This window comes from Mycolicibacterium sp. XJ870 (assembly GCF_053483975.1).
The window spans coordinates 171,169-226,599 of sequence record NZ_JBEFTI010000005.1 but is presented as its reverse complement, the minus strand read 5'-3'; the positions used below and the strand labels follow the sequence as shown (position 1 = coordinate 226,599).

At 66.3% G+C, this 55,431-nt stretch carries 58 protein-coding genes and 1 tRNA gene (1 of these 59 only partly in view); 19 read left to right on the top strand and 40 right to left on the bottom strand.

Translation table 11 applies throughout. The features are described 5' to 3' along the window. Window positions 1-141 precede the first annotated feature (141 nt). The 6 genes from ABQF30_RS20170 to pafA form a co-directional block, all read right to left on the bottom strand. The gene (locus tag ABQF30_RS20170) at window positions 142-2,865 is read right to left on the bottom strand and encodes a DEAD/DEAH box helicase (RefSeq protein ID WP_448467005.1); all 2,724 of its coding nucleotides are present in this window, start codon (window positions 2,863-2,865) and stop codon (window positions 142-144) included. Then, entirely contained in the window at window positions 2,855-3,802 is a 948-nt protein-coding gene (tatC, locus tag ABQF30_RS20165) for a twin-arginine translocase subunit TatC (protein ID WP_448467003.1), read from the bottom strand. Before tatC ends, ABQF30_RS20170 begins: the two co-directional genes overlap by 11 nt. Window positions 3,803-3,894: 92 nt before the next feature. Further along, entirely contained in the window at window positions 3,895-4,143 is a 249-nt protein-coding gene (gene tatA, locus ABQF30_RS20160) for a Sec-independent protein translocase subunit TatA (protein ID WP_448467001.1), read from the bottom strand. A gap of 31 nt (window positions 4,144-4,174) precedes the next feature. Next, window positions 4,175-5,131, bottom strand: a complete 957-nt coding sequence (locus tag ABQF30_RS20155; protein ID WP_448466999.1) for a helix-turn-helix transcriptional regulator — start codon at window positions 5,129-5,131, stop codon at window positions 4,175-4,177. Next, on the bottom strand, window positions 5,128-6,123 hold the full coding sequence (locus tag ABQF30_RS20150) for a helix-turn-helix transcriptional regulator (protein ID WP_448466997.1): 996 nt from the start codon (window positions 6,121-6,123) through the stop codon (window positions 5,128-5,130). Before ABQF30_RS20150 ends, ABQF30_RS20155 begins: the two co-directional genes overlap by 4 nt. A gap of 15 nt (window positions 6,124-6,138) precedes the next feature. Beyond that, window positions 6,139-7,497 carry a Pup--protein ligase gene (gene pafA / locus ABQF30_RS20145; protein ID WP_448466995.1) on the bottom strand — a complete coding sequence of 453 codons (1,359 nt, stop codon included), beginning with the start codon at window positions 7,495-7,497 and terminating at the stop codon, window positions 6,139-6,141. A gap of 109 nt (window positions 7,498-7,606) precedes the next feature. Here pafA and ABQF30_RS20140 point away from each other — a divergent pair, with 109 nt between their 5' ends. Further along, window positions 7,607-8,476 (top strand): alpha/beta fold hydrolase, encoded by an 870-nt coding sequence (locus ABQF30_RS20140; RefSeq protein ID WP_448466993.1) that lies wholly within the window; start codon window positions 7,607-7,609, stop codon window positions 8,474-8,476. On the opposite strand, the gene ABQF30_RS20135 is transcribed toward ABQF30_RS20140, so the two are convergent. Then, window positions 8,454-9,020, bottom strand: coding sequence for a TetR/AcrR family transcriptional regulator (locus tag ABQF30_RS20135; RefSeq protein WP_448467266.1), 567 nt, complete (start codon window positions 9,018-9,020; stop codon window positions 8,454-8,456). The two genes, ABQF30_RS20140 and ABQF30_RS20135, sit on opposite strands and share 23 nt — an antisense overlap. A gap of 63 nt (window positions 9,021-9,083) precedes the next feature. On the opposite strand from ABQF30_RS20135, the gene ABQF30_RS20130 reads away from it, so the two are divergent. Further along, window positions 9,084-9,794, top strand: coding sequence for an SDR family NAD(P)-dependent oxidoreductase (locus ABQF30_RS20130; protein ID WP_448466991.1), 711 nt, complete (start codon window positions 9,084-9,086; stop codon window positions 9,792-9,794). Window positions 9,795-9,797: 3 nt separating this feature from the next. On the opposite strand, the gene prcA is transcribed toward ABQF30_RS20130, so the two are convergent. The 8 genes from prcA to ectA all read right to left on the bottom strand — a co-directional run bounded on the left by prcA (window position 9,798) and on the right by ectA (window position 16,440). Further along, window positions 9,798-10,526 carry a proteasome subunit alpha gene (gene prcA / locus ABQF30_RS20125; protein WP_448466989.1) on the bottom strand — a complete coding sequence of 243 codons (729 nt, stop codon included), beginning with the start codon at window positions 10,524-10,526 and terminating at the stop codon, window positions 9,798-9,800. Then, the gene (gene prcB, locus ABQF30_RS20120) at window positions 10,523-11,428 is read right to left on the bottom strand and encodes a proteasome subunit beta (RefSeq protein ID WP_448466987.1); all 906 of its coding nucleotides are present in this window, start codon (window positions 11,426-11,428) and stop codon (window positions 10,523-10,525) included. Before prcB ends, prcA begins: the two co-directional genes overlap by 4 nt. Beyond that, window positions 11,425-11,619, bottom strand: coding sequence for a ubiquitin-like protein Pup (locus ABQF30_RS20115; RefSeq protein ID WP_448466985.1), 195 nt, complete (start codon window positions 11,617-11,619; stop codon window positions 11,425-11,427). The genes prcB and ABQF30_RS20115 overlap by 4 nt, the downstream gene beginning before the upstream one ends. A 106-nt stretch (window positions 11,620-11,725) precedes the next feature. Then, on the bottom strand, window positions 11,726-13,222 hold the full coding sequence (gene dop, locus ABQF30_RS20110) for a depupylase/deamidase Dop (protein WP_448466983.1): 1,497 nt from the start codon (window positions 13,220-13,222) through the stop codon (window positions 11,726-11,728). A gap of 9 nt (window positions 13,223-13,231) precedes the next feature. Beyond that, on the bottom strand, window positions 13,232-14,128 hold the full coding sequence (thpD, locus tag ABQF30_RS20105) for an ectoine hydroxylase (protein ID WP_448466981.1): 897 nt from the start codon (window positions 14,126-14,128) through the stop codon (window positions 13,232-13,234). Next, window positions 14,125-14,517 carry an ectoine synthase gene (locus tag ABQF30_RS20100; protein ID WP_448466979.1) on the bottom strand — a complete coding sequence of 131 codons (393 nt, stop codon included), beginning with the start codon at window positions 14,515-14,517 and terminating at the stop codon, window positions 14,125-14,127. Before ABQF30_RS20100 ends, thpD begins: the two co-directional genes overlap by 4 nt. An 11-nt stretch (window positions 14,518-14,528) precedes the next feature. Further along, complete coding sequence (gene ectB / locus ABQF30_RS20095) at window positions 14,529-15,827, bottom strand: diaminobutyrate--2-oxoglutarate transaminase (protein ID WP_448466977.1); 1,299 nt, start codon at window positions 15,825-15,827, stop codon at window positions 14,529-14,531. Between the two features lie 79 nt (window positions 15,828-15,906). Further along, window positions 15,907-16,440 (bottom strand): diaminobutyrate acetyltransferase, encoded by a 534-nt coding sequence (gene ectA, locus ABQF30_RS20090; RefSeq protein ID WP_448466975.1) that lies wholly within the window; start codon window positions 16,438-16,440, stop codon window positions 15,907-15,909. A gap of 580 nt (window positions 16,441-17,020) precedes the next feature. Between ectA and ABQF30_RS20085 the strand changes: the two genes are divergently transcribed. Then, window positions 17,021-17,668 carry a porin MspA gene (locus tag ABQF30_RS20085; protein WP_448466973.1) on the top strand — a complete coding sequence of 216 codons (648 nt, stop codon included), beginning with the start codon at window positions 17,021-17,023 and terminating at the stop codon, window positions 17,666-17,668. Between the two features lie 89 nt (window positions 17,669-17,757). Next, a complete protein-coding gene (locus tag ABQF30_RS20080) occupies window positions 17,758-18,456 on the top strand; it encodes a response regulator transcription factor (protein ID WP_448466971.1) in 699 nt (232 codons plus the stop codon). Here ABQF30_RS20080 and ABQF30_RS20075 read toward each other — a convergent pair. After that, the gene (locus ABQF30_RS20075; RefSeq protein WP_448466969.1) at window positions 18,429-19,820 is read right to left on the bottom strand and encodes a HAMP domain-containing sensor histidine kinase; all 1,392 of its coding nucleotides are present in this window, start codon (window positions 19,818-19,820) and stop codon (window positions 18,429-18,431) included. The two genes, ABQF30_RS20080 and ABQF30_RS20075, sit on opposite strands and share 28 nt — an antisense overlap. An 18-nt stretch (window positions 19,821-19,838) precedes the next feature. After that, window positions 19,839-21,665, bottom strand: coding sequence for a proteasome ATPase (gene arc / locus ABQF30_RS20070; RefSeq protein ID WP_448466967.1), 1,827 nt, complete (start codon window positions 21,663-21,665; stop codon window positions 19,839-19,841). Between the two features lie 145 nt (window positions 21,666-21,810). Here arc and ABQF30_RS20065 point away from each other — a divergent pair, with 145 nt between their 5' ends. The 3 genes from ABQF30_RS20065 to ABQF30_RS20055 all read left to right on the top strand — a co-directional run bounded on the left by ABQF30_RS20065 (window position 21,811) and on the right by ABQF30_RS20055 (window position 23,154). Beyond that, window positions 21,811-22,314, top strand: coding sequence for an MTB12 family secreted protein (locus tag ABQF30_RS20065; RefSeq protein WP_448466965.1), 504 nt, complete (start codon window positions 21,811-21,813; stop codon window positions 22,312-22,314). 177 nt (window positions 22,315-22,491) lie between these two features. Beyond that, window positions 22,492-22,854: a lipoprotein LppK gene (locus ABQF30_RS20060; RefSeq protein ID WP_448466963.1), complete on the top strand. Its 363-nt coding sequence runs from the start codon at window positions 22,492-22,494 to the stop codon at window positions 22,852-22,854. A 6-nt stretch (window positions 22,855-22,860) separates the two neighbouring features. Then, the gene (locus ABQF30_RS20055) at window positions 22,861-23,154 is read left to right on the top strand and encodes a DUF503 domain-containing protein (RefSeq protein WP_448466961.1); all 294 of its coding nucleotides are present in this window, start codon (window positions 22,861-22,863) and stop codon (window positions 23,152-23,154) included. Here the strand turns inward: ABQF30_RS20055 and ABQF30_RS20050 are convergent. Beyond that, a complete protein-coding gene (locus tag ABQF30_RS20050; RefSeq protein ID WP_448466959.1) occupies window positions 23,151-23,990 on the bottom strand; it encodes a tRNA (adenine-N1)-methyltransferase in 840 nt (279 codons plus the stop codon). The two genes, ABQF30_RS20055 and ABQF30_RS20050, sit on opposite strands and share 4 nt — an antisense overlap. Before the next feature lie 85 nt (window positions 23,991-24,075). On the opposite strand from ABQF30_RS20050, the gene ABQF30_RS20045 reads away from it, so the two are divergent. Genes ABQF30_RS20045 through ABQF30_RS20035 form a run of 3 tightly spaced genes read left to right on the top strand, consistent with a single transcriptional unit; the run spans window position 24,076 to window position 26,203 of the window. After that, a complete protein-coding gene (locus tag ABQF30_RS20045; protein WP_448466957.1) occupies window positions 24,076-24,906 on the top strand; it encodes a RecB family exonuclease in 831 nt (276 codons plus the stop codon). Beyond that, window positions 24,903-25,700: a thioesterase family protein gene (locus ABQF30_RS20040; protein WP_448466955.1), complete on the top strand. Its 798-nt coding sequence runs from the start codon at window positions 24,903-24,905 to the stop codon at window positions 25,698-25,700. The genes ABQF30_RS20045 and ABQF30_RS20040 overlap by 4 nt, the downstream gene beginning before the upstream one ends. Then, window positions 25,697-26,203 (top strand): DinB family protein, encoded by a 507-nt coding sequence (locus tag ABQF30_RS20035; protein WP_448466953.1) that lies wholly within the window; start codon window positions 25,697-25,699, stop codon window positions 26,201-26,203. Before ABQF30_RS20040 ends, ABQF30_RS20035 begins: the two co-directional genes overlap by 4 nt. Here ABQF30_RS20035 and ABQF30_RS20030 read toward each other — a convergent pair. From ABQF30_RS20030 to ABQF30_RS20020, 3 genes are all read right to left on the bottom strand, one after another. Then, a complete protein-coding gene (locus ABQF30_RS20030; RefSeq protein WP_448466951.1) occupies window positions 26,200-27,135 on the bottom strand; it encodes an SDR family oxidoreductase in 936 nt (311 codons plus the stop codon). The two genes, ABQF30_RS20035 and ABQF30_RS20030, sit on opposite strands and share 4 nt — an antisense overlap. Before the next feature lie 67 nt (window positions 27,136-27,202). Then, window positions 27,203-28,075, bottom strand: coding sequence for a helix-turn-helix transcriptional regulator (locus ABQF30_RS20025; protein WP_448466949.1), 873 nt, complete (start codon window positions 28,073-28,075; stop codon window positions 27,203-27,205). A 69-nt stretch (window positions 28,076-28,144) separates the two neighbouring features. After that, complete coding sequence (locus ABQF30_RS20020; RefSeq protein ID WP_448466947.1) at window positions 28,145-29,749, bottom strand: HNH endonuclease signature motif containing protein; 1,605 nt, start codon at window positions 29,747-29,749, stop codon at window positions 28,145-28,147. Between the two features lie 142 nt (window positions 29,750-29,891). Between ABQF30_RS20020 and ABQF30_RS20015 the strand changes: the two genes are divergently transcribed. Genes ABQF30_RS20015 through ABQF30_RS20005 form a run of 3 tightly spaced genes read left to right on the top strand, consistent with a single transcriptional unit; the run spans window position 29,892 to window position 31,371 of the window. Next, entirely contained in the window at window positions 29,892-30,209 is a 318-nt protein-coding gene (locus ABQF30_RS20015; protein ID WP_448466945.1) for an ArsR/SmtB family transcription factor, read from the top strand. Beyond that, window positions 30,206-30,712 carry an SRPBCC family protein gene (locus ABQF30_RS20010; protein ID WP_448466943.1) on the top strand — a complete coding sequence of 169 codons (507 nt, stop codon included), beginning with the start codon at window positions 30,206-30,208 and terminating at the stop codon, window positions 30,710-30,712. The genes ABQF30_RS20015 and ABQF30_RS20010 overlap by 4 nt, the downstream gene beginning before the upstream one ends. An 11-nt stretch (window positions 30,713-30,723) precedes the next feature. Beyond that, window positions 30,724-31,371, top strand: a complete 648-nt coding sequence (locus tag ABQF30_RS20005) for a flavodoxin family protein (protein WP_448466941.1) — start codon at window positions 30,724-30,726, stop codon at window positions 31,369-31,371. Here the strand turns inward: ABQF30_RS20005 and ABQF30_RS20000 are convergent. The 6 genes from ABQF30_RS20000 to ABQF30_RS19975 all read right to left on the bottom strand — a co-directional run bounded on the left by ABQF30_RS20000 (window position 31,322) and on the right by ABQF30_RS19975 (window position 36,783). After that, window positions 31,322-32,698 carry an FAD-containing oxidoreductase gene (locus tag ABQF30_RS20000; protein ID WP_448466939.1) on the bottom strand — a complete coding sequence of 459 codons (1,377 nt, stop codon included), beginning with the start codon at window positions 32,696-32,698 and terminating at the stop codon, window positions 31,322-31,324. The genes ABQF30_RS20005 and ABQF30_RS20000 overlap by 50 nt on opposite strands. Before the next feature lie 3 nt (window positions 32,699-32,701). After that, the gene (locus tag ABQF30_RS19995) at window positions 32,702-33,184 is read right to left on the bottom strand and encodes a DUF4126 family protein (protein WP_448466937.1); all 483 of its coding nucleotides are present in this window, start codon (window positions 33,182-33,184) and stop codon (window positions 32,702-32,704) included. 66 nt (window positions 33,185-33,250) lie between these two features. Beyond that, window positions 33,251-34,105, bottom strand: a complete 855-nt coding sequence (hisG, locus tag ABQF30_RS19990; RefSeq protein WP_448467265.1) for an ATP phosphoribosyltransferase — start codon at window positions 34,103-34,105, stop codon at window positions 33,251-33,253. A gap of 15 nt (window positions 34,106-34,120) precedes the next feature. Next, window positions 34,121-34,402 (bottom strand): phosphoribosyl-ATP diphosphatase, encoded by a 282-nt coding sequence (locus ABQF30_RS19985; RefSeq protein ID WP_448466935.1) that lies wholly within the window; start codon window positions 34,400-34,402, stop codon window positions 34,121-34,123. Window positions 34,403-34,447: 45 nt separating this feature from the next. Beyond that, complete coding sequence (locus ABQF30_RS19980) at window positions 34,448-36,043, bottom strand: sugar porter family MFS transporter (protein WP_448466933.1); 1,596 nt, start codon at window positions 36,041-36,043, stop codon at window positions 34,448-34,450. A 56-nt stretch (window positions 36,044-36,099) separates the two neighbouring features. Continuing rightward, window positions 36,100-36,783 carry an HAD family hydrolase gene (locus tag ABQF30_RS19975; protein WP_448466931.1) on the bottom strand — a complete coding sequence of 228 codons (684 nt, stop codon included), beginning with the start codon at window positions 36,781-36,783 and terminating at the stop codon, window positions 36,100-36,102. Window positions 36,784-36,860: 77 nt separating this feature from the next. Here ABQF30_RS19975 and ABQF30_RS19970 point away from each other — a divergent pair, with 77 nt between their 5' ends. Next, window positions 36,861-37,664, top strand: a complete 804-nt coding sequence (locus ABQF30_RS19970) for an SDR family oxidoreductase (protein WP_448466929.1) — start codon at window positions 36,861-36,863, stop codon at window positions 37,662-37,664. Window positions 37,665-37,667: 3 nt separating this feature from the next. Here ABQF30_RS19970 and metH read toward each other — a convergent pair whose 3' ends face one another. Next, window positions 37,668-41,435 (bottom strand): methionine synthase, encoded by a 3,768-nt coding sequence (gene metH / locus ABQF30_RS19965; RefSeq protein WP_448466927.1) that lies wholly within the window; start codon window positions 41,433-41,435, stop codon window positions 37,668-37,670. A gap of 298 nt (window positions 41,436-41,733) precedes the next feature. Between metH and ABQF30_RS19960 the strand changes: the two genes are divergently transcribed. Next, the gene (locus ABQF30_RS19960) at window positions 41,734-42,612 is read left to right on the top strand and encodes a PAC2 family protein (protein ID WP_448466925.1); all 879 of its coding nucleotides are present in this window, start codon (window positions 41,734-41,736) and stop codon (window positions 42,610-42,612) included. Between the two features lie 65 nt (window positions 42,613-42,677). On the opposite strand, the gene ABQF30_RS19955 is transcribed toward ABQF30_RS19960, so the two are convergent. From ABQF30_RS19955 to ABQF30_RS19915, 9 genes are all read right to left on the bottom strand, one after another. After that, window positions 42,678-44,117, bottom strand: coding sequence for a DUF1254 domain-containing protein (locus tag ABQF30_RS19955; protein WP_448466923.1), 1,440 nt, complete (start codon window positions 44,115-44,117; stop codon window positions 42,678-42,680). Further along, entirely contained in the window at window positions 44,118-44,996 is an 879-nt protein-coding gene (locus tag ABQF30_RS19950) for an SDR family oxidoreductase (RefSeq protein WP_448466921.1), read from the bottom strand. A gap of 26 nt (window positions 44,997-45,022) precedes the next feature. Beyond that, window positions 45,023-46,261: a cysteine--1-D-myo-inosityl 2-amino-2-deoxy-alpha-D-glucopyranoside ligase gene (mshC, locus tag ABQF30_RS19945; protein ID WP_448466920.1), complete on the bottom strand. Its 1,239-nt coding sequence runs from the start codon at window positions 46,259-46,261 to the stop codon at window positions 45,023-45,025. A 106-nt stretch (window positions 46,262-46,367) separates the two neighbouring features. After that, window positions 46,368-47,129 carry a 3'(2'),5'-bisphosphate nucleotidase CysQ gene (locus tag ABQF30_RS19940; protein WP_448466918.1) on the bottom strand — a complete coding sequence of 254 codons (762 nt, stop codon included), beginning with the start codon at window positions 47,127-47,129 and terminating at the stop codon, window positions 46,368-46,370. A gap of 61 nt (window positions 47,130-47,190) precedes the next feature. Further along, entirely contained in the window at window positions 47,191-48,018 is an 828-nt protein-coding gene (locus ABQF30_RS19935) for an Rv2133c family protein (RefSeq protein ID WP_448466915.1), read from the bottom strand. Next, window positions 48,002-48,589 (bottom strand): Rv2134c family protein, encoded by a 588-nt coding sequence (locus ABQF30_RS19930; RefSeq protein WP_448466913.1) that lies wholly within the window; start codon window positions 48,587-48,589, stop codon window positions 48,002-48,004. Before ABQF30_RS19930 ends, ABQF30_RS19935 begins: the two co-directional genes overlap by 17 nt. 35 nt (window positions 48,590-48,624) lie before the next feature. Next, window positions 48,625-49,296: a histidine phosphatase family protein gene (locus ABQF30_RS19925; protein ID WP_448466911.1), complete on the bottom strand. Its 672-nt coding sequence runs from the start codon at window positions 49,294-49,296 to the stop codon at window positions 48,625-48,627. Then, window positions 49,293-50,123 (bottom strand): undecaprenyl-diphosphate phosphatase, encoded by an 831-nt coding sequence (locus tag ABQF30_RS19920; protein ID WP_448467263.1) that lies wholly within the window; start codon window positions 50,121-50,123, stop codon window positions 49,293-49,295. The genes ABQF30_RS19925 and ABQF30_RS19920 overlap by 4 nt, the downstream gene beginning before the upstream one ends. Before the next feature lie 56 nt (window positions 50,124-50,179). Beyond that, a complete protein-coding gene (locus ABQF30_RS19915; RefSeq protein WP_448466909.1) occupies window positions 50,180-50,491 on the bottom strand; it encodes a hypothetical protein in 312 nt (103 codons plus the stop codon). A 162-nt stretch (window positions 50,492-50,653) separates the two neighbouring features. Between ABQF30_RS19915 and ABQF30_RS19910 the strand changes: the two genes are divergently transcribed. From ABQF30_RS19910 to ABQF30_RS19900, 3 genes are read left to right on the top strand one after another with little or no spacing between them, the layout of a single operon-like run. Further along, on the top strand, window positions 50,654-51,643 hold the full coding sequence (locus ABQF30_RS19910) for a YncE family protein (protein ID WP_448466907.1): 990 nt from the start codon (window positions 50,654-50,656) through the stop codon (window positions 51,641-51,643). Next, window positions 51,640-51,909, top strand: a complete 270-nt coding sequence (locus ABQF30_RS19905; RefSeq protein ID WP_448466905.1) for a DUF5703 family protein — start codon at window positions 51,640-51,642, stop codon at window positions 51,907-51,909. Before ABQF30_RS19910 ends, ABQF30_RS19905 begins: the two co-directional genes overlap by 4 nt. Further along, window positions 51,909-52,970 carry a quinone-dependent dihydroorotate dehydrogenase gene (locus ABQF30_RS19900; RefSeq protein WP_448467261.1) on the top strand — a complete coding sequence of 354 codons (1,062 nt, stop codon included), beginning with the start codon at window positions 51,909-51,911 and terminating at the stop codon, window positions 52,968-52,970. The genes ABQF30_RS19905 and ABQF30_RS19900 overlap by 1 nt, the downstream gene beginning before the upstream one ends. Window positions 52,971-53,080: 110 nt before the next feature. Here the strand turns inward: ABQF30_RS19900 and ABQF30_RS19895 are convergent, their stop codons facing one another. Both ABQF30_RS19895 and ABQF30_RS19890 read right to left on the bottom strand, forming a co-directional pair. Next, the gene (locus tag ABQF30_RS19895; RefSeq protein ID WP_448466904.1) at window positions 53,081-53,611 is read right to left on the bottom strand and encodes a YbhB/YbcL family Raf kinase inhibitor-like protein; all 531 of its coding nucleotides are present in this window, start codon (window positions 53,609-53,611) and stop codon (window positions 53,081-53,083) included. 17 nt (window positions 53,612-53,628) lie between these two features. Next, complete coding sequence (locus ABQF30_RS19890) at window positions 53,629-54,972, bottom strand: M20/M25/M40 family metallo-hydrolase (protein WP_448466902.1); 1,344 nt, start codon at window positions 54,970-54,972, stop codon at window positions 53,629-53,631. 96 nt (window positions 54,973-55,068) lie between these two features. Between ABQF30_RS19890 and ABQF30_RS19885 the strand changes: the two genes are divergently transcribed. Then, window positions 55,069-55,154 (top strand) — tRNA-Leu (locus tag ABQF30_RS19885). Between the two features lie 4 nt (window positions 55,155-55,158). On the opposite strand, the gene ABQF30_RS19880 is transcribed toward ABQF30_RS19885, so the two are convergent. Beyond that, window positions 55,159-55,431, bottom strand: the 3' portion of a protein-coding gene (locus ABQF30_RS19880) for a serine-threonine protein kinase (protein WP_448466900.1). Its footprint extends 1,047 nt past the window's final position; the window shows 273 of its 1,320 coding nt (coding positions 1,048-1,320); the start codon falls outside the window, past its right edge; the stop codon is at window positions 55,159-55,161.

Genomic DNA, 55,431 nt, shown 5'->3' with positions numbered 1-55,431 from the left:
GGTGCCGCTTGTTCGACTTTGGCGACGTTGGGCAGCTATCGCCACTCGACGGTGCTCTACACCAAACGTGACCAACGAGTCCCGATACTTCACAATAATTACAGTGGCACAGGGGTCCGACATGGCGAGCCCGCCAGCACCCTACCCCGCATCAACAGCCACGACGCCTCGCCGAACATCGTTGATGGCGCGTTTCGCGGTATTGCGCAGCGCAGGTGTGGGCGCTGCATTTCGCACCTGGTCGAGCAGGTCAAGCACCTGACGGCACCACCTCACGAAATCGCCCGCCGAGAGCGGAGACCCCGATCCGGTGGCGTCCGAAGCCGCCAGCGCCGCGGCCAGATCACCAGTGGTGGCCCACCGGTAGATCGCCGCGACGAAACCCTCGTCGGGTTCACGGCTCGGCGCGATGCGGTGCCGCTGCTCGTCGGTGCGAAGCTCCGACGACAGTCGCCGGGTGCGCGCCAGCGCGCGTCGTAAACCTTCGGTCGGCCCTTCGACGCCCGATGGCACGCCGGCGGCGTCGCCACGTGATTCGTAGAGGACGGCCGACAGCACGCCCGCAAGTTCGGCGGGTTGCAGACCTGCCCACACCTCCCCGCGCAGGCACTCGGCCACCAGCAGATCGCTCTCGCTGTAAATCCGGGCCAGCAGCCGACCTGAATCCGTGACCCGCGGTTCGCCGCTTTCGCCCTTGATGAAGCCGCGTTCGCTCAGCAGAGCCACGATCCGGTCGAAGGTCCGGGCCAGCGAGTTCGTCGCCGCGGCGACCTTCTGCTGAATTTGAGCGTTGTCGCGTTCGATCCGCAGATAGCGCTCGGCAACCCGGCCCATGCTCTCCCGGTCCGGCAGCTGATGAGCGGGGTGACGGCGCAACTGCTCGCGCAGCCCCGCCAACTCCGGGTCGACGTCCCGCTCGGGAGCGCCGCGTCTGGACCCCTTCGACGGCACCTTCAATCCGGCTGCCGCGGACCGCAGCGCCGACGCCAGGTCGCGGCGCACCCGGGGCTGCCGATGTTCGACGCGTTTGGGTAGCGTCATCGCGCCCAACGGCGCTGAGGCGCCCGAATAATCGGCTGACGAGATACGTCCTGCCCATCGGTGTTCGGTCAACACCAGCGGTCTCGGATCGTCGCTGTCGCGGTCGGCTTCCAGGACTACGGCCAGCCCGCCGCGACGACCATGCGTGATGGTGATGATGTCGCCGCGGCGCAGCTCGGCAAGCGCATCGGTGGCGGCCCTACGGCGTTGCAGCCGTGAAGCCCTCGACTGGGCGCGTTCGGCCGCACTGATCTTGGCGCGCAATCGCGCATAGTCCAGGATCGGTGCGTCTCTGCCGCCCAACTCGGCGGCCAGCTCATCGAGCATCCGTTCGCCGCGAGAGATGCCGCGCACCAGCCCCACCACCGACCGGTCGGCCTGGTATTGGGCGAACGATCGCTCGAGCAGCTCGTGCGCCTGCTCCGGGCCCATCTGCTGTACGAGATTGATCGTCATGTTGTACGACGGCGCGAACGAACTTCGAAGCGGGAAGGTGCGGGTGGACGCCAGGCCCGCGACCTCGGCGGGTTCGGCTGTGCTGTCGTCGGGACGCCACAGCACCACGGCGTGGCCCTCGACGTCGATACCCCGGCGACCGGCCCGACCGGTGAGTTGGGTGTACTCCCCCGGCGTCAACGGCATGTGCTGTTCGCCGTTGAACTTGACCAGCCGCTCCAGCACGACGGTGCGGGCGGGCATGTTGATGCCCAGCGCCAGCGTCTCGGTGGCGAACACCGCCTTGACCAGCCCGGCGGTGAACAACTCCTCGACGGTGTGCCGGAAGGTCGGCAGCATCCCGGCGTGATGGGCGGCCAGACCGCGCAGCAGCCCCTCCCGCCATTCGTGGTAGTCCAGCACGATCAGGTCGGCGTCGGCGAGATCGGCGCAACGGCGGTCCACCACCGCGGCGATGGCCGAGCGCTCCTCGTCATTGGTGAGTCGCAGCGGTGCGCGCAGGCATTGTTTGACCGCCGCATCGCAGCCGGCCCGCGAGAACACGAACGTGATGGCCGGCAGCAGGCCCGCGGCATCGAGCGAGCCGATCACATCCGGTCGGCTCGGTGGCCGGTAGATGTGTGGACGGCTTCTGCCGCGTCCACGGGGTTGCCAATCGGACAGTCGGTCGGCTTCCCGGCGATGGCTGATATGGCGCAACAGATCTGGGTCGACCAAGGTCGATGTCGAGCCCTCGAACAAATCGAAGAGTCGCTTGCCGACCAACATGTGCTGCGAAAGCGGCACGGGCCGGTGTTCGTCGACGACGACGGTGGTGTCGCCGCGCACCGTCTGGATCCAGCCACCGAACTCCTCGGCGTTGCTGACGGTCGCGGACAGGCTGACCAGCAGCACCTCCTCGGGCAGGTGCAGGATCACCTCCTCCCACACCGCGCCGCGCATCCGGTCTGCCAGGAAGTGCACCTCGTCCATTACGACATAGGAAAGGCCTTGCAGCGCCGGCGAATTGGCGTAGAGCATGTTGCGCAGCACTTCGGTGGTCATCACCACCACGTCGGCGTCGCCGTTGATGGACTGATCACCGGTGAGCAAGCCGATCTTCGCCGCGCCGTAGCGGGCGACGAGATCGTTGTGTTTCTGGTTGCTCAGCGCCTTGATCGGCGTGGTGTAGAAGCACTTTCCGCCGGACGCCAATGCCAGGTGCACGGCGAATTCGCCGACGACCGTCTTACCGGCACCGGTGGGCGCACACACCAGGACACCGTGGCCGTTCTCCAGTGCCCGGCAGGACCGCAGCTGAAAGTCGTCGAGCGTGAACGGCAGCTGGGCGGTGAAGGCGGTGAGCTCACCGCCCGTCTCAGGTGGCATCGTCGTCGACGGTGAGCCGGGACGGCCCCGGTACCGAGCTTGGCGCCTCGATCGGCTCCGCCTCGCCGATCGCCTCGGCCTGATCGTCGGGCACGGCCAGCGCCTCCCGGCGGGCCTTGCGTTTGTCGTTGAACCGGGCCACCTGGATCGCCATCTCCAGCAGCACCGTCAGCGCGCCCGCCAGCGCCAGCATCGAGAACGGGTCAGACCCAGGGGTGAAGAAGGCGGCGAAAACGAAACACCCGAAAATCAATCCGCGCCGCCATGCCTTGAGCCGCTCGTACGGGAGCACGCCGACCAGGTTGAGCATGATGATCAGCAGTGGGAACTCGAAGCTGATGCCGAACACCAGCAGCAGATTGATCAGGAATCCGAAGTACTTGTCACCGGACAGGGCGGTCACCTGAACATCGCTGCCGACGGTCAGCAGGAAACCGAGCGCCGTGGCCAGCACCACGTAGGCCAGCACGGCACCCGCGATGAACAGGACCGCCCCGATGCCCACGAACGCCATCGCGAACCGGCGTTCCTTCTTGTACAGGCCCGGGGTGATGAACGCCCACAGCTGATACAGCCACACCGGGCACGCCAGCACGACGCCGGCGGCCAGCGCCACCTTCAGGCGCAGCATGAACTGGTCGAACGGGGCGGTGGCGAGCAGACGGCATTCGCCGCCAGGGGTGATGTCGGCGCGCGCGGAGTCGGGCAGCGCACAGTACGGGCCGCGCAGCCATTCACCGAGGCTGTGGAAGCCGAAGATGCCGTGGGTGTACCAGAGGAACCCGACGATCGTCGTGACAACAACTGCCGCGACAGCAATCAGCAGGCGGTTGCGTAGTTCGTGGAGGTGGTCGACGAGCGACATGGTGCCGTCCGGGTTGACCCGGGAACGGCGACGGCGGGGGTCGAATTTTCTGAAGAGACCGGGGGTCTGCACGAGCTTGCTTTTAACAGGCTTGCTTTCGACTGCCGCAGTGGAGACGCAACCCAACGACGCGGCACGTGACCGCGGTCAGGTTCTCCGCCGCGTCAGGCCGTGTGGCGGTCCGGAGACTGCTCGGGAGCAGGGGCAGGATTGTCGACGCGTTCGGACGCGATCGGCGTGGCCGGCGGGGCTTCCGCCGGCTTGGAGTCGGCCTGCATCTCCTTGATCTCGGACTTGAAGATCCGCATCGACTTTCCGAGCGAGCGGGCCGCATCCGGCAGCTTCTTGGCGCCGAAGAGCAGCACGAACACCGCGATGACAATGACCCAGTGCCAGGGTTGTAGACCACCCAATTTGATTACCTCCAGACGTCAAGGCCCGAGTCTACTCGTCACAAGCGTCGGCGTCGTAGGCGCGCAACGCCGCCGCGGCAGATTGTTGAACCCGCTGCGCCAACGTTTCAGGGGCCAGTACGCGCACCGCGGAACCGAATCCGAGCACGAACCGGGCCATCCACTCCTCGGAGGCGAAAGTCATCGCCGCTTCGCAGGCCCCGTCCGGCAGTTCATTGATCACCCGCAACGGGTAGTAGTCGAACATCCACGCCGCGGTCCGGTCGATCAGCAGGGTCGCCGACGGCAGCGCCGGGTCGGCATCGAACAGCGAGGTGTCCGGCCCGGCCTGCACTGCAGGTGACGGCGCCGCCGACGGTTCGTCGAGCAGGTGCGCGCTGACGATCCGGTCGAACCGGAACAACCGGACCGCCTCCGCGCTGCGGCACCACGCCTCCAGGTAGCTGTTGTCGGCAACGAGCACCACCCGGATCGGATCGACCGTGCGGCTGGTGAGCGAGTCACGGGAGGCCGAGTAGTACTCCAGCGCGACCGCACGCCTCTCGCGCACCGCGGCGCGTACCGCCGCGGCGACACCGGTTTCGGCCGGGACGGGATCCTCGACGGCCCCGCGCTGGCTGCCCGCCGCGGACTCGATCTTGGCGATCGCGCTGCGCGCCGCCTCCGGATCGACCATGCCGGGCACGTCGACGAGCGCCCGCAACGCCACCAGGACGCCGGTTGCCTCGGTCGAGGTCAGTCGCAGCGGGCGGTCCACCCCGGCGGTGAAGGTGACTTCGACGGTGTCGCCTTCGAAGTCGAAGTCGATGAGATCGCCGGGACTGTAACCGGGCAGACCGCACATCCACAGCTGGCGCAGGTCCTCATCGAGCTGCTTGTGTGTCACGCCGAGGGCAGCCGCGGCCGCCGACCGGGTGACTTTCGGGTTGGCCTGGAAGTACGGAACCATGTTGAGCATGCGGACCAGCCGGGTCGAAACTTGACTCATCGATTCGAGCCTCCCGCCTGGGCATGCAGCCGGGCCAGCACGTCGTCACGCAAAGACTGCGGCTCGAGCGCCACGGCGTCCGCGCCGTAACCGGCGATCTCGCGGGCCAACCGGTCATAGCCGCCGATGTCGACCGCAATCTCCTCGCCGGGGCGGCCTCCAAGCGTGCGCGGCGTCGCACCGGCAGCCCGACGCCGCAGTGCGGTGGCGCGGTCGTGGGCCACCCACACGCGGGCTTGCTCGCCGGTGGGCGACTCGGCGACGACGCGTTGCACGATTTCACGCAGGTCGACGCCCTCGGGTTTGCGCACCTCGCCTGCCTCGCCGACGGCGGTGACCGGTGTCCCGATCCGCGACAACCGAAACGTGCGAGTGTCGTTGCGCAACCGGTCATGCCCGACCAGATACCAGCGCCCGCGATGAGTCACCACTCCCCACGGCTCGACCGTCCGGGTGGTGTAGGGGTCGCTGCGCGAATATCGGTGCTCGAACTGCACCATCTGGCCGGAGTCGATGGCCGACAACAGGATTCCCAACACCTCCTCAGAGCCTCGGATACCGGGCAGTGCAGCGGTGGAGGTGATCGCCACCGAGGGGTCGGCGCCCTCGACCTCGACCCCGGCGGCACGCAGCTTGAGCAATGCGCCCTGAGTCGCGGTGATCAGTTCCGGTGACTGCCACAGCTGGGTGGCGACGGCGACCGCTGCCGCCTCGTCCGCGGTCAGTTCGACGGCGGGCAGTGCGTAGGCCTCGCGGTTGATGCGATAACCCTCGGTCGGGTCGAATTTGGATACCCGGCCGGTTTCCAATGGGATTCCGAGATCACGCAGTTCGGTCTTGTCCCGCTCGAACATCCGGGAGAACGCCTCGTCGTTCGGGCTGTCCTCGTAGCCCTGGACGATCCTGCGGATCTTATCGGCCGGCAGGTATTTGTCGGTAGAGAGCAGCGCGATGACCAGGTTCATCAACCGCTCGACTTTAGAGACCGCCACCGGAAGAGCTTACGGTCACATGCTGGCGATCAGTCGCTTGACTCGCTCGTCGACTGATCGGAACGGATCCTTGCACAGCACCGTGCGCTGGGCCTGGTCGTTGAGCTTGAGATGCACCCAGTCGACGGTGAAGTCGCGTCCCGCTTCCTGTGCGGCGCTGATGAACTCACCGCGCAACTTGGCCCGGGTCGTCTGCGGCGGCGTGTTGACCGCGGCGTCGATCTCCTCATCGGTGGTGATCCTGGCGGCCAACCCCTTGCGCTGCAGCAGATCGAACACGCCGCGACCGCGCTTGATGTCGTGGTAAGCGAGATCGAGCTGGCTGATCTTCGGGTCGGACAGCTCCATGCTGTAGCGGTCCTGGTAGCGCTGGAACAGCTTGCGCTTGATCACCCAGTCGATCTCGGTGTCGACCTTCGCAAAATCCTGGCTCTCGACCGCGTCGAGCTGGCGGCCCCACAGATCCACCACCTGCTCTATCTGGGAGCTGGGCTCGCGGGTCTGCAGATACTCCACAGCCCGGGCGTAGTACTCGCGCTGGATATCTATCGCGCTGGCCTGCCGGCCACCGGCCAGCCGCACCGGGCGCCGACCGGTCAGGTCGTGGCTCACCTCGCGGATTGCCCGGATCGGATTGTCGAGGGAGAAGTCGCGGAACGGCACGCCGGCCTCGATCATCTCCAGCACCAGCGAGGCGGTGCCCACCTTGAGCATGGTGGTCGCCTCGCACATGTTGGAGTCGCCGACGATGACATGCAGCCGCCGGTACTTCTCGGCGTCGGCGTGCGGCTCGTCGCGGGTGTTGATGATGGGGCGTGATCGGGTGGTCGCGCTCGACACGCCTTCCCAGATGTGCTCGGCGCGCTGACTCAGGCAGAAAGTGGCGGCCTTCGGTGTCTGCAGGACCTTGCCCGCACCGCAGATCAGCTGGCGGGTCACCAGGAACGGCAGCAGCACATCCGAGATCCGGCTGAACTCGCCGGCCCGCACGATCAGGTAGTTCTCGTGGCAGCCGTAGGAGTTACCGGCCGAGTCGGTGTTGTTCTTGAACAGGTAGATGTCGCCGCCGATGCCCTCGTCGGCCAGTCGTTGCTCGGCGTCGATCAGCAGGTCCTCCAGCACGCGCTCACCGGCGCGGTCGTGGGTGACCAACTGGATCAGGTTGTCGCATTCGGCGGTGGCGTACTCGGGGTGGCTGCCCACGTCGAGGTACAACCGGGCGCCGTTGCGTAGGAAGACGTTGGAACTGCGGCCCCACGACACCACCCGCCGGAACAAATAGCGGGCAACCTCGTCGGGACTGAGCCGGCGATGGCCATGGAACGTGCAGGTCACACCGAATTCCGTCTCGATGCCCATGATTCGTCGCTGCACGCTACCGAGCTTACGGGGTGGTTCAGGCTAACGGCGGGCAAGCCGGGGGTTGCGCGTCACGATTCGCCAACCCGGCCCACCGGCGGCGCCCACGGATGAGAATTGAGCCATGTCGTCGCGGTCGTCTGCGGTTGACGGATTCCGGCTGGCGTTCGACCGGCACGGGGTTCCTGGCGCACCGCCGGTCGTGCTGCTGCACGGCTGGCCGGGTAACCGGCGCGACCACCGGCACGTAATTCCGCTGCTGGCCGATGTTGCCGACGTGATCGTGCCCGATCTACGTGGGTTCGGCGGCTCCGACAAACACGCGGTAGCGGTGCAACACTTCTACAGCGCCAGCGCCCAGGCGGCCAGCGTGGTCGGGTTGATCAACGAGCTCGGCCTGCACGACGTTGCGCTGGCCGGCTACGACGTCGGCAGTCGAGTCGCCCAAAGCGTGGCGCGCATGCATCCACATCTGGTCAAGGCGCTCGTGCTGTCCCCACCGCTGCCCGGTGCCGGTGACCGCGTGCTGAGCCCGCACGCCATGCACGAGTTCTGGTACCAGGCCTTTCATCAGCTGCCGATCGCCGACCGGATGATCGACGGCAATCCCGAGGCCGTGCGGGAGTACCTGCGCTATTTCTGGAATCACTGGTCGGGGCCGAGCTTCCGGATCTCCGAGGACGACCTGGACAGGCTGGTCGCCGACTATGCGCTGCCAGGAGCGTTCACCGCGTCGCTGGGCTGGTACCTCGCGGGTGCGGGCACCGTCGAGCAGTCGCTGACCGAGTTGCCGCCGGGTCGCGCCGTCAAGATCCACGCCAGCACGGACGTGCTGTGGCCACAACATGATCCGTTGTTTCCCCGGGACTGGGCCGACCGGCTCGAGCACTACTTCGTCGACGTCCGCCTGCACAACGCTGACGGCGCCGGACACTTCACCCCGGTGGAATGCCCGCAGGAGTTTGCGGCCCTCATCCGGCGGGCGATCGGCTGACGTCACCCTTCAGCCCGTCCAACACGAAGCCCAGGTGGCGCCGCCACACGGCGTCGTCGCCGTCGGCCATCGCGATCACCTTCGACATCGCCCATATCAGCGTCGCGAGGTCGTCGGCGCCGAAATCGGGGCGCAGTGCGCCGGCTTCGGTCGCACGTGCCACCACGGCCTCCAGCAATCCCCCGGCACGGCCGCATTCCGCGGCGACGTCGACCGAACCGATTGGGCTCCGGGTGATCGCATCGTTGATGCTGCGGTCGGCGGCCTGCATCGTGAACATGCCGTCCAGGAAGCCGGTGAAGCCGCGCCACGCGTCGGGATCCTCCAGGGCACGGCGCGCCATCCCGTCGATCTCGGCCAACCGATCAGGTAGCACCGCATCCAGCAGTGCGCCGCGATTCGGGAAGTGGTTGTAGAGGGTGCCGATGCTCACGCCGGCGCGCCGGGCGATCTCCTCAAGCGGCACGTCCACGCCGCGCTCGCCGAACAGCTCGGCGGCGGCCGCCAGCAGGCGGTCTCGATTGCGGACCGCATCCGCGCGCATCGCCGACACATGCCAAGCATAGCGAAGTTGAGGACACTCTCAACTTATGCTAGTAAGTTGAGTATGGCCTCAACTTCTGCACCCGTCCTGATCGTGCTGGGCGTCGGTCCCGGCCTCGGGATGTCAGTGGCACACCGATTCGGCGCCGAGGGTTACCGCGTCGCGCTGATTTCCCGATCCCCACAACGACATTCGGACTATCTGTCCGGGCTGGGCGATAAGGGCATCGATGCGGCCGCCTACGTGGCCGACGCCACCGATGCCGAGCAACTACGCAACGCCGTCGATGCGGCGCGCGAGCGCTTCGGCCGGATCGACGTCGGCTACTACGGTCCGGCCGCATTCGAAACGGCACCCACCGGTGACATCACCGAACTCGATGCAGCGGACGCCGAGGCAGCGCTCAACGGCGTGGTGCCTGCCGTCGACTTCGCTTCCCAGCTGCTACCCGAGATGCGCGAACGCGGCAGCGGCGGATTGCTGTTCGCCGGCGGCCTGAGCAGCGTGGTGGCGATGCCACCGCTGGGCGGGCTGGCGTTGATGGCTGCAGCGCTGCGCAACTACGCGGTCACCCTGCATGCCGCGCTCAAGCCCGCAGGGATCTACGCCGGCACCATCACCATCGGTGGCCTGATCGAACGCGGCGACATCCACCGGGCGCTCGCCGGCAACGGTGCCATACCGACGTTGAACCCCGACGAACTCGCGGATATCGCGTGGCGGCTCTACCGCGACCGGGCCGAACCCGAAGCGGTCGTCAACGTCCTGGCCTGACGACTACTCGGCCGGAGCGGGCTTCGAATCCGATTCGGGCAGCAAGGCTTCCAGTGCGGTGCCGGTGATTCGCCGGAACGCCCGACGGGGCCGCGTGGCATCCAGCACCGCCACCTCGAGGGTGGACGGCCCGAGCGGACGCGGTTCCGATCCGTTGCTCGCCGTCTTCAGCGCGTCGACCGCTATCTGGACCGCCGCCGCGAGGTCGGCGTTCTCGGCGTAGGACTCGGTGAGCTTGGCGGTGATCGGCTCGGTGGTGCCGCCCATCACCACGAAATGCGGTTCGTCGTTGATCGACCCGTCATACGTGATGCGGTACAGCTCAGGTGCTTTGGTTTCGCCATAGTGGGCGACCTCGGCCACACAGAGTTCAACCTCGTACGGTTTGGCCTGCTCGGTGAAAATGGTGCCGAGCGCCTCGGCGTACACGTTGGCCAGCTGCCGACCGGTGACATCGCGACGGTCGTACGCGTACCCCTTCGTGTCGGCCCACTGGATGCCGCCGCGGCGCAGTCGATCGAACTCGTTGAACCGGCCGGCAGCGGCGAAGCCCACACGGTCGTAGAGTTCGCTGATCTTGTACAGCGACCGCGACGGATTCTCCGCGACGAACAGCACACCGTCGGCGTAGGTCAGCGCCACCAGGCTGCGCCCACGGGCGATGCCCTTGCGGGCAAGCTCGGAACGCTCCCGCATCGCCTGTTCGGGCGATATGAAATATGGAAAAGTCACGAGTCTCCCCGCGCATCAGTCGACGGACCGGAACTCGGCCGCAAAGTGGTTTCCGCGGAACGGCTTTCGATGATCTCGCGGGCCAGCGTCGCGATGCGCTCCTCCGGCACTTCCGCGGCACCATCGGCGCCGATGGTGACCGCGGTCGGATAGATGCCGCGCACCAGATCCGGACCGCCGGTCGCGGAGTCGTCGTCGGCGGCGTCGTAAAGTGACTCCACTGCGGCGCGCAACCCGGACTCTGCGTCGGTCACCCGCGAATACAGCTTCTTGATCGCCGATTTGGCGAAGATCGAGCCCGAGCCGACCGCGTGATATCCCTCGTCCTCGTAGTTGAAGCCGCCGGCGGCATCGAAGGACACGATCCGGCCCGCGGCCTGTTGATCGGAGTCGTTCAGGTCGTAACCGACGAGCAGTGGCAACGCCACGAAACCCTGCAGGGCCGCACCGAGGTTGCCCCGCACCATGGTCGACAGCCGGTTCACCTTGCCAGGGAAGGTCAGCGCCACGCCTTCGACCTTCTCGTAATGCTCCAGTTCCACCGCGTACAGCCGCGCGAACTCCACGGCGATGGCCGCGGTGCCCGCGATGCCGGTCGCCGTGTAGTCATCGGTGATGTACACCTTCTGGACGTCGCGGCCCGCGATCATGTTGCCCTGCGTCGAGCGGCGATCGCCTGCGATCAGCACACCACCCGGATACTTCAGCGCGACGATCGTGGTGCCGTGCGGCAGGGCATTGGACGGCACGACGCCGTCCATGCCGGCGACGCGGTTCACGGGCAGAAGATCAGGCGCCTGGCGGCGCAGCAGGTCGGAGAAAGACGACAAATCCACGGGTACGGCGGGTGCTCCAGATATCGGTGTGGGATAGGCCAGCTGATTGCGTTTCGGCCAGGTCACTGGCCGCCCTTTTGGACGTACGCGCGCACGAAGTCCTCGGCGTTCTCTTCCAGAACGTCGTCGATCTCGTCCAGCAGGTCGTCGGTTTCCTCGGCGAGCTTCTCGCGACGCTCCTGGCCGCCGGCCGAGGCACCGGAGAGGTCGTCGTCCTCGCCGCCGCCACCGCCACGCTTGGTCTGCTCCTGAGCCATCGCTGCCTCCTGCAATTGTCATCGGCGGGCTCACTAACGCCCGACCGGTTCTTCCACAGTACCGGTCGGGCTCCCAATTGCTCGGGATAGCGCACCGGTGGGGACTTCAGTTCGTGAGTTGCTCGACGAGCTCCACGGCGCTGTTCACCGAGTCCAGCAGCGCCCCGACGTGGGCCTTGCTGCCCCGCAACGGTTCGAGCGTTGGAATCCGGACTAGCGAATCGCCGCCAAGGTCGAAGATCACCGAGTCCCAGCTTGCCGCGGCGATGTCGGCACCGAAGCGGCGCAGGCACTGCCCGCGGAAGTAGGCCCTGGTGTCGATCGGCGGGTTGTCGACAGCGTCGAGCACCTGTTGTTCGGTGACCAGGCGCTTCATCGACCCGCGTGCCACCAGCCTGTTGTACAGACCCTTGTCCAGCCGCACATCGGAGTACTGCAGGTCCACCAGATGCAGCCGGGGTGCCGACCACGACAGATTCTCCCGCTGACGGAAGCCCTCAAGCAACCGCAGCTTCGCCGGCCAGTCCAGGATGTCGGCGCATTCCATCGGGTCGCGTTCCAGCAGATCCAGAACATTGGCCCAGGTTTCGACGACATGGGCGGCCCGGGGATCGGGGTCACGGCTGTCCACGAGCTTGGCCACCCGGTCGAGGTAGATGCGTTGCAGCGCAAGTGCAGTCAGCTCGCGGCCATCGGCCAGCGCGACAGTGGCCCGTAGCGACGGGTCCCGGCTGATCACGTGCACCGCGTGCACCGGCCGGGCCAGGGCCAGGTCGGACAAGTCGATGCCCTCTTCGATGAGGTCGAGGACCAGCGCGGTGGCGCCGACTTTCAGGTACGTCGAGGTCTCGGCCAGGTTCGCATCGCCGATGATGACGTGCAGACGCCGGTACTTGTCGGCATCGGCGTGCGGCTCGTCGCGCGTGTTGATGATGCCGCGCTTGAGCGTGGTCTCCAGGCCGACCTCGACCTCGATGTAATCGGCACGCTGTGACAACTGGAAACCCGGCTCGTCACCGGACGGCCCGATACCGACGCGGCCGGAGCCGGTGACCACCTGGCGGGACACCAGGTGCGGAGTCAGCCCGGCGATCACGGCCGAGAACGGCGTCTGCCGGCTCATCAGGTAGTTCTCGTGCGAGCCGTACGACGCGCCCTTGTTGTCGATGTTGTTCTTGTACAGCTGCAGCTTGGCGGCGCCGGGCACGCTGGCGACATGGCGGGCGGCGGCCTCCATCACCCGTTCGCCTGCCTTGTCCCAGATCACCGCGTCCATCGGATCGGTGCACTCGGGGGCCGAGTACTCCGGGTGCGCGTGGTCCACGTAGAGCCGCGCACCGTTGGTCAGGATCATGTTGGCCGCCCCGACCTCGTCGGCGTCGACGATCGGCGGCGGGCCCGACGACCGGGACAGGTCGAATCCACGGGCGTCGCGCAGCGGCGACTCGACCTCGTAATCCCACCGGGTGCGCTTGGCCCGCTGGATTCCGGCGGCCGCCGCGTAGGCCAGCACCGCCTGAGTCGACGTCAGGATCGGATTGGCGGTGGGGTCGGACGGCGAGGAGATGCCGTACTCGACCTCAGTTCCGATAATCCGTTGCATGGGCTCAGCCTAGGTGACGCCGGTGGTCCGCCTGGCTGCCAGGTATTCGGGCCGCGGGCGGGGTGCGGCGAAAGGCTCCCCCAGCTCGTTGTCCGTCGAGTTGAAAACCAGGAAGACGTTGGACCGCGGCAGCGGCGTGATGTTGGAGCCCGAACCGTGCAAAAGGTTCGCGTCGAACCACAGCGCCGTCCCGGGCGGCCCGGTGAACTGGTCGATGCCGTGATGGTCGACGGCCTTGGTAAGCGTCGTCTCGTCGGGGACGCCGACGTTCTGCGCGACGAGCGAGGTGTCGTGATTGTCCTCCGGCGTCGCACCCACGCACGGATAGAAGGTCTGATGCGAGCCGGGAATGACCATCAGCGACCCGTTGTACGGATAGTTGTGCGTCAGCGCGATCGAACACGAGACGGCGCGGATCGCCGGCATGCCATCCTCCGCGTGCCAGGTCTCGAAATCGGAATGCCAGTAGAAACCCGTGCCGGTGAACCCCGGCATCAGGTTGATCCGGGCCTGGTGGATGTAGACGTCGCTGCCGAGGAGCTGGCGCGCCACGGGCAGCACCGTGTCGAGTCGGACCACTTGCGCGACAAGCTCACTCAGCAGGTGCGGTTCGAAGATCGAGCGGATGGTTCCGCCCGGCTCCCGAATGACCCGTGGATCGTCGGCGCCCAGATCCGCCGCGATCCGGTCGAGTTCGTGCCGCAGCGGTGGCAGCCAGTCGTCGGCGACGGTATCGGGCCGGATGAGGTACCCGCTCGCCGAGAACCGGTCGAGATGGTCCTGATTGAGCGGCCCGTCGGCTTCACCGCCCCAGACGGTGGGGTCCTGACGTGGGACAGGCGCGATCGCATAGTCCAGCCGCGTCGGGTACCGATCCTCGGTCAAGGCGCTCATGCTCATGCTCATGCGACGGACTGTGGCGGCGGGTAGGCGCCGTTCTCGTCGTGAACCTCCTGACCGCTCACCGGGGGATTGAACACGCACAACATCCGCAGTTGCTCATCACACGTAACCCGATGGCGCTCATGGCCGTTCAACAGGTACATGGTGCCCGGCCCGAGCGGGTGCCGCTCACCGGTCTCCAGGTTGGTCAGCGTGCCGGTGCCCTCGACCACCCACACCGCCTCGACGTGGTGCTGATAGTGGAACTCGCTGACCGAGGACGCGTTGATCGTGGTCTCGTGGAACGAGAAGCCCACACCGTCGCCGGCAAGGATGATCCGCTTGGACCGCCACGCGGCGTCGGACACGTCGCGGTCGGTTCCGGTGATCTCTGCGGTGGTCCGCACAATCATGTTTTGGCTCCTCAGCTCAAGGTTACAGCGATCGATTCGGCCAGGATGTCCAGACCCGTCTCCAGATCACTGCGAGAAATAGTAAGCGGCGGTAGAAGTTTGACGACCTCGTCGGAGGGCCCACTGGTCTCCATCAGGGCACCACGGTCGAACGCCGCCCGGCACACCTCGCCGGCCCGCTCGACATCGTCGAACTTCAGACCCTGCGCCATTCCCCTGCCGCGGGCCGACACCCCGTCGTACCGCATGGCGATCTCGTCGAGCCGGTCCCTGATGAACTGGCCCTTGAGTACCGTGTCCGAGCTGAACTCCGATGTTTCCCAATATGTTTCAAGCGCCTTCGTGGCGGTGATGAACGCCGGATTGTGACCGCGGAAGGTGCCGTTGTGTTCGCCCGGTGTCCACACGTCGAGGTCGCGACGGAACAGGGTCAGCGCCATCGGCAGACCGTATCCGCTGACCGACTTCGACAGCGTGACGATATCGGGCACGATGCCGGCGGCCTCGAAGCTGAAGAACGGCCCGGTGCGACCGCAACCCATCTGGACGTCGTCGACGATGAGCAGGATGTCGCGCGTGCGGCACAGCTCCGCAAGGGCCTGCAGCCATTCGATGCGCGCGACGTTGAGACCGCCCTCGCCCTGGACCGTTTCGACGATCACCGCGGCCGGCCGGTTCAGCCCGCTTCCCGAGTCGTCGAGCACCCGCTCGAACCACTGGAAATCCTCGGTGACCCCGCCGAAGTAGTTGTCGTATGGCATCGGCGTGGCGTGCACCAGCGGGATGCCCGCCCCGGCCCGCTTCATCGAGTTTCCGGTTACCGACAGTGCGCCCAGCGTCATGCCGTGAAAAGCGTTGGTAAAGCTGATTACCGACTCCCGGCCAGTCACCTTCCTGGCCAGCTTGAGTGCCGACTCGACGGAGTTGGCGCCAGTTGGCCCGGGGAACTGCACCTTGAAGTCGAGCCCGCGTGGTTGCAGGATCACTCGCTGAAATGTCTCCAAAAACCGCTGCTTGGCCGTGGTCGCCATGTCCAGCGAATGCACGATCCCATCGGAGGCCAGGTAGTCGAGCAGTGGCGCTTTGAGCGTCGGATTGTTGTGGCCGTAGTTCAGCGCTCCGGCACCGGCAAAGAAGTCGACGTAGCTGCGGCCGGTGGTGTCGGTCACCTGGGAGTCGCGGGCGCTCTGCATGACGGCGGGCCAGGCTCTGCAGTAGCTGCGAACCTCGGATTCCACCGAGTCGAAAACGTCGGGCAGGTCGGACTCTGTCAACGGCTCCGGTGACGGGGCAGAGGTGGCGAGCAGCAAGGAACTTCTCCGATCAAATTGGTACGGCATCAACAACTACATCGAAATAGCTTCGGATCGAACAGCTTTCATCACGACATCAGGACGCGATGGGACCGATCCGCAGAATCGGCTCGTCCTCGTGCCCGCCGTCGGCAGCGAGGAGTTCCCGTCCGAAGTGGGGGTGTTCGGTGAGCGGTACGCCCTGGCGACGGGCGAAGGCGCCGAAGAACGCCCGCGAAGCGGCATTGCCGGGTGCGACCGTGGCCTCCACGGTGATGGGCTGCCCATCGCGCTCGGACCGCACTCGATGGACGAGTTCATCGAGCATCGCGCCGGCCAGTCCCCCTCCCTGCGCCGTCGGTGCGACGGCCACCTGCCAGACGAACAACACGTCAGGTCGCGGCGGCGGATGGTAGCCGGTGATGAATCCACGCAGGTCACCGTCACATTCGGCGACGATTGACGTGGCAGCAAAGTCCGTCGCCATCAGCAGGTAGGCGTACGACGAATTCAGATCGAGCACTCCCGTGGCAGCTGCCAGGTCGCGAATGCCTAATGCATCAGTGCCCTGCGGGGTGCGCAGGATTTCCCTCCGGGAATGGCGTCCCGGGACGCTTTCGAAAACACGCATATCGAGTTAAAAGTCACCACCGAACAGTCAGCGATCATCGTCAGTTCAAGTCATCGGTGCCTACGACCGTAAGCACACCCCCATGCCGGGATCAAGCGCCCACCGGCCGTCAGACACGTATGCGGCCCCGAAGCCATGCTGTCTGACCTGCGATAACGTGAAACATTAGAGAAGTCAGAGAAAGATCAGTGACGCTATCGAATCGCCTCATCGGCGCGCCGGCAACTCGCCTCGCCGGGCTACGGCCGGCGAGAATCACGCCGCCACAATGAGACGGGCTGATAATCCGGCGCCATTTCCCGCCATTATTCGGCGGCGGCAAAGCATTCACGCATGTCGCTCAATTGACCACCGAATCGGTTGGTTAGTTGACTGTTGGCCCCGGCGTCCTCGAATGTGAACGGAGAGTGACACGATGGCAAACACCGCGTTACTTCGCCTCGCGCCCTAGTTCCGCTGTTCAGCAAGGAATTACTCGACTGTCTGTCACTCTCAGCGTTCTCACAGCAACGACTTGGCACTCTCATGCGGCCTGCAGGTCAACGGCGACCCTGCCACCGTCAATTCAGCTAGGGAGAACATGAAGGCAATCAGTCGGGTGCTGATCGCGATGATCACCGCGATCGGTGCAGCCGTCACGGCATTGTTCGTGAGCAACGGCACTTCTCATGCGGGCTTGGACAACGAGCTGAGCCTGGTCGATGGTCAGGACCGCACCCTGACGGTCCAGCAATGGGACACCTTCCTCAACGGTGTGTTCCTCCTGGACCGCAACCGCCTGACCCGTGAGTGGTTCCACTCCGGTCGCGCCAACTACATCGTGGCCGGCCCCGGCGCCGACGAGTTCGAGGGCACCCTGGAACTGGGCTACCAGATCGGCTTCCCCTGGTCGCTGGGCGTCGGCATCAACTTCAGCTACACCACCCCCAACATCCTGATCGACCAAGGCAACATCACCCAGCCGCCGTTCGGTCTGGAGTCAGTGATTACCCCGAACCTGTTCCCCGGTGTGTCGATCTCGGCCGACCTGGGCAACGGCCCCGGCATCCAGGAAGTCGCCACCTTCTCGGTGGACGTCACCGGTGCCGAAGGAGCGGTCACGGTATCCAACGCCCACGGCACGGTGACCGGTGCGGCCGGTGGCGTGCTGCTGCGCCCGTTCGCCCGCCTGATCGCCTCCACTGGTGACAGCGTCACCACCTACGGGGAACCGTGGAACATGAACTGAGCGCGACACAATAGGGCCAGAACAGGGCCGGCGCCCCACGGCCAAAGCGTGGCGCGCCGGCCACCCACGTATGAAGGGATCCGTCACAGGTGAAGGTTCTGGTTGTCGAGGACGAGCCGCGGCTGGCGTCAACGTTGTCCGTGGGCCTGCAGGCCGAGGGTTTCGTCGCGGTGGCCGCGTCCGACGGCATCGACGGACTGTGGCACGCCACCGAGCACGAATTCGACGTCGTGGTGCTGGACATCATGCTGCCGGGCATCAGCGGCTACGAAGTGCTGCGCCGCATGCGCGGACACGGCGTCTGGACACCGGTTCTGATGCTCACGGCCAAGGACGGGGAGTACGACCAGACCGATGCATTCGACCTGGGTGCCGACGACTACCTGACCAAGCCGTTTTCCTTCCGGGTGTTGGTGGCACGGCTGCGTGCTCTGGTTCGTCGCGGCGCCCCGCAACGGCCGACGGTCCTCACGGCAGGCACGCTGTCGCTGAATCCGTCGCGCAGGACCGTCGAACGGTGCGGGACGTCCATCGCGTTGACGCCACGCGAGTACGGGCTGCTGGAGTATCTGATGCGTAACAAGGACACGGTCGTCACCAAGCTCGAGATACTTCGCAACGTATGGGACGCCCACTACGAGGGTCCCGACAATGTGGTCGAGGTCTATATCGGATATGTCCGGCGCAAAATTGATATTCCGTTCGGTACCAATACCATCGACACCATCCGAGGAGTCGGTTATCGGCTCGGTTCCGGCGATTACGACGTGTCTGTCAGGGGCAGGTGAACCGTCACCCGAGTGCCACCCGCCGGCCGATCATCTATTCGCAGCGTGCCGTGATGCGCGGCAACGACTTCCGCGACGATCGCCAAGCCGAGTCCCGATCCGCCGCCACGCCGTGACCGGTCTGGGTCGAGCCGTACGAAGCGATCGAATACCCGGAGACGGTCGGAGGCGGGAATGCCGGGTCCGTCGTCGCCGACACTGATCACGGCGTGGTCACCATCGGGATGCACGGCGAACTCGATCAGCGAATCGGCATGTCGCGCCGCGTTGTCCACGAGGTTGCGCAGCACCCGCGCCAGCGCGATGGCGTCGCCGGTGACCCGCGTCGGCCGCACGTCGGCGTGCACATCGAACGACGTTTCACGGCGCAGCTTTTCGGCTTCCCAGCCGACCAGGTCGTCGAGGTCGACATCGTCGCGGGACATGGCCAGTCCGTGTTCGTCGGCGCGCGCCAGCAACAACAAATCGTCGACCAGGGTCCGCATCCGCTGGGCCTCGGGCATGAGAGTGCTGATCGCGAGTTGGTCATCGAGCAGTTCCGGGTGATCGGCAGCGACTTCGAGCGCCGAAATGATGGTGGTCAACGGGCTACGCAGCTCGTGTGACGCGTCGGCGACAAACCGCTGCTGGGCGGTGTGGCCGGCCTCGATCCGGGCCAGCATCTCGTTCATCGTCTGTGCCAGCGCGGCGATCTCGTCTCGACTGTCCGGCACCGGCACCCGCTCGGCCAGATCCGAGGTACTGATATCGGCCACCCGGGATCGGATCTGGTCGACAGATCGCATCGAGCGACGAACGAGGACGAAGGTGGCTCCGGCCGATACAGCCATCACGATCGGTGTCCACACCGCCAGCGCAATCGCAACGGCTTCCACCGTGGACACAACGGCGTCGGTGCCTTCGCCGACCAACACCACGTAGCGGCCACCGCGGGTTTCGACAGTGCCCGAACTGAACTGGATCTGCCCGAACGGCGAGGCATGCTCGGGTATCCCGATCTGCAGGCCTGGCTCGATCTCCTCAATCGGTATCAACGGTGCTGCCGGAGCCGACGGCGATCGCCGGACCACTTCCCCGGCGGCCGTCATGACTTGTACGGCCAGCACGCGTCGATCTGTTGCCAGCAGTGCCGGGTCGAGCCGCTGCGGCCCGTCTGCCTCCAGGGCGGCGGCAATCTGACCGAGACGGTGCACGGCCGCACTCTCCACCCCGGCCAGCAGGGTCCGGTAAACGACGGCGGCCAACACCGCCCCGGCGACAGTGAGCGCCACAAACACCACGCTGCCCGCCACCGCGGCCGAGCGAGCCGACACGCCCCAGTATCTGGGCAGGAGCGTCCGCTTGACCCGATCGCGTATCCGCATCAGGTGCTGAAGTAACCGCTACAGGTACTGCCCCAGGTTCGACTCGGTGTCGATTGCCCTGCTGGCGCTCGACGACTTCCCGGTGACCAGCGTGCGGATGTAAACGATCCGCTCGCCCTTCTTGCCCGAGATCCGGGCCCAGTCATCGGGATTCGTGGTGTTGGGCAGGTCCTCGTTCTCGGCGAACTCGTCGACGATCGAGTCGAGCAGATGCTGGATGCGCAGACCGGGCTGCCCGGTCTCCAGTACCGACTTGATCGCGTTCTTCTTCGCCCGGTCGACCACGTTCTGGATCATGGCCCCTGAGTTGAAGTCCTTGAAGTACATGACTTCCTTGTCACCGTTGGCGTAGGTGACCTCAAGGAACCGGTTGTCGTCGATCTCGGCGTACATGCGGTCGACGACCTTCTCGATCATCGCCTTGATGCACAGCGAGCGGTCGCTGCCGAACTCGGCGAGGTCGTCGGCGTGGATCGGCAGTGCCTCGGTCAGGTACTTGGAGAAGATGTCCTGTGCCGATTCGGCATCCGGCCGCTCGATCTTGATCTTGACGTCCAGACGGCCGGGCCGCAGGATCGCCGGGTCAATCATGTCCTCGCGGTTGGAGGCACCGATGACGATGACGTTCTCCAGGCCCTCGACACCGTCGATCTCCGAAAGCAACTGCGGCACAACGGTTGTCTCGACATCGGAGCTGACGCCGGTACCGCGGGTGCGGAAGATCGAGTCCATCTCGTCGAAGAACACGATCACCGGGGTGCCTTCCGACGCCTTCTCCCTGGCGCGCTGGAAGATCAGCCGGATGTGACGCTCGGTCTCGCCGACGAACTTGTTCAGCAGCTCGGGGCCCTTGATGTTGAGGAAGTAGCTCTTCGCCTCGCGGGCGTCGTCGCCGCGGACCTCGGCCATCTTCTTGGCAAGCGAGTTGGCCACGGCCTTTGCGATCAGCGTCTTACCGCAGCCAGGCGGACCATAGAGCAACACGCCTTTGGGCGGACGCAGCGAGTACTCGCGGTAGAGCTCCTTGTGCAGGAACGGCAGCTCCACGGCGTCGCGGATCTGCTCGATCTGCCGGCCCAGGCCGCCGATGTCGTTGTAGCTGACGTCCGGCACCTCTTCGAGGACGAGGTCCTCGACCTCGGCCTTGGGGATGCGTTCGAAGGCGTAACCGGCCTTCGTGTCCACCAGCAGCGAATCACCCGGCCGCAATTTGCGGGGGCGATCGTCGTCTTGGGCAGCGTCGGGAAGGTCAGGCAGATCCTCGAACGCGACGAGCGGCTCGGCCAGCCAGACGATGCGCTCCTCATCGGCATGCCCGACCACCAACGCGCGGTGCCCGTCGGACAGGATTTCGCGCAGGGTGCTGATCTCGCCCACCGCTTCGAAAGTGCCGGCCTCGACGACGGTCAGCGCCTCGTTGAGGCGGACCGTCTGGCCCTGCTTCAGGGAACTGGTCTCGATGTTGGGTGAGCAAGTGAGCCGCATCTTGCGACCCGAGGTGAACACGTCGACCGTGTCATCGTCGTGAGTGGCCAACAGCACGCCGTAACCGCTAGGCGGCTGGCCCAGCCGGTCGACCTCCTCGCGCAGGGCGAGCAACTGCTGGCGGGCCTCCTTGAGGGTGTCCATCAGCTTGGCGTTGCGCGCCGCCAGCGAGTCGATCCGTGCCTCGAGCTGGTGAACGTCACGGGCGCTGCGCAAGCCGCTCTGCGGGCCTACCGCACTCTCCAGTTGCTCGCGCAGAACCGCGGCCTCCCGACGCAACGATTCCAGCTCGGCTGCTTCCTCACTGGACATGGGTGTCAAACCTTCGGGAAAACCTTCCGAACGCTCGGACTCACTCATATTGCGCTCCCTCCCGCACCGGAAGTTGGTGCAGTAACAACTTCAACGCTACCGGCGATTCAGCCTTTGTGTGCGGTCTAGGAGATCGACACTCCAGCACCACTGTTAACCTCTAACTTCAGTTGGTCCGATCGAAAGGACAGTCGTGACCCCGAAAACCCTCGTTACCGGCTTTATCACCGCAGCTGCAGCGGCCGCTGTGGTGGGCGGAGCAGCGGCGGGTGTGACTTCCATTGCATCCAGCGGCATGTCGAGCGCCCCGGCCGTCCAGCCGGTAGTGTTCGGCGCCCCGCTGCCGGAGGTACCCGCTCCGGACTTGAACGCACCGCTCGTGCAGACCCTGCAGGCGCTTGCCGGCGGCGGCTCGTTCAGGGGCAAGGCGCCCTACATCCAGGGCGGCATCGGCCGGGTCGAGAGCATCGCCGCCGACCGCGCGTACAACCAGGCCGCGGCCGAGGGCAAGTTCCCGTTGACCTTCAGCCTCACCAACATCAACCAAGAGGGCCCAGTCGCCTACGCCGACGTCACCGCCACCTCGGCGACCGGCGGCACCGCCACGCAGAACATCCAGTTCGTGGCAGGCCCGAGCCCGACCGGTTGGCAGATCTCGAAGGGCTCAGCGCTGGGGCTGCTGTCCTCCGTCGGATAGTTGACCCGCACCCGAATCTCAGTCCTGAGTGCCGCCACGGTCGCCGTGGCGGCACTCGGGCTATCGGGATGCAGTGGTGAGCCACCGGCAACCACGTCGAATCCGTCGCCGTCAGCCTCCGCGCTGACCACGGCGCCGGCCCCCCCGCCGGCCGCGCCCCTGCCTCCACCTGACGCCTTGACCGGTGTTCTGTACCGGCTCGCCGATGTCAACGTCCCCGGCGCTGAGAAGGTCGGCCTGGTGGAAAAGGCGACGGCGGCCGATGCCGCGGCCCTGGACAAGTTCGGGCGGGCCCTGATCGACAACGGCTTCGCTCCCCTGAACCTTGAGGCGACCGATCTGGCGTGGTCACAGACCGAGCCCGAGAACGTTGTCGCGACGATCAACGTCACGACCGGAGGCGACGGGCAGGGCGGTGAGTTCAGCTTCCCGATGGAGTTCACCCCCGACGACGGGAACTGGCAGTTGACCAGGCATACCGCCGACCTGTTACTGGAAATGGGCGCTGCCGCAGGCACCGCTCCGACCCCGACCCGCTGAATACGCATGTGGATTGGGTGGCTGGAGTTCGATCTGCTGCTCGGTGATGTGCACTCGCTCAAGCAGAAGCGGTCCGTCATCCGGCCGGTGATCGCCGAACTACAACGCAAACTCGCGGTGTCGGCCGCCGAATCCGGTGCTCAGGATCTGCATCGCCGAGCCGGTATCGGCGTCGCCGTGGTGGCCGCCGATCGCGTACACGTGGTCGACGTGCTCGACGCCGCCGAACGCATGGTTGCGGCGCGGCCGGAGGTGGATCTGCTGTCCACCCGCCGGGGCTTACACCGGAGCGACGACTAGATTCCCCCGCCCAGTTGGCGTTTGCGCCGCAGCGGCATGGGCGCTATTGCTCCGGGCGCCAATTTGCGCACGCTGATCAGAAACGCCGTGTGCCCACGCATGGTGTGTTGCGGGCGGACCGCAAGCCCCACCACGTGCCAGCCCCGCTGCATGCTTTCCCACGCCCGCGGTTCGGTCCAGCACTGCTGTTCCCGCAGCGCCTCCACGGCGCGCGACAGCTGGGTGACCGTGGCGACATAGATCATCAGCACGCCGCCGGCCACCAACGCCTGAGAGATCGCAGGCAGCACCTCCCACGGCGCCAGCATGTCTAGCACCACGCGATCCATCTCAGGACCCGAGTACCCGGCGACGTCGCCCATCACCAGATTCCAGTTCTCCGGCCGCTCACCGAAAAACGTCGTCACATTCCGCTCGGCATGCACAGCGTGATCGTCGCGCAGCTCATAGGACGTCACCTGTCCGCCGGGGCCGACGGCGCGCAGCAGCGAACACGTCAGCGCACCCGAACCCGCGCCTGCCTCCAGCACCCGCGCGCCGGGAAAGATGTCCCCTTCGTGCACGATCTGGGCGGCGTCCTTGGGGTAGATGACCTGGGCGCCGCGCGGCATCGACATCACATAATCGACCAACAACGGCCGCAACACCAGAAACTGGTCTCCGTTTGTGGATTTCACGACACTGCCTTCCGGCAGCCCGATCACGTCGTCGAACGCGATGATTCCGCGATGGGTGTGAAACTCCCCGCCGGGATTCAGCACCATCGTGTAGTGCCTGCCCTTCGCATCGGTGAGCTGCACGCGGTCACCGACTTCGAACGGTCCTGTTCTTGGCACGGCTATTCAGCCTGCCAGTAGCCGCGGCGGACGCGGTGCGCGGGGTTCCGCAAATTTGTCGGCGGTCGGTCATAGGCTGCCTTACATGAGTGACGAGCCGGCTGCAGTGGTCCGTCGTCCCGCCTTGTCGCCGTCGCGGGCCAGTGATTTCAAGCAGTGCCCGCTGCTCTACCGGTTCCGGGCCATCGACCGGCTGCCCGAGCCCCGGTCCACCGCGCAGCTGCGTGGATCTCTGGTGCATGCCGCGCTCGAGCAGCTCTATGGGCTCCCTGCGGCCGAGCGGGTACACGACACGGCGCTGACGCTCGTCGAACCCGCCTGGGACCGCGTGGTGGCCGAGGAACCGGAGCTCGCCGATGCCGAGCATCCCGCGGCGTTGCTCGCCGAGGCCAGGGCGTTGTTGTCGGGTTACTACCGGCTGGAGGATCCGACCCGGTTCGACCCGGAGTGCTGTGAGCAACGCATCGAGGTCGAACTCGCCGACGGCACGTTGTTGCGCGGCTTCGTCGACCGCATCGACGTCGCGCCGACCGGTGAACTGCGCGTGGTGGATTACAAGACCGGGAAGGCGCCACCCGAAGCCCGAACCCTCGCCGAGTTCAAGGCGATGTTCCAGATGAAGTTCTACGCGGTGGCGTTGCTTCGCTCACGCGACGTGATGCCGGCCCGGCTGCGGTTGGTGTATCTGGCCGATGGTCAGGTGCTCGATTACTCCCCCGACCGCGACGAACTCTTACGCTTCGAGCGCACGCTGATGGCGATCTGGCGCGCGATCCAGGCCGCCGGCGTCAGCGGCGATTTTCGGCCCAATCCGTCGCGGCTGTGTTCTTGGTGTGCGCATCAATCGCTCTGCCCGGCGTTCGGTGGGACGCCACCGCCATATCCCGGTTGGCCGGAAGAGCTAGGGGCCGCATGATCGGTTGTCACTACCGTCGGATGGGTTCCGACGGCGACTATCAGTTGTTCGAGTCCACCGCCGACACCCGCAGCAACTGGGATCCGGCAATTCAGCACGGCTCGCCGCCACTGGCCCTGTTGACCAAGGCGATCGAGGAGCTGACGGCAGCTTCGGGCCTACTCATCGGGCGGCTGACACTGGACATTCTCGGTGCGATACCGGTTGCGCCGGTTCGGGTTCGGGCCTGGATCGACCGGCCGGGGGCCCGTATCTCGATGGTTGTCGCCGAAATGGCCGCGGCACGTCCCGACGGCGCCTGGCGGGCGGTGGCACGGGTATCGGCTTGGCTGCTCGCCCCCAGCGACACCAGCGACGTGACCACCTACCGCTACCCACCGCTGGTGGAGGGGCAGGCGGCCGAAGTCGCGCACAACTGGGAGGGCGCACCGGGCTACTTGGAAACTGTGAGTTGGCGACGCCAGCACACTGCGGAGGGCCAAGCCGCCGAGGTGTGGATGAGTCCGCTGACAACGGTGGTCGACGACGAGCCGACGACGGTCGTGCAGCGGCTCGCCCTCGTGGTGGATTCGGCCAACGGGGTTGGGGCGGCGCTGGATCCGGAGCGGTTCGTGTTCATGAACACCGACACCTCGGTGCACCTGCACCGGACACCGGTCGGGTCGGATTTCGCAGTACGTGCCCGCGGGTCGATCGGCCCGGACGGCATCGGCGCGACGACCGCCGAAATCTTTGACCGCGAAGGGTTTGTCGGCACCTCGGCCCAAACTCTGCTGGTGCTACGCGCGCCATGATCGACGAGCTTCGCCGCCAGTTCGACCTCGCATGGGCTTTGACCGATCTGCATCTGTCGGCACTCGTCCCCGACGACTTCCTTTGGGAGCCCGCAGGTCTGGTCTGGACCGTGCATCAAGACGCGTCAGGGCTCTGGTATCCCGACTGGGCCGACACTGAACCCGATCCGATCCCGGTGCCGACCATCGGATGGCTCACCTGGCACATGATCTTCTGGTGGTCGACGGCGCTCGCCGATGTCAACGGCCGGCCAGTACCGGAACGCGCCGAGATCGACTGGCCCGGTTCGGCCGCCTCTGTTGAGCGCATCCGGGCGTTGGGGGCACAGTGGGGTGACCTGCTGGCATCATCGACGCTCACGGATCTTACTGCCCCATCGGCATTTCCGTGGGGCGCTGATTCCGGCCGGACTGTGGCCGACACCATCATGTGGCTGCACGTCGAACTGACGAAGAACGCCGCCGAAATCGGCCAGCTGCGCATGCTTCGCGCGGTCGGCTAGGCAGCCCGCACGCCGACGAGGTTCTCGGACAGATCCCAGAGGCGGGCGGCCTCCGCGGCGTCGCGGGCCGGCTTGTAGACCTCCTGCTCGGCGGGTGGGCCCGACAGGTGCTGGAATCCACTGGGGCCGTAGAGCTTGCCGCCCTCGGCTTTGCGGTGGACGGCCGCGTACAGCGCCGGTTGCATGCCCTCGTCGATGGATTTGTTCACCACGCCGATCCGGGCGAACAAGCGGACCATGCGGACCTGAAGCGTGTCGCGGGTGCGACCCATCCCTGGTTGGGCGGCCAGGAGGTTGGTGGGAGTGACTCCCGGGTGCGACACGTTACTGGTGATCCCCCACCCAGCCCGCTCGCTGCGGCGATTCAGCTCCAGACCGAACATCAGGTTGGCGATCTTCGACTGGCTGTAGGCCTTACCCGCCGAGTACGACTTTTCGAAATTCGGATCGTCCCAGTTGATCTGATTTCTGGCCGCCGCGACGCTGGACTGTGTGGTGACCCGCGCGTTGCCCGCCCGCAGCGAAGGCAGCAGGCCGGCGGTGAGCGCGAAATGCCCGAGATGATTGGTTCCCCACTGCAATTCGAATCCGTCAGCGGTGGCTTGGCGGTTCGGCGGGCTCATTACCCCGGCGTTGTTGATCAGAAGGTGAATCGGACGGCCTTCGCTGATCAGCTCACCGGCGAAGTCGGCAACCGACTGCAACGACGAAAGATCCATGGGGCGGATGCTGACGCGTGCGGCCGGGACGGCGGCTCTGATGCGGTCGACGGCGTGTTGACCCTTGTCGGGGTTGCGGACCGGCAGGATGATCTCGGCGTCAGCAGCGGCCAGCCGTTGCGCCAGCCCGAAGCCGATGCCGTCGCTGCCGCCGGTGATCACGGCCAGTTTGCCGCTCAGGTTCGGCACCACGATTTCTGCTTTGCGCGACATGAAGCAGCTCTCCTCCGTACGTTGTCAGGCTTGTGACATCCACGCTGACAGGTTCCCGGAACTGTATTCAGGGACTGGTTGTCCCTGGATAAGCGACGGGCGCGTCGCGCAGGTAGAACTGCGGATCATCGCCCAGTGCAATGAGTTTGGCGTGGCTGGGGGTTCCCGGCTCGGCAGTGAATACCAACAGTGTGTGCGATTGCATCGCGTCGTGCAGGAACTGGCACTGCACTTCGAGCACGCCCAGTTTCGGATGCACGATGCGTTTGGTGCGCTCATGAGTCTGCGTCACTTCGTGCTGCTTCCACAGCTCGGCGAATTCGGCGCTGCGGCTCAACAGATCCTCGACAATTTGAGCTGCCCGCGAGCCGGCACCATCGCGCGCGTAAGCCACCCTGGCGCCCGCAACCCAGGACCGCCCGACCGCGGCATGGTCTTCGACCGGATACACCGTGCGAGCGGCGTCGTCGGTGAACCACCGATACACCACGCTGCGGGCCATCCCCTGAAAGGCCGTTTCGTCGCCCAACAGAGCGCGCGCGGGCGGCGTCTGCACCAACGTCTCGCCCAGCGCCGACATCACCTGCGCCGGTGTGTCATGCAATCGGTCCAAGATCCGCATCGTGGCCGGGCTGACATGCTCGCCGATGAGAGTGCGGGCAGGCGCGTTGTGCCCGGCCAACCGGAACAGATGATCGCGCTCGTCCAGGGACAACCGCAGCGCCCGTGCCAAGGAAGCCAATACCTCCGCCGAGGGCTGCGGACTGCGCTGCTGCTCCATCCGGCAGTAATAGTCCGTCGAGATCAGCGCCAGCGCCGCAACTTCCTCGCGGCGCAGCCCGATGGCTCGCCGGCGAGGCCCGGTCGGCAATCCCACGTCCTCAGGGGCTAGTGCTTGGCGCCGGGTACGCAGGAAATCGGCCAACTGCCTCGCATCCATCAACCCAGTGTTGCGCCGAACAACGCCGCCGGCCAGTGCCGTCAGTCACGCGCTCGATCATCACCGCCGTCAGAACGGTGGTGGTGCGTTGCATTGGGCGACGAAGTCGTCGTTGAGTTTGCGTTCGGCGGTGATGCGTCGGGTGGTGTTTTCGGCTCGGGTGAGGCGGCGTTTGGGCATCATCACGGTGCGGTCGCCGGTAGTTGCGGGCACGGAGTCGGGCAGATTCAGGGTGCCGGTGGGTGTGGCGAGTGATGGGATGAGTAGCGCGCCGCCGGGCATGGTGGGGTATTCGTGGCCGGTGGGTGCTGTCCAGATCACGGTGCCGTCGGGCAGTTGACGGTCCCGCCAACCGTTCTTGCCGATCCAGAACGTTTTGAGCAGATGGTGAGTTCTGCAGAGGCACTTCAGGTTTGACGCATGGGTGCAACCCCATGGGTAGGGCACGGTGTGGTCGATATCGCAGCGGTCGGCGGGTTTGTCGCAGTGCGGATACCGGCAGGTCAGGTCGCGGCAGCGGACGAAGTCGGCCAACGCCCGCGACGGGACATAGCCGGGTTCGGGTGGCGCGTCCCCGGGGTGCACGATGCTGCGTAGGGTGGCCCGCGGCAGGATCTCGGCCAGCGCATGTGCGGGCAGGACGCCGCCGCCGATGATGACCGCCGGCGCCGGGTTCGGCGCACGGTCGTCGGGCGGCGGGACCGAATCATCGTCGCCGGCCTCAGAGGATTGCACCACCTCGGCGGGTAGGGGGGCCGACGCAAGGTTCTCGCTGTCGGGGGACGCGGCCGGTTGCACGGTCGCCGGCGCGGGCGCACGGTCGCCGGTTTCCAAAGCCTGTGCTGCGTCGATGGTTTCGGGGGTGACGACGATGTTGACGACCAGGTTCTTGTCGGGGCCGGCGGGTCGGGTGCCGGTGCAGTCTTCCCGGCCACACAGACAGGCCAGGTCCCGGAACGCGGCGATCGCCCCCAGCGCATCGGAGCGGCGGACAGCCAGGGGGCGCGGATCATGCGGGCAGACCGAGGTGACCATTTCGGTGACCCGCTCCTCGAGCAGCGCCGCGTCACTGGCCAGCAACCGTCCGAACAGGCTGGCCGTTCCGGGCTCATCGGTCGGCGAGCCGATCTCCAGATAGCGTTGCCGCGACGCGGCATTGGCTTTCCGCAAAGCCCCGGGATCATGGGTGACCACCAGGGCATCGATGGCGCGGATCGTGGCGGCCACCGACCAGGTACCCCAGCGCCCCACCTGCTCGGCGAGCTCGGTGTCGATGCGGCCCAACGCGTCGCGATCCTGGATCAGATAGGTACGCCAGATGACCGCGGCCGCCAGGTCCGCGCTGATCGCCCCGGCCGCCAACAACGCCGCCACCTGCGGGACCCGATCGCGCAACGCCACCCCGTCGCGGGCCTGGGTCAGCGCCGCCCATTGACTGATGCCCTGGGCGGCCCCGAGTTCGGCGCCCACCGCAGCGCACGGATCCACCCACCACAGTTCGCGGTCCTGGGCTGTGGGGGTATCGGTGCGGCGGATGAACAACTCGGCCATCGCCGCGAGCTTGCGCGCCGCCGCGGCCGCCTCAGCCTGCGCCCAGCCTCGGACCGTGTCGATCAGCGTGGCGTCATCGGCCCCCGCCAACTCGGCAATCTCGGCCAGCGACCTATCGAACATGTTTTCGAACCTACCCCCACTCACCGACACGCCACCCCACCAATCGACCACCTGTGGATGAACCACAGACTGGGGATAACTCGAGCCCAAGCGTGTCATATATCGACTTGCCTCTATATAGATGACATGCAATACTAGTCGCATGGACGTGTTCGAGGCAGTCGCCGAACCCAGCAGGCGGGCATTACTGGACGCGCTCATCGACGGGGAACGCACGGCCGGCGAGTTGGTGGCGACGCTGCCCGAGCTGACCCAGCCGACCGTGTCGCGCCACTTGAAAATCCTGCGTGAGGTCGGATTGGTCGAAGTGCGTCCCGACGCCCAGCGCCGCATCTACGCTTTGCGCGCCGACGGGCTGGTGCAGATCGACGAGTGGATCGACCGCTACCGCCGTTACTGGGCCAATCATCTCGACGCGCTGGAAAGCCACCTCAAGACGACGCACAAGGAGACGAAATGACAAGCCCTGAAGGAAAACTCACGATCGACGGTGACCTCGCAGCACTCACCTTCGAACGCCGGCTGCCGTATCCCGTGGCTGCAGTATGGTCGGCGATCACCGATCCCGCAGAGCGCGGTCAGTGGATGGGTGAAACGAAAATCGATGCCCGCGAAGGGGGATCGATCGAGATGGTCGCCGACGGTCCGCCGGCGCCGCCCGATGCCAAGAGGATGACAGGCCGGATCAGGGTGTGGGACCCGCCGCGAGTGTTCGAGCATGAGTGGCACCAGCAGATCCTCACAGACACCGGTTCCGGTGTGGTGCGTTACGAACTCACCCCCGACGGCGACGGAACCCTGCTGCGGTTCAGCCATCGCGGCCTCACGGTCCGCGACGGCCAGGGGTTCCATCCCGGCACACATGCCTTCCTCGACCGCATGGAGGCACATCTCGCAGGCACTCCCCTGCCCGAATGGGGACAGCGCTATCAGGAAGTCGCCGCACTTCTGGCGCAGCAATGAAAGGAATAGTCATGTCTCACAACGGCACTGACATCGCTGCGCCCACCGTGGCTGTCGTCTACCATTCCGGGTTCGGCCACACCGCGGCCCTGGCCCAGGCGGTTGCGGCGGGCGCCCGGGACGCCGGTGCCGATGTCAGCCTCATCGCCGTCGACACCATGACCGAAGCCGACTGGGATGTCCTGGACACCGTCGACGCGATGATCTTCGGCTGCCCCACCTACATGGGCAACGTCTCGGCCGGATTCCAGACGTTCACGGAGAAGACCGGCAGGCGCTGCGCCAACGGCGATTGGCGCGACAAGGTGGCGGCCGGGTTCACCAATTCCGGCGGCAAGAGTGGAGACAAGCTCAACACACTGAATTCACTGGCGGTCTTCGCCGCTCAGCACCACATGCACTGGGTGAACCTGGGTTTGGGACCAGGCTGGAACAGCTCGGTCAGCAGCGAGGACGACCTCAACCGACTGGGCTTCTTTCTGGGCGCCGGCGCACAGACGAACGTGGACGCCAACGCCGACCAAGTGCATCCTTCCGATGCGGCGACGTGCCGCCACCTCGGGCAGCGGGTCGCACTGGTGACGCGTCAGCTCAACATCGGCCGGACATTCAGTCCAGCGGCTTCAGCTCCTGCAACATCGTCGGCACCAGTTCGCTGACCGTCGGGTGGATGTGCATGGTGCGTGAAATCGCGGTGTAGGGCTTCTTGGCGGTCATGATGTCGACGATCGCATGCACCACCTCGTCGCCGCCGACGCCGAGGATGGCTGCACCGAGGATCTCCTCCGTCTCGGCATCCACCACGACCTTCATGAAGCCTTGGGTCTCCCCCTTTTCGACCGCGCGGCCCACTCGCGTCATTGGACGCTTACCTACCAAGGCTTTTCGACCCGATGCGCGGACAGCTTCGACGGTCATCCCGGCGCGACCCAACGGCGGGTCGATATAGAGCGCATAGGCGGTGACGCGATCGCTCACCCGCCGCGGATCGTCGTCGAGCAGATTCGCCGCGACGATCTCGAAGTCGTTGTAGGAGGTGTGGGTGAAGGCACCCTTGCCGTTGCAGTCCCCCATCGCCCAGATGTGCTCGACGTTGGTGCGCAACTGGTCATCGACCACGATGTAGCCGCGGTGGTCGGTCTGCACGCCGGCATGTTCGAGTCCCAGGTCATCGGTGTTGGGCGCCCGACCCACGGCGAGCAGCAGGTGGGTGCCGGCGATCGACTCCGCACCGTCACGCGGTGTGACTTCGAACCCGTTGTCCCGCTTGGTGAACCGGATCGCAGTCGCGTTGAGCACCACGTTGATGCCCTCGGCTTCCAGGATCTCCTTGATCGTGGCCGAGACATCTTCGTCCTCACGAGACGTCAGGCGCGGCCCCTTCTCGATCACCGTAACGCTGGCGCCGAACCGCCGGTACATCTGCGCGAACTCCAGTGCGATGTAACTGCCACCGATGATGACGAGATGTTCGGGCAGGGAATCGAGTTCCAGGACCCCGACATTGGTGAGGTACTCGATGCCGTCCAACCCGGGAAAGTCCGGAACCACTGCGCGGCCACCGACATTCAGGAAGATGCGGTCCGCAGTCAGCAACTGTCCGTCCACTTCGACGGTGTGCGGGTCGACGAAGCGAGCATGCCCCCGCAGCAGCGTGGCACCCTCCATGCCCTCGAGCCACGATTCAAGACCATGCCGGTCGTCCAGCATGATCTTGTCCTTGCGGGCCTTGACCTTGGCCATGTCGACCGTGACATCGCCTGTACCGACACCATATTCGGTGCCCCGGCGGGCCAGGTGAGCGGCGTGCGCACTGGCCACCAGAGTCTTGGTGGGAATACAGCCGTAGTTGACACAGGTGCCGCCGACGAGCTTGCGTTCGATCACCGCGACGGTCTGACCGGCAGCGGTCAAGCGGCCCGCGAGCGGTGGCCCGGCCTGGCCGGCGCCGACGACGATGGCGTCGAATCGCTGTGCGGACGGCATCGGCTAGACGATTGCTGTCAAAGCCGCGATGGCGAAACCGCCGAGCACTGCGACGGCGTCCTCCAGCAGGGCAATAGGTAGGTCACGGCCCTCGTTGGACGCGACCAGACGCTTGCGCGCCTCATACCCGCCCAGGGTTCCCAGCACCGCGCCGACCAAACCGGCGCCCAGCCCGCCGACGGTGTACCCCCACGCGGTGCCGATCACGGCGCCCGCGAACGCCCCGGTGACGAGCCGTGCGATGAACTGAACCGGGGTCTTGCGGCTCGGCGTGCGTGGCAGCTGATCGGTAATCAGCTCTACCACAGCAAGAATCGTCAGCACGGTGACTGTGACCGGATGTGCCAGCCACTCGACCCAGGTGCCGTCGAGGTTGATCCAGTTCAGCGCCGCCGCCCATGCCACCGCCGCCGGAGCGGAGAATGCGCGCAGCCCTGCCACCGCACCGATGAGCAGAGCCAACAGCAGAACCAGAAAAGCCGTCATGGCAACCTCCGAAGGAGTGAGATGTCACCCGGACGCTAGCACGCAGCGCGCGATGTCACCTGCCGATCAGAAGCGGCAGAACCGAATGTCGGACGCCAGTATCGCTTTGGCGCCGATAGCGGCGATCTCATCCATGATGGCGTTGACGTCACGCCGGGGCACCAGGGCGCGCACTGCCACCCACGCCGGATCGGCCAGAGGCGCTATCGTCGGCGACTCCAGGCCCGGTGTCACCGCCGTCGCCTCCTCCAAAACCTCACGGGGGCAGTCATAGTCCAGCATGAGGTACTGCTGGCCGAACACCACGCCCTGCACCCGCGCCGTCAGCTGATCTCGCGCGGCCGCGGCGCCGTCGCCGTCGGCACCGTCGCGTTCGATCAGCACAGCCTCCGATTCACACAGCGGCGCACCGAACGCCACGAGACCGTGCAGGCCCAGAGTTCGGCCCGAACCGACCACATCGGCGATGACGTCGGCGACGCCGAGCTGGATGGAGATTTCGACCGCACCGTCGAGCCGGATCACCGTGGCGTCGATGCCCTGTGCCGCCAGGTCTTTGCGGACCAAGTTGGGAAAGGAGGTGGCGATCCGCTTACCGGCCAGGTCCTGCGGCGCCCAATCGCGACCGGCGGGCGCTGCATACCGGAACGTCGAGCTTCCGAACCCGAGGGAGAGCCGCTCGCGCACCGGGGCATCCGAATCCGCCGCCAGGTCACGACCGGTGATCCCCAGATCGAGCTCACCGGATCCGACATAGATCGCGATGTCCTTGGGCCGCAGGAAGAAGAACTCGACGTTGTTGTTCGGATCGACGACAGTCAGGTCCTTGGGATCACGCCGTCGCCGGTAGCCCGCCTCGGCGAGGATCTCGGCGGCCGATTCACTGAGCGCGCCCTTGTTGGGAACCGCAACCCGCAGCATCTGGTCAGCCACGGCTCACAGCTTCCGGTAGACGTCGTCGAGGGTCAGCCCGCGGGAGATCATCAGCACCTGTGTCCAGTACAGCAACTGACTGACCTCGTCGGCCAGTGCGTCGTCGCTCTCGTGCTCGGCGGCCAGCCATACTTCGCCGGCCTCTTCCAGGATCTTCTTGCCGAGCCCGTGCACGCCGGCGTCAAGCGCCGCGACCGTGCCGCTACCGGCCGGACGGGTCCGCGCTTTATCGCTGAGCTCGGCGAACAGGGCGTCGAAGGTCTTCACGGGCATGAATTGTTTCACGTCGAGGCAAACAACCCGCGCTCGGAGGGTCGGCGGATACCGGCGTCAACGCCGCAGCGCCTCGGCATGCATGTCCTCGAGGTGCTTGCCCTTGGTCTCCTCGACCCACTTCCAGACGAAGACGAACGACAACACCGCACAGATCGCGTAGAACCCGTACGCCAAGCCCAGCAGGTTGCGCAGTTCGGGAAAGGTAACGGTGATAAGGAAGTTCGCCACCCATTGGCCGGCTGCCGCGAGGCCCAACGCTGCCGCCCGAATTCGGTTGGGGAACATCTCTCCCAGCAGCACCCACACCACCGGGCCCCACGACATGCCGAATGCCACCACGAACACGTTGGCGGCGACCAGCGCGATCGGCCCGGCCGTGCCGCCCAGTGCCGGCTGGCCGTCGACTTGCGGCGCCGTGCCGAAGATCACCGCCATAGTGCCCAGCGAAACCGCCATGCCGGTAGAGCCGATCAGCAGGAGGGGCTTGCGGCCGATCTTGTCGATCAGCGCGATCGCGATCAATGTGGTGACGATGTTGGTCACCGAGGTGATCACAGTGATGGTGAAGGCTTGGCTCTCGTCGAATCCGACGGCCTCCCACAGCACGTTGGAGTAATAGAAGATCACGTTGATGCCGACGAATTGCTGGAAGATCGACAGCCCCAAGCCGACCCAGACGATGCCGTAGAGCTCGCCGACGATGGCAACCCCGACGGCGAGCGCCAGGAAGATCACGGCAGTCAGCCACAGTCCGAAGAAGAACGACACCACGGCGAGTGAGACGAACAGCAACAGCAGCCACCACACGTACTGCCGGACCCAGGCGGTCAGCCTGCCCGCTGATGCGCCGGCCGGCTTGAGCAGATCCTGCCAGGACGGCGGCTTGTCCGACTTCAGTGAGTCTTCGATGCGGTGGATGGTGATTTCGAGGTTCTTCTCACCGAGCAGCATGGACAGAACCTTGCGCGCCTCCGGAATCCGGAACTTGGCGACCAGATACCGCGGCGATTCCGGGATGGTGAAGGCCAGTGCGCCGTAGGCGACGGCAGGCACGGCCATCACCAGGAACATCCAGCGCCAGGCGGCCATCCCCAGCCAGAGTTCCTCGCGGGAACCGCCGGCCAGATGGGCCAGCAGGTAGTCGATCGACAGCGACAGGAAGATGCCGGTCACGATCGCCAATTGCTGCAGCGAACCCAGGCGTCCGCGAATGCGCGGGGGTGCGGTCTCGGCGATGTAGGTGGGCGCGATGACGGACGCCACCCCGATGCCGAGGCCACCGATGATCCGGAAGACCATCACCAGCCAGATGTTGTGCGCCAGTCCGGCACCGATCGCGCTGATGAAGAACAGGACGGCGGCGACCTTCATCACCGAACGTCTGCCGATCTTGTCGGCCAACCGGCCGGCCGTCAACGCTCCCACCGCCGCACCGAGCAGCGCCGAGGCCACCACGAAACCGAGGGTGAAATTGCTGATGTCGAACTCATCCTGCAGAGCGGCCACCGCCCCGTTGACCACTGCGCTGTCGTAGCCGAACAACAGCCCGCCGAGAGCGGCCACCGAGGCAATGAGTGCTACCCGGCCGGTGTGCTCGGATTCCTCGTAGTCCAGGCCTGATTCAGGATCGCCGACCGGTCCGTGAGTCATGAGGCACCCCTCCGCAGCAATGCGTGATCAGGCTCACATTCAATCACACGGCCGGATCAGGCCGTGCGTTCTCCGGCTTGCGAATTCAGTTGGTAGTACACCGCACGAAGGCCGGCCACGTCGAGATCCGTCAGCGAAGAAACGTGCCGGCGCAGCGGGCCTGCGGGTACCTCGACATCGTTGGGCACCACCAGCACGGGGCAACCCGCGGCTTCGGCCGACGCCGTCCCGGTCACCGAGTCCTCGACGGCAAGGCAGTGGGCGGCGGCTACTCCGAGCAGATCGGCGGCACGCAGATACGGATCAGGTGCCGGTTTGCCGTTTTTGACCTCGTCGCCGCACACGCTCACCGAAAAGTATTGCCGTCCAATGCTATTGAGCGCCCGCTCGGCGAGTTCCCGTCGGGTGTTGGTCACCAGGGCCATGGGAACCCCAGCCGCGGTCAGCCCATCGAGCATCTCCTGCGCGCCCGGCCGCCACGGCAGCCCCTGCTCGAAAAGCTCACCGGTGTAGTCGTGCAACCAATCGGCGGACTCGGCCATCGCGACGGGATCAGGGTCAAGTCCGATGTCGTCGTAAACGATGCGCATCACGGTTTCAGCCGAGCCACCCACCGTCGATTCGCGCACCTCGGGGGTGAGCACCGAGCCCATCCGCGCGTACAGCGCGTGCATTGAGATGTCCCAGAGCTTTTCGGAGTCGACGAGGGTGCCGTCCATGTCCCACAGCACCGCCAACATACCCACGATTCTGTCACGACGACCGAGCCCGAGTCACATCAGCAAACGCGTCGGGGCCGGCAGTTACCGTGGGACCTATGACAATTCTTGTGACCGGCGCCACCGGCAACATCGGCAGGCGCATCGTGGACCATCTGATCGATTTGGGCGCCAACGATATCCGGGCACTGACAAAAAATCCGGCCAGAGCAAAACTGCCGGCCGGTGTGAGGGTAATCACCGGTTACCTCGGCGATGTGGCGTCGCTGGACGGGGTGTTCGACGGTGTCGAGCGCATGTATCTGGCCCCGCTACCGACGACGCTTTCCGCGACTCTGGAACTCATCAAGGCTGCGCACGTCGAGTACGTCGTTGCCTTGTCCGGCGAGGCGCACTGGCAAGAGCACACGGATACGATCTCGGCTTCGGGGCTCGTCAGCACCCAACTCGGGCCAGGCGAATTCGTGGACAATTTCGCCATCTGGTCCGAACAGATCAAGGCGACCCGCGCCGTCCGGGACCCGTATCCCTCCGTAGTCGAGGCACCCATCTCGATGGACGACATCGCGAGAGTGGCGGCGACGCTGCTGGCCGCAGGCGACGATTCACACTTCGGGCAGATATACCCGATCACGGGGCCGCAGGCGCTCACCCGTGCCGAGATCGCTGCTCAGATCGGTGTCGGTATCGGCGTCGACGTGACGTTCGAACAATGCAGCAGAACGATCGCCGAGACAGCGCTTCGGCCCATCATGGGCGAGCAGGCGGTCTGGTATCTCGATGAGATCGAGGCCAGTGTCGGTCATCCACAGGAGGCCAATCAGCTCGTGGCCGAGCTGACCGGCACGCCGGCGACGTCCGTGGCGCAGTGGGCGGCGCAGAACGCCGAGCTGTTCCGCTAGGGCTCAGTCCTCGGGGTTGTAGCCGAGGTTCGGGGCAAGCCAGCGCTCGGCCTCCTTGAGGGTCCAGCCCTTGCGCCTCGCGTAGTCGGCGACCTGATCCTGGGCTATCCGGCCGACCACGAAGTACTGCGACTGCGGGTGCGAGAAGTACCAGCCGCTGACGGCGGCACCGGGCCACATCGCCATCGAATCGGTCAGCTCGATGCCGGTCCGCTGCTTCACGTCCATCAGCTCCCAGAGCGTCGCCTTCTCTGTGTGCTCAGGGCAGGCCGGGTAGCCGGGGGCAGGGCGGATTCCCACGTACTTCTCAGCGATGAGCGCTTCGTTGTCCAGCTGCTCGTCAGGCTGGAACCCCCAGAACTCCTTACGGACGCGTTGGTGCATCCGCTCGGCGAACGCCTCTGCCAGCCGGTCGGCGAGCGACTCCAGCAGGATCGCGTTGTAGTCGTCGTTGGCCGCCTTGAACTCCACGATCTTGTCCTGGCTGCCGAGCCCCGCGGTGACGGCGAAGGCGCCCACGTGGTCGGCCAGACCTGTTTCCTTTGGCGCGATGAAGTCGCCGAGGCTCCGGTTCGGGATACCGGCCCGGTGCTCGCCCTGCTGGCGCAGGTTGTGCAGTGTGGTCAGCACCTCGGTACGCGTCTCGTCGGTGTAGACCTCGATGTCGTCGCCGACCGCGTTCGCCGGGAAGAAGCCGATCACCCCGTTGGCAGTCAGCCACTTCTCCTTGATCAGGGTGTCGAGCATCTCCTGCGCGTCCTCGTACAGCTTGCGGGCAGTCTCACCCGACACTGGGTTGTTGAGGATGTCCGGGAACTTGCCCTTCATCTCCCAGGCGTTGAAGAACGGCTGCCAATCGATGTACTCGCGCAGTTCGGCGAGGTCGTAGTCGCGAAACTCCCGCGCGCCGAGACCCTGGGCCGGCACCGGCGGCGTGTAGCCCTCCCACTCGATCGGCGTCCGGTTCGCGCGGGCCTTCTCCAACGTCAGCATCGGCCGCTCGTTCTTCTGGGCATGCCGTTCGCGCAGGGACGCGTAATCCTTCTCGGTGGCCTCCAGCAGGGGACCCCGCTGCCTGTCGTCGAGGAGCGCGGCAGCGACCGGCACTGAACGGGAAGCGTCCTTGACCCAGACCACCGGTCCGCTACGACGCGGCGCCACCTTCACGGCAGTGTGAGCGCGCGACGTGGTCGCACCACCGATCAGCAGCGGGATCTCCAACCCCTGACGCTCCATCTCGGCGGCGAAGTTGACCATCTCGTCCAGGGACGGGGTGATCAGGCCGGACAACCCGACGATGTCGGCGTCGTGCTCCTTCACCGCGTCCAGGATCTTCTGGGCAGGCACCATCACACCGAGGTCGATCACCTCAAAGTTGTTGCACTGCAGCACGACCCCGACGATGTTCTTGCCGATGTCGTGGACGTCGCCCTTGACCGTCGCCATGATGATGGTGCCGTTGGTGTCCTTGGAGCCGGCCGTTCCGTTCTCTTCCTTCTCCGCCTCGATGTACGGCAGCAGGTACGCCACGGCCTTCTTCATCACCCGGGCCGACTTCACGACCTGCGGCAGGAACATCTTGCCGGAACCGAAGAGGTCACCGACGACGTTCATGCCGTCCATCAGCGGGCCCTCGATCACCTCGATCGGGCGACCGCCCGCGGCGGCGATCTCAGCCCGCAGTTCCTCGGTGTCGGCGTCGACATGGGCGTCGATGCCCTTGACCAGGGCGTGGGTGATCCGCTCGCGGACCGGCAGGCTGCGCCACTCGGCCGCGCCGGGCTCTCCCTCTTTTCCGACGCCTTCTCCTGAGTTGTTGAACCGTTCGGCGATTTCCAGCAGCCTCTCGGCCGCGTCCTCGCGACGGTTCAGGACGACGTCCTCGATGCGGTCCCGCAGCTCGGGGTCGATCGAGTCGTAGGGCACCAGCGCGCCGGCGTTGACGATGCCCATGTCCAGGCCGGCTTTGATGGCGTGGAACAGGAACACCGCGTGGATCGCCTCGCGGACCGGGTTGTTGCCCCGGAACGAGAACGACACGTTCGAGATGCCGCCGGAGATGTGCACCCCGGGCAGGTTCTCCTTGATCCAGGCGCAGGCCTCGATGAAGTCGATCCCGTACGTTGCGTGCTCCTCGATACCGGTTGCCAGCGCGAAGCAGTTCGGGTCGAAAATGATGTCCTCGGCCGGGAAGCCGACCTCTTCGGTGAGGATCCGGTAGGCGCGCCCGCAGATTTCCTTGCGGCGCTCCAGGTTGTCGGCCTGCCCCTGCTCGTCGAAGGCCATCACGACGACGGCGGCGCCGTACTTTCGGCACAGCCGCGCCTCGCGGATGAACTTCTCCTCGCCCTCCTTCATGGATATCGAGTTGACGATCGGCTTGCCCTGCACGTTCTTCAGGCCCGCCTCGATGACCTCCCACTTGGAGGAGTCGATCATCACCGGGACGCGGCTGATGTCGGGTTCGGACGCGATCAGCTTGGTGAACCGGTCCATCGCGGCGACGCCGTCGATCATGCCCTCGTCCATGTTGATGTCGATGACCTGTGCACCGACCTCGACCTGCTGCAGGGCGACCGACAGCGCGGTGTCGTAGTCCTCGGCCTTGATCAGGTTGCGGAACCGGGCGGAACCGGTGATGTTGGTGCGCTCACCGATGTTCACGAACAGCGAGTCGTCGGTGATGTTGAGCGGCTCCAGGCCGGCCAAACGCGTGGCCGCTTGACCTTCTGCGATCTCCGGCAGTTCGCGCGGCGGCTTGCCCTCGACGACCTTGGCGATCTCGGCGATGTGCGCCGGCGCCGTTCCGCAGCAACCACCGACAAGGTTGACCAGACCGGCCTCGGCGAAGTCGGCGATGTAGGAGGCCTGACGCTCCGGGGACTCGTCGTACTCGCCGAAGGCGTTGGGCAGCCCCGCGTTCGGGTAGCAGGAGACGAAAGTGTCCGCGATACGCGCCATCTCGGCGATGTAGGGCCTCATCTCCGGCGCGCCCAGGGCGCAGTTGAGGCCCACCGCGATCGGCTTCGCGTGCCTGATCGAATTCCAGAAGGCTTCGGTGACCTGACCGGACAACGTCCGCCCGGACGCATCGGTGATGGTGCCCGAGATGATCACCGGCCAGCGGCGTCCACGGTTTTCGAACAGCGTTTCCAGGGCGAACACCGCCGCCTTGGCGTTCAGCGAGTCGAAGATCGTCTCGACGATGATGAGGTCGGCACCACCGTCGACCAGGCCGTTGGCAGCTTCGAGGTAGGCGGCGACCAGCTGGTCATAGGAGACGTTGCGGGCTCCCGGATCGTTGACGTCCGGCGAGATCGACGCGGTCCGCGTCGTCGGCCCCAGCGCCCCGGCGACGTAGCGGGGCTTGGACGGGGTGCTGAACTCGTCGCAGGCCGCCCGCGCGAGTGCAGCGCCGGCGTAGTTCAGTTCGTAGCTCAGCTGCTCCATGCCGTAGTCGGAGAGCGATACTGCGTTCGCGTTGAACGTGTTGGTCTCGAGGATGTCCGCGCCCGCCTCGAGGTATTCGCGGTGGATCCCCTCGATGATCTGCGGCTGTGTCAGGTTGAGCAGGTCGTTGTTGCCGACCAGATCGCTCGGCCAGTCCTTGAACCGCTCGCCGCGGTAGCCGGCCTCGTCCGGCCGGTCCCGCTGGATCGCCGTGCCCATCGCACCGTCGATCACCATGATCCGCTGTCCGAGAGCGGCCGTCAGTTCGTCGGTGCAGTCGGGGCGGATGTTCGGCGCGAAGTTTGACGGGGCGGCGTTCACATGCGTTCCTTCCGTAACGGAAGGCGTCCTTGACTCTGCCGAGCGTGGCGGATACCGGGGATAACCCGGAACCGTTGCAACGCCTCTCGACCAGAAAAGTCTACGTCCTCACTTGATCGACGTCCGGACGCCCAGCTCATCGCCGCGACCGATCCTGAGCCACTCGGCGGTCGCGACAGTCACATCAACAGGGTAGTCCGCCTATTCAAGTCGCTTCTTCGCGCAAGCGGCTCATCGGACGGACCGACCCACCTGCACAACCGGCTCATCGCCACCATGCAGGGCTTACGCTGACAGTGTGACGCCGTCGTATCCGAACTCTCGCCGGCCTGCCGACCTGCCGGAACTCAAGGACGCGGTCATCGTGGCGGCCTTCGAGGGCTGGAACGACGCGGGCGATGCGGCCAGTGATGCGCTCGACCATCTGGATGCGATCTGGGAAGCCGAACCCATCGTCGAGATCGACGACGAGTCGTACTACGACTATCAGGTGAACCGGCCGGTGATCCGCCAGGTCGACGGCGTGACAAGGGAGCTGGTGTGGCCGTCGATGCGGATATCGCACTGCCGCCCGCCGGGCAGCAGCCGCGACGTGGTGCTCATGCACGGTGTCGAGCCCAATATGAGATGGCGGACGTTCTGCGCGGAATTGCTGGCCATCGCCGACAAGCTCAACGTGCAGACCGTCGTCATCCTCGGCGCGCTGCTGGCCGATACCCCGCATACCCGCCCCGTTCCGGTATCCGGTGCGGCGTACTCGGGGGATTCGGCGAAGATCTTCGGGTTGGAGGAGACCCGCTACGAAGGCCCCACCGGCATCGCCGGGGTGTTCCAGGACGCCTGCGTGCAGGCCGGTATACCCGCCGTGACGTTCTGGGCGGCGGTGCCGCACTACGTCTCGCAACCGCCCAACCCGAAGGCGACTGTGGCGCTGCTCCGCCGCGTCGAGGATGTGCTCGACGTGGAGGTGCCGCTCGCCGATCTGCCGACGGCGGCCGAGGAGTGGGAGGCGGCGGTCACCGAGATGACCGCTGAGGACGAGGAGATCGCCGATTACGTCGCCTCGCTCGAGGAGCGCGGGGACGCTGAGGTCGACATGCACGAGGTGCTCGGCAAGATCGACGGCGATGCGTTGGCTGCGGAGTTCGAGCGCTACCTGCGCCGCCGAGGCCGGTAGCGGCCGACAGACGGTACCGAGGCCGGTAGCGGCCGACAGACGGTACCGAGGCCGCTGAGAAGCCGCTAGACCCGTACCGGCTGCGGCGCCTTCCAGACCCCGTTGAGCGCATCCGGCTTCGGCCAGTACAGCCGCAGGACGAGCATGAACGGCCCCTCGGGCGCGGGCAGCCAGTTGGCTGCCTTGGCGGGGATTTCGACGCCCGGTGATTCGTTCTGGATCGTTAACGTGTAGCCCCCGTCAGGGTCCTGCACGAGGCTGGGCAGCATCTCGGAATTGATCAGATAGCGATTGATCGGATTCTCCACGAGCAAGCTGGCCGGCATCTCGTACATGGTCAGCGACCAGAACGAATTGACCGGCGGCAGCTGGTCGGGCGCAAACCGGAAGGTGTACTTGTTCTCACCGGTCAGGGAGGCGCCGGTGGAGTCGGTGGCGAAGACGGGATACAGCGCCTCGGCCGCGGTGTTGCCGTAGATGCCGAGCGCGGCGCCCGCCATCCGGTACAAGTAGTTGCCCTTGAGATCCTCGGCGGTGCCGAAGAATTGCGCTGAACCGATCTGGCCGGTGTCGACCTTGTCCTTCTTGAGCGTGTCGAATTCGGCCCAGGCGTCGGCCATCCCGTCCTCGATCGCCTTGCGGGTCTCGGGAGTCAGCCTGTCGGAGTCGAAATCGCCGTCCGGCCCGATGCCGATCGATGCGAAGCGTGCGCGCAGTTCCTCTTCGCCCGGCGGCGCGGGCGCGAACCGCAGCACGAAATTGAGGATCTCGAAGAACTGCGGCGAGGTCTTCTGCGCCTCCGGGGTCAGCGGCGGGACGAAATCGATCGGCGCGGCAGGCGGGGGTGACGGCTGCTTGAGGTACACCGACAACGGAGCCGCCTGGTACCCGGCCTGAATCTTCTTGACGCTCTCCAGATCCGACGGCCCGAACAGCTGGGTGCGATACAACACGAACGCCAGGTCGGTGGCTGACCGGATCACCTCGTTGATGCCCTCGGGCTTGTCCCCCTGCCAGCCCGGTCCGGCCAGGAGATACTTGCCGCCACCGTTGCCGGTGGTGCGGCTGCCGACGTAGGCGAAGTTGTGGGTGTAGCCGTCGACGAATTGAAGTGAGTAGTACCGATCCTGCTCGACGGGTGGAACAGTGAGCACCAGCGGCTCGGTGCGCAGGTCGGCGCCGACGAACGAGTACGGGGTGTCTGAGTTCGGCGTCTGGATCGCCCTGTCCTCGGGCGTGTAAACGCGGGCGCTGTTGTGGATCTCGTTCCAGCCGCCCTTGTACTCGGGGTCTTGCTTGTTGACGAAATACGCGTATTGCACCCGATAGTGGTCGACCATCGGGAAGCCGTAGACATAAGCCTCTTTCGCGATGGCGCGGACCTGATCGAGCGGCACCGCCTGCGCCGGTGCGGGGCCCGGCGGTGGCGCCGGCTCGGCCTCCCGGTTGGTGTCAGCACAGCCGGCCAGGCACGCCAGGACAAGCAGCACGGCAACGAAGCGCATCTACGGCTTCTCCAGCGCCTCTGTGCGGGCACTGGTCGAGCGGCCCAGCGCGGCGGCTTCTGCATCGAGCCTGGGCAACAAGTCGGGGGTGAACTTGCGGATGTCACGCTCACCGAGCGGCGTGGCCACCACCGGCCGGATCCAGCGGAACAGGCCGACCCAGTCCGGGCAGTAGATGCGGCTCTTGCGGCGCTCGATGCCTTTCACGAACGCCTCGCCGCACTTGGCCACCGTGGTGGTCCGCTTCAGCGGCCCCGGCATCTTGGCGAGCATTTCGCGGAACGTGGACAGGTCCGCCTTGGCGTCCTGCACCAACGGAGTGTCGATCCAACTCATGTGGGCAGAACCGACGTCGACGCCCAGATGGGCCACCTCGAGCCGCAGGGTGTTGGCGAAGTACTCGGCACCTGCCTTGGAAGCGTGATAGGCGGCCAGGCCGGGCGCGGAGGTGAACGCCGCCAGCGACGACACCACCAGCACATAGCCCCGGCGCTCGATCACCGACGGCAGTGCCGCGCGGACGGTGTTGAACACACCGATCACGTTGATGTCCATGACCCGCTTGAACGCCTCGGGGTCCACCTGCATGACCGAGCCGAAGCTGGCGATGCCGGCATTGGCCATCACCACGTCGATGCCGCCGAAGCGTTCGACGGCGGCGTCGACGGCCCGCTGCATGGCAGGCAGATCGCGTACATCGGCCAGGGCGGTCAGAACGTGCTCTTCACCGAGCTCGGCGGCCAGCGCGTTCAGCGGCGCCTCGTCGAGGTCGGTGAGGACCAGTTTGGCGCCCTTCTTCCGCAGCCGGCGGGCCACTTCCTCGCCTACCCCACGCGCGCCCCCGGTGATGAGGACGACCTTGCCGTCGATTGAGCTCATGGTCGCTTAACGTACCGGCGCGACTGTTACAGGTCCACACCGAGTAGGGCGTCGACGGCAGTGGCCACCAGCCGCGGCGCATCAGCGTCGTGCCCACCGTAGGAGAGCGCGTCGGTGCACCAACCGTCCAGTGCGGCAAGTGCTTTCGGAGTATCGAGGTCGTCGGCGAGGTAGTGTCGGACCCGGGCCAGCACATCGCCGGCGTCAGGTGCGGCAGGCAGGGCCGTGGCGGTGCGCCACCGTTGCAGCCGCGCGTTGGCCTCCTCGAGAACCGCCTCGCTCCAGAACCGGTCGGCCCGGTAGTGCCCGGCGAACAACCCGAGCCGCACCGCCGACGGATCAACCCCGTCGGCGCGCAACCGCGACACCAACACCAGGTTTCCGCGGCTCTTGCTCATCTTGTGCCCGTCCCAGCCGATCATGCCGGCGTGCACGTAATGGCGGGCGAAACGCCGCTCCCCCGTTACGGATTCAGCGTGGGCCGCGGAGAACTCGTGATGCGGGAAGATCAGGTCACTGCCGCCACCCTGGATGTCCAGACCGGTGCCGATCCGGGTCAGCGCGATCGCCGAACACTCCACATGCCAGCCGGGCCGACCCGGGCCGAACGGCGACGGCCAGCTGGGTTCGCCGGGCCGATGCGCCCGCCACAGCAATGCATCGAGTTCGTCGCTCTTGCCGGGCCGCTCGGGGTCACCGCCCCGCTCGCCGAACAACTTCAGCATCGTGTCGCGGTCGTAACCGGACTCGTACCCGAACTGGGTCGTGGCGTCGGCCCGGTAGTAGACGTCGGGATACTCGGGGTCGTCGACAACGTATGCGGCTCCCGACGCCAGCAGCTTCTCGACCACCTCGACCACCTCGGCGATGGCGTCGGTCGCGGCCACGTAGTCGTGCGGCGGCAGTACCCGCAGCGCGCTCATGTCCTCCCGGAACAGTTGCGTCTCCCGGTCGCCGAGATCACGCCAATCGATGCCGTCGCGTGCAGCCCGCTCGAACAACGGATCGTCGACGTCGGTGACGTTCTGCACGTAGTGCACAGTGTGCCCGGCGTCCAACCACAACCGGTGCACCAAGTCGAATGCCAGGTAAGTCGCGGCATGGCCCAGATGGGTGGCGTCGTACGGGGTGATCCCGCACACATACATGGTGGCGGTAGGCCCCGGCGAGACAGCGCGGACCTGCCGGTCGGCGCTGTCGTAGAGCCGCAGCTGCGGACCCCGCCCCGGCACCACCGGGATTGTCGGAGCCGACCACGATCGCATGACATCGACTCTAAGGTGCTCGCTCAGGACGGCCTCCCGCCGGTCGGTACCGCACAGTTCAGGTACACAGACAACGACGCGCGCCGATCCATTCCCGAACCCGTCATCACCGGGCCGCGCCGATCGCGTCGAGCAGGACCGGGGCCAGCTCCGAGCGGCACATCACGAAATCCGGTAGGTACGGGTCGGCACGGTTGTACCGCAGCTCCGAACCATCCAGCCGCGAGGCGTGCAGACCCGCGGCGAGCACCACCCCGGCGGGGGCCGCCGAATCCCACTCCCACTGACCGCCGGCGTGGATGTAGGCGTCGACATCGCCGCGGACCACCGCCATCGCCTTGGCGCCCGCCGATCCGATGCGCACCATCCGGAAGTCGAGCTGCTCACGCATGCGCCACAGCACCGGTGGGGGGCGATTGGAGCTCGCGGTGATCAGGATCGGTCCGTCACGTCTGGGCGGCGGCGGGGTGACGGTGTCGCTGCGATATACCTCGCCGCGGGCCGGAAGCCCCACCACAGCGTCCGAGAGACCGCCGTCGGGCCCTGCCGAGCGCTGCCACAACGCGATGTGCACCGCCCAGTCCGAACGTCCGGGCATGGAGAACTCCCGGGTGCCGTCGACCGGGTCGACGATCCACACCCGGTCGGCGTCGACGCGGGCGAGATCGTCGACAGCTTCCTCGCTGAGCACGGAATCGCCGGGCCGGGCCTGGGCCAACCGGGCCAGGATGAGGTCATTGGACCGGCGGTCGCCTTCGTCGCCGAGGTAGTACGGATCGTAGAAACCGATCTCCTCGCGCACGCCGATCAACAACTCACCGGCCTCCTTGGCCACTGCCGCGGCCAGGTCTGCGTCGGTGAGAGTCACTGAGCCAGTATCGGTGGCGGGCTTGTCCAGTGCCGGATCGGGGCAGGCCCAGCCGCACCCGCTAGAAGGCGGGCCACGGGATCGGTCGACGTCGGTCAGGCGTCGGCATCACGGGATTGTTCAGCAGCGCAACGATTCTGGATCTCAACGCGGCGATTTCACGTTCGGTGAGGTGCCCGCACAATTGCTCGCGCAGCCCGTCGGCGAATCCGTCCCGCAGTGCCGCGATGTCGGACAGGGTGTCGTCGTCGACGGGCTTGCCCGCCCAGCCCCAGAGCACGGTCCGCAGCTTGTCCTCGACATGCAGGCTCACGCCGTGGTCCACGCCGTAGACCTGCCCGTCGACGCCGGCCAGGACATGTCCGCCCTTGCGGTCGGCGTTGTTGATCAGCACGTCGAACACCGCCAGCCGGAACAACCGGGCGTCGTCGGCGTGCACCAGCGTCACCTCGTCGCCGTGGTAGTCGTAGGCCTGCAGGATCGGCAGAAAGCCCGGCGGAATATGACCCGCGGGCAACAGATCCACCAGATCCGGCCCGGCATCGGGTTCGTCGCCGACCTGATCCCCCGGTTGGTCGACCCACCGCTGCACCATGCCGGCTCCGGCCGGCCCGTCACGAATGATGGTGTAGGGCACGACGTTCCAGCCCAGTGCGGCGGAGATCAGGTAGGCGCCCCGCTCGCGGCCGGCCAGCGTGCCGTCCGGGAAGTCCCACAGCGGGGACTCGCCGGCCACCGGTTTGTACACGCAGTGCACCTGGCGCTCACCCAGATGCGCTTCGCACAGAAAAGTGGCGTTGCTGGCCGACCGGATCCGGCCGATCACCGTCAACTCACCGTTGTCCAGGACTTCGCGGTCGTCGGGGCCGCCGCTAGCCGTCGGCGTCATCTTCGGATTCGGCCGTCACACCGCGCCGGTAGCCGTTCGTGCGTACACAGATATGGCCGTCCGGATCGAGCGGCTCATCGCACAGCGGGCACGGCGGGCGCCCTGCCGAGATCACCCGGTTGGAGCGCGTCGCGAACTCTCTGGCCGATTCCGGCGTCAGGAACACTCGCACCGCATCAGGGCCCTCCTCGGCGTCGTCGAGCACCACGGAGGCATCGAACTCGCCCTCGGACACCGCGAGCAGTTCCACCACGATCGTCTGCGCTTCCGAGTCCCAACCCAGCCCCATGGTGCCGACCCGGAACTCGGCGTCCACCGGGGTGACGAGTGGCCGCAGATCCTCGATCTGCCCCGTCTCCGGCGGGATCGGCGTGCCGAACCGGCGGTTGATCTCGAGCAGCAGCGCGGCGATGCGCTCCGCGAGCACCGCGACCTGCTGCTTTTCCAGCACGACCGAGATCACCCGCTTGTCGTGAACAGCCTGCAGGTAGAAAGTCCGATTGCCGGGTTGGCCGACAGTCCCGGCAACAAAGCGGTCGGGCGTGCGGAAGACGTGAATTTCGCGGGCCATGGCACCTTCCAAAATACCGGTAGCCGCACCGCCGGTCAGTCGGTGGACCCGCCGACCACCGCATCCGACGCCGGTTTGGCGGCCAACCCGGCGCTCAATTGCGCACCGGTGTGGTTGATATGCATGACGAATGGCCGCACGTCTGTGTAACGGATCACACTGAGCGAGGCGGGATCCGCCGTGAGGCGTTGGAAGCCGTCGAGATGAATTCCCAGCGCGTCGGCCAGGACGGCTTTGATCACGTCACCGTGAGTGCAGGCCAGCCAGAGCACGTCGGCCCCATGCTCCTGCGCAAGTGCCCGGTCACGTTCGCGCACCGCCGCGACGGCACGCGCCTGCACCTGGGCCAGGCCTTCGCCGTCGGGGAACACGGCCGCGCTCGGCTGTTGCTGCACCACACTCCACAGTGGCTCCTTGACGAGTTCGGCGATCTTGCGGCCGGTCCAGGCCCCGTAGTCCACCTCGGTGAGCCGCTCGTCGGCGATGGGCTCCAGGCCCAGCGCGGCCGCCAGCGGTGCCACGGTGCGCTCACAGCGCAACAACGGCGACCGCACGATCGCGCGGATCGGCAGCTCTCCGATGCGCTCCACCACGGCGGCCGCCTGTTCGGCGCCCCTGTCGTCGAGGTCGACGCCCTCGGACCGACCAGCCAGGGTGTGCGCGGTGTTGGAGGTCGAGCGGCCGTGCCGCAGCAGGATCAAAGTCATATCGCCGATACCGTTCCGGTGCCCAGCAGGGCGAGCACCACCACACCGAGCACCACGCGGTACCCGACGAACCAATACATGCTGTGCGACACGAGAAATCGCAAGAACCAGGCGATCGCCGCGAACCCGACGACGAATGCGATGAGCGTCGACACGAGCAATTGGGCCCCACTGGCACTCATCCCCTCGCCGACCGGATGAAACGCGTCGGGCAATGAGAACAACCCGGAGGCGAAGACCGCGGGGATGGCCAGCAGGAAACCGAAACGTGCCGCCAGCGCACGGTCGACGCCGAGAAACAGCCCGGCGCTGATGGTCGCACCGGACCGCGAAACTCCCGGCACCAGCGCCAGACACTGCGCGAGTCCGACGGCGATGCTGTCGCGCCAGGTGAGTTGTTCGACATGGCGAGTCTGCCTGCCGAAGTGTTCTGCCGCCGCGATGACCGCCGAGAATACGATCAGGGCCGTTGCCACGAGCCACAAATTGCGTGCGCCCGTACGGATTTCGTCTTTGAAGAGCAGGCCGAACACCCCGATCGGGATGGTGCCGATGATGACGAACCAGCCGAGGCGGTAATCGGCATCGCGGCGCGCACGGTCGAACAGCCCGGTGCACCAAGCCTTTGCGATGCGGGCGATGTCCTTGGCGAAGTAGACGAGAACCGCGAACTCGGTGCCGAGCTGGGTGACCGCCGTGAACGAGGCACCGGCATCGTCATCGAAGAACACCCGCGAGGTGATGGCCAGATGCCCCGAGGACGACACCGGAAGAAACTCGGTGAGCCCCTGCACAATCGACAACACGATCACTTGGAGCCACGACATCGCCGGCACGTCAATCACGACGACGACCGTACCGTGGTGCGTCGGGGACGCTGCGCTCAGCGAGCGGTGCGCGATACCGAATGTGCGTCGGCAACCGCGTCACGCACGGTCGCCGAGAGGCTCCGTTCGTCGGTCAGGTCGATCTCGGTGAGTTTGCGGGCTGCGACCGCCACGACGTCCTCTTCGGCCGGCACCAGGCCGGACAACCGCGGGCGATACACCTCGATCATCAGCTGCTGGCGCTCGATGTGGAAAGAAAACGTGCGGCCATCACCAACCTGGCCAAATCCACTGGCGTGCACACCAGTGGAAATGTCCTCTATAGCAAACTCCTGGCTACCCAGTTCCCGGTCTGCGGCGAGGGTCATGGTCGAACCATACCTCCAGTTATGGCGAAGTGCTCGTATCCGCGGACTAATACCCGCCGTTACCGTGCATAAACTGGAACGCTGCCCCGTCCGAAAGCATCCGAACCGACCGAGAGCCGTCCGTTGCGCCTTATCACTGCAGGTCAGCCCATCTATGCCGGCATGGCTGCGCTGGTCCTGCTGTTCGCAGCAGGCTGTTCGTCCAACCCGACCGACACGCCGCCACCCACGATCGAACCCGCGCAGGCAGCGGTATCGCCCCCGGTCAACGCCACTCCGGACGGCGTCGTGCGCCCGGTGGCCGGCCACGCCGTGTCGGCAGTGTTCGATACAGCAACCGCAACTCTGGCGATTCTCGCGCCCGGGCCTGCCGGCCAATCAACGGTCACCCTTGTCGCCGGCACCGCGCCGCCGCGCAACGTGCCGCTACCGGCGGCCGCGACCGCGCTGGCTACCGACGGCAAGGGGCAATTGCTGCTGTCCACCCGTGGCGGCTACTTCCGGGTGGATATCGCCGGGGGCCAGGCCACCAGGGTCGGCGTGGACGGGCAGCAGGACGTGGACTTCACCGCGATCGCGTTGCGCGAGGACGGCAACGTGGTGCTGGGCAGCGCCGACGGCGCGGTCTACACGCTGGCCGGTGAGACGGCCGTGGCCGCCGAGCTCAAGATCTTTTCACGGGTGGATTCGCTTGTCACACAAGGAAATACTGCGGTGGTGCTGGACCGCGGACAGACCTCGGTGACAACTGTGGACACCAGTGGCACCGATGCACAACACGCTCTGCGCGCAGGTGAGGGCGCCACTACCATGACCACCGACTCACAGGGCCGGATCCTGGTGACCGACACCCGCGGCGACGGGCTGCTGGTGTTCGGCACCGACCCGCTGATCCTGCGCCAGCGCTATCCCGTGCGCGGCGCGCCGTACGGGCTGGCCGGATCGCCGAACCTCACCTGGGTGTCACAGACCGCCACCAACACGGTCATTGGTTACGATCTTGCCACCGGCATACCCGTCGAAAAGGTGCGTTATCGAACCGTGCAGCAGCCCAACTCCCTGGCCTACGACGACAAGTCCGGCACGCTGTACGTGGTGTCCGGCTCGGGAGCAGGTGTGCAGGTGATCGCGAACGCGGCGGTGAAGCCGTGACCGCCATCCAGCATGGCCGGATGCCTCCGGGCTGGGACAAGGTGGTCGCAGAGGATCTGTCCGACGAGTACGACTGGGTGCCGCTGCGCCTGCCACCGGAAGTCACCAGGATCAGCGCGACGATCAGGCTCTCCATCGAAGCGGAGTACCGCGGCTGGGAATTGACCCGGGTACGCGCTTACACAGACGGGAGTCGACGGGTGCTGCTGCGCCGCAAGAAGACCTCCACATCCATGCCGGGCATACCCGACCAGCCGGCCCCGTGATGTACGGCGCGCTGCGGAGGGCAATGTTCTTGGTGCCCCCGGAACGGATCCATGTCTGGGTTTTCGCGCTGCTGCGCATTGCCACCGGGCCCGCCGCGCCGCGCCGCGCGTTGGCGCGACGGCTGGCGCCCACCGATCCAGTGCTGGCCAGCACGGTCTTCGGGGTGCGGTTCCCCGGCCCGATGGGGCTGGCCGCGGGTTTCGACAAGGACGGCCGCGGCTTGGCCACCTGGGGCGCGCTCGGTTTCGGGTACGCAGAGGTGGGCACCGTCACCGCGCAGGCACAGCCGGGCAATCCCGAACCCCGGTTGTTCCGGCTACCCGACGACCGTGCGCTGCTCAACCGGATGGGCTTCAACAACGCAGGCGCCGGCGCACTCGCAAGGCGGCTGGCCCGCCACACTGCCGACGTGCCGATCGGGGTGAACATCGGCAAGACCAAGGTCACGCCCCCCGAGGCCGCGGTCGAGGACTACGTCACGAGCACCCGACTGTTGGGCGAATTGGCGGCTTTCGTCGTGGTCAACGTGAGCTCACCCAACACTCCGGGGCTGCGAGACCTGCAGGCCGTGGCATCACTGCGGCCGATCCTCGCCGCGGTCAAAGCCGAGACCACCAAACCCGTACTGGTCAAGATCGCACCTGACCTGTCCGACTCTGACGTCGACGAGATCGCCGATCTTGCAGTGGAATTGGGGCTCGCCGGCATCGTGGCCACCAACACCACGGTGTCACGCGACGGGCTGGCGACCCTCGACGTGGCCGACCTCGGTTCCGGCGGGATATCCGGGCGGCCGGTGGCCCGCCGATCCGCGGAGGTGCTGCGCCGGCTGTACGGCCGTGTCGGCGGCAAGCTTGTGCTGATCAGCGCCGGTGGCATCGAGACCGCTGACGACGCGTGGGACCGGATCGTCTCGGGCGCCTCACTGCTGCAGGGCTATACCGGCTTCATCTACGGCGGGGGCTTGTGGGCCAAGCGGATTCACGACGGTATCGCCGAACGGCTGCACGCCGGCGGATTCGCGTCGCTGGCCGATGCCGTGGGCTCGGCGGTGCGCTGATCAAGTGCTGATCAAGCGCTGACCGGGCGCTGACCCCGTGCGAGCGTGCGCAAAATGCTGCTGTTTGACGGCGTGTCGAGCAACGGACGCGCACGCTCGCGGTGAAGCGGTTACTTCTGTTCGTAGGTGCCGTGGATGACCGCGCGGGCGATCGCCTGGCCGAACAGGTTGAAGCCGAGGTAGGCCGGGGTGGCGCCGTCGGGAAGGTCGAGCTTCTCGACGGGCAGGGCGTGCACCGCGATGTAGTAGCGGTGCGGACCGTGCCCGGCCGGCGGTGCGGCGCCGATGTAGCGCTTCTGACTGGCGTCGTTGGCCAGAGTGACCGCGCCACCGGGCAGCGGGCTGCCGTCGCCGGCGCCGGCGGGCAGCTCGGTCACGGTGACGGGCAGATCCGCGACCGCCCAGTGCCAGAACCCCGAAGCGGTCGGCGCGTCCGGGTCGTACACCGTGACCGCGAAGCTCTTGGTCTCAGCGGGAAAGCCCGACCAGCTCAGCTGCGGCGAGGTGTCCGACCCGCCTGCCCCCATGATGCCGCTGACCTGGTCGTTGCCCAGCGGCTGCCCGTCGGTGACCGATTCGGAGGTCAGCGTGAAGCTCGGGAGTTGCGGCAGGTTGTCGTACGGACTTGCGGCGGTGCTCATGTAATCCCCTTCGGTCGTCAGCAGTGCTTGAGGAAGTGTTCCAGAACGTTCGCCCCGAATTCCAGGGCGTCCACCGGCACCCGCTCGTCCACCCCGTGGAACAGCGCGGCGAAATCAAGGTCCGGCGGCAACCGCAGCGGCGCGAATCCGAAACACCGAATCCCCAACCGCTGGAACGACTTTGCGTCAGTTCCACCGGAGAGCATGTACGGCACGATGCGGGCCTCGGGATCCAGCGCCAGCACCGCGTCGTTCATCGCGTCGACCAGGTCGCCGTCGAACGTCGTCTCGTAGGAGGGCAGATCCCGCTCCCAGCTGCGGGTGACGTCTGGACCGATCAGCGCGTCGACCTCCCGCTCGAAGGCCTCCTTGCGGCCGGGCAGTACCCGGCAGTCCACCACCGCCTCGGCCGAGGCCGGGATGACGTTGGCCTTGTACCCGGCTTTGAGCATGGTCGGATTCGCGGTGTCGCGCAGCGTCGCCGACACGATCCGGGCTACCCCGCCGAGCTTGGCGATGGTGCCGTCCAGGTCCGGCGAGTTCACGTCGAAGGTGTAGCCGGTCTCCTCGGCCACCGCGGTCAGGAATTGTTCCACCGCAGGGTTGAGCACCAGTGGGAACTGGTGGCGGCCCAGCCGATCCACTGCGCCCGCGATCGCCGTCACGGCATTGTCGTCGTGCAGCATCGAACCGTGACCGGCCCGACCGCGCGCCGACAACCGCATCCACGACAGCCCCTTTTCCGCCGTTTCGATCAGGTACAGGCGGCGCTCACCGCCGTCCTTGCGGGGCACCGTCAGCGAGAACCCGCCGACCTCCCCGATCGCCTCGGTGACCCCGTCAAACAGATCTGGCCGGTTGTCGACGAGCCAGTTCGCGCCATATGTCCCGCCGTGCTCCTCGTCGGCGAGGAACGCGAACACGAGGTCGCGCGGCGGGACGATGCCGGCCCGTTTGAAGTGCCGGGCGACAGCGATCGCCATGCCGACCATGTTCTTCATGTCGACCGCACCACGTCCCCAGACGTAGCCGTCCTTCACCGCGCCCGAGAACGGGTGCACGCTCCAGTCCGCGGGTTCGGCGGGCACGACATCGAGGTGTCCGTGGACCATCAGCGCGCCGCGGGACGGATCGGCACCGGGCAATCGGGCAAACACGTTGCCCCGGCCGGGCGCGCCTGCCTCGAGGTATTCGGTCTGGTAGCCGACTTCCTGCAGCTTTTCGGCCACCCACTGGGCACACTCCGCCTCGCCCTTCGTGGTTGCCGGGTCACCGGTGTTGGAGGTATCGAACCTGATGAGCGCACTGACGAGATCGACCACCTCGTCCGCGCTGGTCGCGGAGACAGTCACAGTCACCATTCGTACCACTGGCGGTCGGGTTTGGGTCTGAGCCACTCGATCCGATAACCTTAGGCGCCCAACCCACAGCGTGGGTTCGGCAAGGTTGATCAGCAGGTCCGAGTGGCGGAATGGCAGACGCGCTAGCTTGAGGTGCTAGTGCCCTATTAACGGGCGTGGGGGTTCAAGTCCCCCCTCGGACACCCTTCATTTGTTCAGGCGGCCCGCGGCCGCCACTACCCAGGACAGTTCCCTGTGGAAGATGTCACTGTGCGCGCCGGACGGCCCGTCGTCCAGGTCGACCACGCCGGAGGCGTCCAGGCTCAGGATCCGGCCCTGCTGGAACGGGTACGCGGCGCCGTCCGGCCCCAGGCTGTGGGTCGGCGAGTCGAAGGCGCCGTGTGAACCCATCGCCCGCCACCGGAAGAACGGGTCCTCTGCGGCGGCTGAATCGTCGCCGGCCGCGGCCGAAGCCAGCGG

Coding starts and splice junctions, on each gene's coding strand:
- ABQF30_RS20170 (WP_448467005.1), bottom strand. CDS start 2,865: ATGCCACCTGAGACGGGCGGTGAGCTCACCGCCTTCACCGCCCAGCTG.
- ABQF30_RS20155 (WP_448466999.1), bottom strand. CDS start 5,131: ATGAGTCAAGTTTCGACCCGGCTGGTCCGCATGCTCAACATGGTTCCG.
- ABQF30_RS20140 (WP_448466993.1), top strand. CDS start 7,607: ATGTCGTCGCGGTCGTCTGCGGTTGACGGATTCCGGCTGGCGTTCGAC.
- ABQF30_RS20135 (WP_448467266.1), bottom strand. CDS start 9,020: ATGCGCGCGGATGCGGTCCGCAATCGAGACCGCCTGCTGGCGGCCGCC.
- ABQF30_RS20130 (WP_448466991.1), top strand. CDS start 9,084: ATGGCCTCAACTTCTGCACCCGTCCTGATCGTGCTGGGCGTCGGTCCC.
- ABQF30_RS20115 (WP_448466985.1), bottom strand. CDS start 11,619: ATGGCTCAGGAGCAGACCAAGCGTGGCGGTGGCGGCGGCGAGGACGAC.
- dop (WP_448466983.1), bottom strand. CDS start 13,222: ATGCAACGGATTATCGGAACTGAGGTCGAGTACGGCATCTCCTCGCCG.
- thpD (WP_448466981.1), bottom strand. CDS start 14,128: ATGAGCATGAGCATGAGCGCCTTGACCGAGGATCGGTACCCGACGCGG.
- ABQF30_RS20100 (WP_448466979.1), bottom strand. CDS start 14,517: ATGATTGTGCGGACCACCGCAGAGATCACCGGAACCGACCGCGACGTG.
- ectA (WP_448466975.1), bottom strand. CDS start 16,440: ATGCGTGTTTTCGAAAGCGTCCCGGGACGCCATTCCCGGAGGGAAATC.
- ABQF30_RS20085 (WP_448466973.1), top strand. CDS start 17,021: ATGAAGGCAATCAGTCGGGTGCTGATCGCGATGATCACCGCGATCGGT.
- ABQF30_RS20075 (WP_448466969.1), bottom strand. CDS start 19,820: ATGCGGATACGCGATCGGGTCAAGCGGACGCTCCTGCCCAGATACTGG.
- arc (WP_448466967.1), bottom strand. CDS start 21,665: ATGAGTGAGTCCGAGCGTTCGGAAGGTTTTCCCGAAGGTTTGACACCC.
- ABQF30_RS20055 (WP_448466961.1), top strand. CDS start 22,861: ATGTGGATTGGGTGGCTGGAGTTCGATCTGCTGCTCGGTGATGTGCAC.
- ABQF30_RS20045 (WP_448466957.1), top strand. CDS start 24,076: ATGAGTGACGAGCCGGCTGCAGTGGTCCGTCGTCCCGCCTTGTCGCCG.
- ABQF30_RS20040 (WP_448466955.1), top strand. CDS start 24,903: ATGATCGGTTGTCACTACCGTCGGATGGGTTCCGACGGCGACTATCAG.
- ABQF30_RS20035 (WP_448466953.1), top strand. CDS start 25,697: ATGATCGACGAGCTTCGCCGCCAGTTCGACCTCGCATGGGCTTTGACC.
- ABQF30_RS20030 (WP_448466951.1), bottom strand. CDS start 27,135: ATGTCGCGCAAAGCAGAAATCGTGGTGCCGAACCTGAGCGGCAAACTG.
- ABQF30_RS20025 (WP_448466949.1), bottom strand. CDS start 28,075: ATGGATGCGAGGCAGTTGGCCGATTTCCTGCGTACCCGGCGCCAAGCA.
- ABQF30_RS20020 (WP_448466947.1), bottom strand. CDS start 29,749: ATGTTCGATAGGTCGCTGGCCGAGATTGCCGAGTTGGCGGGGGCCGAT.
- ABQF30_RS20015 (WP_448466945.1), top strand. CDS start 29,892: ATGGACGTGTTCGAGGCAGTCGCCGAACCCAGCAGGCGGGCATTACTG.
- ABQF30_RS20010 (WP_448466943.1), top strand. CDS start 30,206: ATGACAAGCCCTGAAGGAAAACTCACGATCGACGGTGACCTCGCAGCA.
- ABQF30_RS20005 (WP_448466941.1), top strand. CDS start 30,724: ATGTCTCACAACGGCACTGACATCGCTGCGCCCACCGTGGCTGTCGTC.
- ABQF30_RS20000 (WP_448466939.1), bottom strand. CDS start 32,698: ATGCCGTCCGCACAGCGATTCGACGCCATCGTCGTCGGCGCCGGCCAG.
- ABQF30_RS19995 (WP_448466937.1), bottom strand. CDS start 33,184: ATGACGGCTTTTCTGGTTCTGCTGTTGGCTCTGCTCATCGGTGCGGTG.
- hisG (WP_448467265.1), bottom strand. CDS start 34,105: ATGCTGCGGGTTGCGGTTCCCAACAAGGGCGCGCTCAGTGAATCGGCC.
- ABQF30_RS19980 (WP_448466933.1), bottom strand. CDS start 36,043: ATGACTCACGGACCGGTCGGCGATCCTGAATCAGGCCTGGACTACGAG.
- ABQF30_RS19975 (WP_448466931.1), bottom strand. CDS start 36,783: ATGTTGGCGGTGCTGTGGGACATGGACGGCACCCTCGTCGACTCCGAA.
- ABQF30_RS19970 (WP_448466929.1), top strand. CDS start 36,861: ATGACAATTCTTGTGACCGGCGCCACCGGCAACATCGGCAGGCGCATC.
- ABQF30_RS19955 (WP_448466923.1), bottom strand. CDS start 44,117: ATGCGCTTCGTTGCCGTGCTGCTTGTCCTGGCGTGCCTGGCCGGCTGT.
- ABQF30_RS19950 (WP_448466921.1), bottom strand. CDS start 44,996: ATGAGCTCAATCGACGGCAAGGTCGTCCTCATCACCGGGGGCGCGCGT.
- mshC (WP_448466920.1), bottom strand. CDS start 46,261: ATGCGATCGTGGTCGGCTCCGACAATCCCGGTGGTGCCGGGGCGGGGT.
- ABQF30_RS19935 (WP_448466915.1), bottom strand. CDS start 48,018: ATGACGCCGACGGCTAGCGGCGGCCCCGACGACCGCGAAGTCCTGGAC.
- ABQF30_RS19930 (WP_448466913.1), bottom strand. CDS start 48,589: ATGGCCCGCGAAATTCACGTCTTCCGCACGCCCGACCGCTTTGTTGCC.
- ABQF30_RS19925 (WP_448466911.1), bottom strand. CDS start 49,296: ATGACTTTGATCCTGCTGCGGCACGGCCGCTCGACCTCCAACACCGCG.
- ABQF30_RS19920 (WP_448467263.1), bottom strand. CDS start 50,123: ATGTCGTGGCTCCAAGTGATCGTGTTGTCGATTGTGCAGGGGCTCACC.
- ABQF30_RS19915 (WP_448466909.1), bottom strand. CDS start 50,491: ATGACCCTCGCCGCAGACCGGGAACTGGGTAGCCAGGAGTTTGCTATA.
- ABQF30_RS19910 (WP_448466907.1), top strand. CDS start 50,654: ATGGCTGCGCTGGTCCTGCTGTTCGCAGCAGGCTGTTCGTCCAACCCG.
- ABQF30_RS19900 (WP_448467261.1), top strand. CDS start 51,909: ATGTACGGCGCGCTGCGGAGGGCAATGTTCTTGGTGCCCCCGGAACGG.
- ABQF30_RS19895 (WP_448466904.1), bottom strand. CDS start 53,611: ATGAGCACCGCCGCAAGTCCGTACGACAACCTGCCGCAACTCCCGAGC.
- ABQF30_RS19890 (WP_448466902.1), bottom strand. CDS start 54,972: ATGGTGACTGTGACTGTCTCCGCGACCAGCGCGGACGAGGTGGTCGAT.